The 54872-nt window shown below is 63.3% G+C and carries 61 protein-coding genes (2 of these 61 running past the window's edge); 37 read left to right on the top strand and 24 right to left on the bottom strand.

From position 1 onward, the window contains the following. The 8 genes from trpA to AB4M76_RS05845 form a co-directional block, all read left to right on the top strand. Window positions 1-587, top strand: partial view of a tryptophan synthase subunit alpha gene (gene trpA / locus AB4M76_RS05880; RefSeq protein ID WP_368440878.1) — the 3' portion only. 205 nt of this gene lie to the left of the window's left edge; only the last 587 of its 792 coding nucleotides appear in the window; the start codon falls outside the window, past its left edge; the stop codon is at window positions 585-587. 230 nt (window positions 588-817) lie between these two features. Then, window positions 818-2008 (top strand): L-lactate dehydrogenase, encoded by a 1191-nt coding sequence (locus AB4M76_RS05875; protein WP_368440877.1) that lies wholly within the window; start codon window positions 818-820, stop codon window positions 2006-2008. Continuing rightward, window positions 2002-2622, top strand: coding sequence for a hypothetical protein (locus AB4M76_RS05870; RefSeq protein WP_368440876.1), 621 nt, complete (start codon window positions 2002-2004; stop codon window positions 2620-2622). The genes AB4M76_RS05875 and AB4M76_RS05870 overlap by 7 nt, the downstream gene beginning before the upstream one ends. Window positions 2623-2736: 114 nt before the next feature. Continuing rightward, window positions 2737-3390 (top strand): 50S ribosomal protein L25/general stress protein Ctc, encoded by a 654-nt coding sequence (locus AB4M76_RS05865; protein ID WP_368440875.1) that lies wholly within the window; start codon window positions 2737-2739, stop codon window positions 3388-3390. A gap of 175 nt (window positions 3391-3565) precedes the next feature. Then, complete coding sequence (pth, locus tag AB4M76_RS05860) at window positions 3566-4291, top strand: aminoacyl-tRNA hydrolase (protein ID WP_368440874.1); 726 nt, start codon at window positions 3566-3568, stop codon at window positions 4289-4291. 70 nt (window positions 4292-4361) lie between these two features. After that, window positions 4362-5555: a serine hydrolase domain-containing protein gene (locus AB4M76_RS05855; RefSeq protein ID WP_368440873.1), complete on the top strand. Its 1194-nt coding sequence runs from the start codon at window positions 4362-4364 to the stop codon at window positions 5553-5555. Next, window positions 5552-5935, top strand: coding sequence for a DUF2237 family protein (locus AB4M76_RS05850; RefSeq protein WP_368440872.1), 384 nt, complete (start codon window positions 5552-5554; stop codon window positions 5933-5935). The genes AB4M76_RS05855 and AB4M76_RS05850 overlap by 4 nt, the downstream gene beginning before the upstream one ends. A gap of 3 nt (window positions 5936-5938) precedes the next feature. Next, the gene (locus AB4M76_RS05845) at window positions 5939-6508 is read left to right on the top strand and encodes a DUF4893 domain-containing protein (RefSeq protein WP_368440871.1); all 570 of its coding nucleotides are present in this window, start codon (window positions 5939-5941) and stop codon (window positions 6506-6508) included. A 6-nt stretch (window positions 6509-6514) separates the two neighbouring features. Here the strand turns inward: AB4M76_RS05845 and AB4M76_RS05840 are convergent, their stop codons facing one another. From AB4M76_RS05840 to AB4M76_RS05820, 5 genes are all read right to left on the bottom strand, one after another. After that, window positions 6515-7042 carry a helix-turn-helix transcriptional regulator gene (locus tag AB4M76_RS05840; RefSeq protein WP_368440870.1) on the bottom strand — a complete coding sequence of 176 codons (528 nt, stop codon included), beginning with the start codon at window positions 7040-7042 and terminating at the stop codon, window positions 6515-6517. Between the two features lie 136 nt (window positions 7043-7178). Next, the gene (locus tag AB4M76_RS05835; protein ID WP_368440869.1) at window positions 7179-7445 is read right to left on the bottom strand and encodes a tryptophan synthase subunit beta; all 267 of its coding nucleotides are present in this window, start codon (window positions 7443-7445) and stop codon (window positions 7179-7181) included. Window positions 7446-7488: 43 nt separating this feature from the next. Continuing rightward, the gene (locus tag AB4M76_RS05830) at window positions 7489-7755 is read right to left on the bottom strand and encodes a tryptophan synthase subunit beta (RefSeq protein WP_368440868.1); all 267 of its coding nucleotides are present in this window, start codon (window positions 7753-7755) and stop codon (window positions 7489-7491) included. Between the two features lie 461 nt (window positions 7756-8216). After that, window positions 8217-9449, bottom strand: coding sequence for a tryptophan synthase subunit beta (gene trpB / locus AB4M76_RS05825; protein WP_368440867.1), 1233 nt, complete (start codon window positions 9447-9449; stop codon window positions 8217-8219). A gap of 97 nt (window positions 9450-9546) precedes the next feature. Further along, the gene (locus AB4M76_RS05820; protein ID WP_368440866.1) at window positions 9547-11481 is read right to left on the bottom strand and encodes an AsmA family protein; all 1935 of its coding nucleotides are present in this window, start codon (window positions 11479-11481) and stop codon (window positions 9547-9549) included. A 61-nt stretch (window positions 11482-11542) separates the two neighbouring features. On the opposite strand from AB4M76_RS05820, the gene rimO reads away from it, so the two are divergent. Continuing rightward, a complete protein-coding gene (gene rimO, locus AB4M76_RS05815) occupies window positions 11543-12916 on the top strand; it encodes a 30S ribosomal protein S12 methylthiotransferase RimO (RefSeq protein WP_368440865.1) in 1374 nt (457 codons plus the stop codon). A 17-nt stretch (window positions 12917-12933) separates the two neighbouring features. On the opposite strand, the gene AB4M76_RS05810 is transcribed toward rimO, so the two are convergent. Next, the gene (locus AB4M76_RS05810) at window positions 12934-13428 is read right to left on the bottom strand and encodes a lactoylglutathione lyase family protein (RefSeq protein ID WP_368440864.1); all 495 of its coding nucleotides are present in this window, start codon (window positions 13426-13428) and stop codon (window positions 12934-12936) included. 95 nt (window positions 13429-13523) lie between these two features. On the opposite strand from AB4M76_RS05810, the gene AB4M76_RS05805 reads away from it, so the two are divergent. The 3 genes from AB4M76_RS05805 to AB4M76_RS05795 all read left to right on the top strand — a co-directional run bounded on the left by AB4M76_RS05805 (window position 13524) and on the right by AB4M76_RS05795 (window position 15629). After that, window positions 13524-14414, top strand: coding sequence for a LysR family transcriptional regulator (locus AB4M76_RS05805; RefSeq protein ID WP_368440863.1), 891 nt, complete (start codon window positions 13524-13526; stop codon window positions 14412-14414). A gap of 139 nt (window positions 14415-14553) precedes the next feature. Continuing rightward, window positions 14554-14937, top strand: coding sequence for a hypothetical protein (locus tag AB4M76_RS05800; protein WP_368440862.1), 384 nt, complete (start codon window positions 14554-14556; stop codon window positions 14935-14937). Between the two features lie 71 nt (window positions 14938-15008). Further along, entirely contained in the window at window positions 15009-15629 is a 621-nt protein-coding gene (locus AB4M76_RS05795) for a hemolysin III family protein (protein ID WP_368440861.1), read from the top strand. Here the strand turns inward: AB4M76_RS05795 and AB4M76_RS05790 are convergent. Both AB4M76_RS05790 and AB4M76_RS05785 read right to left on the bottom strand, forming a co-directional pair. Continuing rightward, entirely contained in the window at window positions 15626-15982 is a 357-nt protein-coding gene (locus AB4M76_RS05790; protein WP_368440860.1) for a YigZ family protein, read from the bottom strand. The genes AB4M76_RS05795 and AB4M76_RS05790 overlap by 4 nt on opposite strands. Before the next feature lie 4 nt (window positions 15983-15986). Next, complete coding sequence (locus AB4M76_RS05785) at window positions 15987-16706, bottom strand: M48 family metallopeptidase (protein ID WP_368440859.1); 720 nt, start codon at window positions 16704-16706, stop codon at window positions 15987-15989. A 143-nt stretch (window positions 16707-16849) separates the two neighbouring features. Here AB4M76_RS05785 and AB4M76_RS05780 point away from each other — a divergent pair, with 143 nt between their 5' ends. The 3 genes from AB4M76_RS05780 to AB4M76_RS05770 all read left to right on the top strand — a co-directional run bounded on the left by AB4M76_RS05780 (window position 16850) and on the right by AB4M76_RS05770 (window position 18525). Continuing rightward, entirely contained in the window at window positions 16850-17080 is a 231-nt protein-coding gene (locus tag AB4M76_RS05780) for a hypothetical protein (RefSeq protein ID WP_368440858.1), read from the top strand. An 11-nt stretch (window positions 17081-17091) separates the two neighbouring features. Continuing rightward, the gene (locus tag AB4M76_RS05775; RefSeq protein ID WP_368440857.1) at window positions 17092-17970 is read left to right on the top strand and encodes a branched-chain amino acid aminotransferase; all 879 of its coding nucleotides are present in this window, start codon (window positions 17092-17094) and stop codon (window positions 17968-17970) included. 96 nt (window positions 17971-18066) lie between these two features. Next, window positions 18067-18525 carry a universal stress protein gene (locus tag AB4M76_RS05770; protein ID WP_368440856.1) on the top strand — a complete coding sequence of 153 codons (459 nt, stop codon included), beginning with the start codon at window positions 18067-18069 and terminating at the stop codon, window positions 18523-18525. Between the two features lie 19 nt (window positions 18526-18544). Here the strand turns inward: AB4M76_RS05770 and AB4M76_RS05765 are convergent, their stop codons facing one another. Beyond that, window positions 18545-20599: a Hint domain-containing protein gene (locus AB4M76_RS05765; RefSeq protein WP_368440855.1), complete on the bottom strand. Its 2055-nt coding sequence runs from the start codon at window positions 20597-20599 to the stop codon at window positions 18545-18547. 198 nt (window positions 20600-20797) lie between these two features. Between AB4M76_RS05765 and AB4M76_RS05760 the strand changes: the two genes are divergently transcribed. The 9 genes from AB4M76_RS05760 to AB4M76_RS05720 all read left to right on the top strand — a co-directional run bounded on the left by AB4M76_RS05760 (window position 20798) and on the right by AB4M76_RS05720 (window position 29228). Further along, window positions 20798-21358: a NifU family protein gene (locus tag AB4M76_RS05760; protein ID WP_368440854.1), complete on the top strand. Its 561-nt coding sequence runs from the start codon at window positions 20798-20800 to the stop codon at window positions 21356-21358. Further along, a complete protein-coding gene (gene tsaB, locus AB4M76_RS05755) occupies window positions 21351-21974 on the top strand; it encodes a tRNA (adenosine(37)-N6)-threonylcarbamoyltransferase complex dimerization subunit type 1 TsaB (protein ID WP_368440853.1) in 624 nt (207 codons plus the stop codon). Before AB4M76_RS05760 ends, tsaB begins: the two co-directional genes overlap by 8 nt. Continuing rightward, window positions 21971-22399, top strand: a complete 429-nt coding sequence (locus AB4M76_RS05750; RefSeq protein WP_368440852.1) for a GNAT family N-acetyltransferase — start codon at window positions 21971-21973, stop codon at window positions 22397-22399. Before tsaB ends, AB4M76_RS05750 begins: the two co-directional genes overlap by 4 nt. Window positions 22400-22533: 134 nt before the next feature. Then, a complete protein-coding gene (locus AB4M76_RS05745) occupies window positions 22534-23535 on the top strand; it encodes a BMP family protein (protein WP_368440851.1) in 1002 nt (333 codons plus the stop codon). Window positions 23536-23673: 138 nt separating this feature from the next. Next, window positions 23674-25275 carry an ABC transporter ATP-binding protein gene (locus AB4M76_RS05740; protein WP_368440850.1) on the top strand — a complete coding sequence of 534 codons (1602 nt, stop codon included), beginning with the start codon at window positions 23674-23676 and terminating at the stop codon, window positions 25273-25275. Between the two features lies 1 nt (window position 25276). Then, window positions 25277-26437 carry an ABC transporter permease gene (locus tag AB4M76_RS05735; RefSeq protein WP_368440849.1) on the top strand — a complete coding sequence of 387 codons (1161 nt, stop codon included), beginning with the start codon at window positions 25277-25279 and terminating at the stop codon, window positions 26435-26437. 35 nt (window positions 26438-26472) lie between these two features. Continuing rightward, window positions 26473-27441, top strand: coding sequence for an ABC transporter permease (locus AB4M76_RS05730; RefSeq protein ID WP_368440848.1), 969 nt, complete (start codon window positions 26473-26475; stop codon window positions 27439-27441). A 111-nt stretch (window positions 27442-27552) separates the two neighbouring features. Further along, a complete protein-coding gene (locus tag AB4M76_RS05725) occupies window positions 27553-28464 on the top strand; it encodes a sulfite exporter TauE/SafE family protein (protein WP_368440847.1) in 912 nt (303 codons plus the stop codon). Beyond that, window positions 28464-29228: a TIGR02186 family protein gene (locus AB4M76_RS05720; protein ID WP_368440846.1), complete on the top strand. Its 765-nt coding sequence runs from the start codon at window positions 28464-28466 to the stop codon at window positions 29226-29228. The genes AB4M76_RS05725 and AB4M76_RS05720 overlap by 1 nt, the downstream gene beginning before the upstream one ends. Here AB4M76_RS05720 and AB4M76_RS05715 read toward each other — a convergent pair. From AB4M76_RS05715 to AB4M76_RS05690, 6 genes are all read right to left on the bottom strand, one after another. Further along, a complete protein-coding gene (locus tag AB4M76_RS05715; RefSeq protein ID WP_368440845.1) occupies window positions 29225-29920 on the bottom strand; it encodes an SDR family oxidoreductase in 696 nt (231 codons plus the stop codon). The genes AB4M76_RS05720 and AB4M76_RS05715 overlap by 4 nt on opposite strands. Continuing rightward, on the bottom strand, window positions 29917-31452 hold the full coding sequence (locus AB4M76_RS05710) for an ATP-dependent RecD-like DNA helicase (protein WP_368440844.1): 1536 nt from the start codon (window positions 31450-31452) through the stop codon (window positions 29917-29919). The genes AB4M76_RS05715 and AB4M76_RS05710 overlap by 4 nt, the downstream gene beginning before the upstream one ends. Before the next feature lie 114 nt (window positions 31453-31566). Beyond that, a complete protein-coding gene (locus tag AB4M76_RS05705; RefSeq protein WP_368440843.1) occupies window positions 31567-32220 on the bottom strand; it encodes an autoinducer binding domain-containing protein in 654 nt (217 codons plus the stop codon). A 13-nt stretch (window positions 32221-32233) separates the two neighbouring features. Then, window positions 32234-32437 (bottom strand): hypothetical protein, encoded by a 204-nt coding sequence (locus tag AB4M76_RS05700; RefSeq protein ID WP_368440842.1) that lies wholly within the window; start codon window positions 32435-32437, stop codon window positions 32234-32236. A gap of 197 nt (window positions 32438-32634) precedes the next feature. Next, window positions 32635-33915 (bottom strand): crotonyl-CoA carboxylase/reductase, encoded by a 1281-nt coding sequence (gene ccrA, locus AB4M76_RS05695; protein WP_368440841.1) that lies wholly within the window; start codon window positions 33913-33915, stop codon window positions 32635-32637. 123 nt (window positions 33916-34038) lie between these two features. Then, complete coding sequence (locus AB4M76_RS05690; RefSeq protein WP_368440840.1) at window positions 34039-35436, bottom strand: 1-acyl-sn-glycerol-3-phosphate acyltransferase; 1398 nt, start codon at window positions 35434-35436, stop codon at window positions 34039-34041. Window positions 35437-35605: 169 nt separating this feature from the next. Here AB4M76_RS05690 and AB4M76_RS05685 point away from each other — a divergent pair, with 169 nt between their 5' ends. From AB4M76_RS05685 to deoD, 3 genes are all read left to right on the top strand, one after another. After that, on the top strand, window positions 35606-37573 hold the full coding sequence (locus tag AB4M76_RS05685; protein WP_368440839.1) for a methylmalonyl-CoA mutase family protein: 1968 nt from the start codon (window positions 35606-35608) through the stop codon (window positions 37571-37573). Window positions 37574-37656: 83 nt separating this feature from the next. Beyond that, window positions 37657-38001 (top strand): H-NS family nucleoid-associated regulatory protein, encoded by a 345-nt coding sequence (locus tag AB4M76_RS05680; RefSeq protein ID WP_368440838.1) that lies wholly within the window; start codon window positions 37657-37659, stop codon window positions 37999-38001. Window positions 38002-38214: 213 nt separating this feature from the next. Then, window positions 38215-38919, top strand: a complete 705-nt coding sequence (gene deoD / locus AB4M76_RS05675) for a purine-nucleoside phosphorylase (RefSeq protein WP_368440837.1) — start codon at window positions 38215-38217, stop codon at window positions 38917-38919. Window positions 38920-39007: 88 nt separating this feature from the next. On the opposite strand, the gene AB4M76_RS05670 is transcribed toward deoD, so the two are convergent. The 9 genes from AB4M76_RS05670 to AB4M76_RS05630 all read right to left on the bottom strand — a co-directional run bounded on the left by AB4M76_RS05670 (window position 39008) and on the right by AB4M76_RS05630 (window position 45934). Then, window positions 39008-39223, bottom strand: a complete 216-nt coding sequence (locus AB4M76_RS05670) for a hypothetical protein (protein ID WP_368440836.1) — start codon at window positions 39221-39223, stop codon at window positions 39008-39010. A gap of 43 nt (window positions 39224-39266) precedes the next feature. Continuing rightward, window positions 39267-40046, bottom strand: a complete 780-nt coding sequence (locus AB4M76_RS05665; RefSeq protein ID WP_368440835.1) for a succinate dehydrogenase iron-sulfur subunit — start codon at window positions 40044-40046, stop codon at window positions 39267-39269. 10 nt (window positions 40047-40056) lie between these two features. Continuing rightward, window positions 40057-40392 (bottom strand): hypothetical protein, encoded by a 336-nt coding sequence (locus AB4M76_RS05660; protein ID WP_368440834.1) that lies wholly within the window; start codon window positions 40390-40392, stop codon window positions 40057-40059. Continuing rightward, window positions 40392-42197, bottom strand: a complete 1806-nt coding sequence (gene sdhA / locus AB4M76_RS05655; RefSeq protein WP_368440833.1) for a succinate dehydrogenase flavoprotein subunit — start codon at window positions 42195-42197, stop codon at window positions 40392-40394. Before sdhA ends, AB4M76_RS05660 begins: the two co-directional genes overlap by 1 nt. Window positions 42198-42226: 29 nt before the next feature. Then, complete coding sequence (sdhD, locus tag AB4M76_RS05650; protein WP_368440832.1) at window positions 42227-42598, bottom strand: succinate dehydrogenase, hydrophobic membrane anchor protein; 372 nt, start codon at window positions 42596-42598, stop codon at window positions 42227-42229. Between the two features lie 11 nt (window positions 42599-42609). Beyond that, complete coding sequence (gene sdhC, locus AB4M76_RS05645) at window positions 42610-42993, bottom strand: succinate dehydrogenase, cytochrome b556 subunit (RefSeq protein ID WP_368440831.1); 384 nt, start codon at window positions 42991-42993, stop codon at window positions 42610-42612. A gap of 239 nt (window positions 42994-43232) precedes the next feature. Continuing rightward, window positions 43233-44195 (bottom strand): malate dehydrogenase, encoded by a 963-nt coding sequence (mdh, locus tag AB4M76_RS05640; RefSeq protein ID WP_368440830.1) that lies wholly within the window; start codon window positions 44193-44195, stop codon window positions 43233-43235. A 154-nt stretch (window positions 44196-44349) separates the two neighbouring features. Then, window positions 44350-45399: a PRC-barrel domain-containing protein gene (locus AB4M76_RS05635; RefSeq protein WP_368440829.1), complete on the bottom strand. Its 1050-nt coding sequence runs from the start codon at window positions 45397-45399 to the stop codon at window positions 44350-44352. Between the two features lie 202 nt (window positions 45400-45601). Further along, the gene (locus AB4M76_RS05630; RefSeq protein WP_368440828.1) at window positions 45602-45934 is read right to left on the bottom strand and encodes a hypothetical protein; all 333 of its coding nucleotides are present in this window, start codon (window positions 45932-45934) and stop codon (window positions 45602-45604) included. 288 nt (window positions 45935-46222) lie between these two features. Here AB4M76_RS05630 and AB4M76_RS05625 point away from each other — a divergent pair, with 288 nt between their 5' ends. The 10 genes from AB4M76_RS05625 to AB4M76_RS05580 form a co-directional block, all read left to right on the top strand. Beyond that, window positions 46223-47089, top strand: coding sequence for a CoA ester lyase (locus tag AB4M76_RS05625; RefSeq protein WP_368440827.1), 867 nt, complete (start codon window positions 46223-46225; stop codon window positions 47087-47089). Continuing rightward, complete coding sequence (locus AB4M76_RS05620; RefSeq protein WP_368440826.1) at window positions 47086-47643, top strand: NnrU family protein; 558 nt, start codon at window positions 47086-47088, stop codon at window positions 47641-47643. Before AB4M76_RS05625 ends, AB4M76_RS05620 begins: the two co-directional genes overlap by 4 nt. A 13-nt stretch (window positions 47644-47656) precedes the next feature. Beyond that, entirely contained in the window at window positions 47657-47860 is a 204-nt protein-coding gene (locus AB4M76_RS05615; RefSeq protein ID WP_368440825.1) for a DUF1737 domain-containing protein, read from the top strand. Further along, window positions 47860-48891 carry a MaoC family dehydratase gene (locus AB4M76_RS05610; protein ID WP_368440824.1) on the top strand — a complete coding sequence of 344 codons (1032 nt, stop codon included), beginning with the start codon at window positions 47860-47862 and terminating at the stop codon, window positions 48889-48891. Before AB4M76_RS05615 ends, AB4M76_RS05610 begins: the two co-directional genes overlap by 1 nt. Before the next feature lie 224 nt (window positions 48892-49115). Continuing rightward, on the top strand, window positions 49116-50309 hold the full coding sequence (gene sucC / locus AB4M76_RS05605; RefSeq protein WP_368440823.1) for an ADP-forming succinate--CoA ligase subunit beta: 1194 nt from the start codon (window positions 49116-49118) through the stop codon (window positions 50307-50309). A gap of 116 nt (window positions 50310-50425) precedes the next feature. After that, window positions 50426-50719: a hypothetical protein gene (locus AB4M76_RS05600; protein ID WP_368440822.1), complete on the top strand. Its 294-nt coding sequence runs from the start codon at window positions 50426-50428 to the stop codon at window positions 50717-50719. A gap of 67 nt (window positions 50720-50786) precedes the next feature. After that, window positions 50787-51473: a hypothetical protein gene (locus tag AB4M76_RS05595; protein ID WP_368440821.1), complete on the top strand. Its 687-nt coding sequence runs from the start codon at window positions 50787-50789 to the stop codon at window positions 51471-51473. 51 nt (window positions 51474-51524) lie between these two features. Then, window positions 51525-52412 carry a succinate--CoA ligase subunit alpha gene (gene sucD / locus AB4M76_RS05590; RefSeq protein ID WP_368440820.1) on the top strand — a complete coding sequence of 296 codons (888 nt, stop codon included), beginning with the start codon at window positions 51525-51527 and terminating at the stop codon, window positions 52410-52412. A gap of 112 nt (window positions 52413-52524) precedes the next feature. Beyond that, window positions 52525-53013: a DUF805 domain-containing protein gene (locus AB4M76_RS05585; protein WP_368440819.1), complete on the top strand. Its 489-nt coding sequence runs from the start codon at window positions 52525-52527 to the stop codon at window positions 53011-53013. A 60-nt stretch (window positions 53014-53073) separates the two neighbouring features. Further along, window positions 53074-54872: the 5' portion of a 2-oxoglutarate dehydrogenase E1 component gene (locus AB4M76_RS05580; RefSeq protein WP_368440818.1), read on the top strand. Its footprint extends 1162 nt past the window's final position; the window shows 1799 of its 2961 coding nt (coding positions 1-1799); it begins with the start codon at window positions 53074-53076; the stop codon falls past the right edge of the window.

The following is a 54872-nucleotide window of genomic DNA, read 5'->3' as shown; positions in this document are numbered from 1 at the left end:
AGCGCGCGCTTGAAGGCGGCATGACGCTGAACCGCACGCTGGAAATGGTCCGCGCCTTTCGCGCCGAGGACGACAGCACCCCGATCGTGCTGATGGGCTATTACAATCCGATCTATTCCATGGGGGTTGAGAATTTCTTAACTGCCGCCAAGGACGCGGGCATTGACGGCTTGATCGTGGTGGACCTGCCGCCCGAGGAAGACATCGAGCTTTGTCTGCCCGCGCAGGACGCCGGGCTGAACTTCATCCGCCTTGCAACGCCGACCACGGATGACAAACGCCTGCCCCGCGTGGTGCAGAACACCTCCGGTTTCGTCTACTACGTCTCGATCACCGGCATCACCGGCTCGGCCGAGGCCAATGCCGCCGATGTCTCGCCCGAGGTCGCGCGGATTCAGCAAGCCAGCGGCCTGCCCGTGATCGTGGGCTTTGGCGTGAACACCCCCGAAAAGGCCCGCGCCATTGCGGAAGTGGCCGATGGTGTGGTGATCGGCTCGGCCATTGTGAACCGGATCGCCAATGGCGACAGCGCCGAGGATGTGTTGACCTTCGTGAAATCGCTGGCGGATGGGGCGCATTCAGCTTGAGGCCATCGCCTCACTCATCAGTATCAATAGGTGGCGTCTGACTGGAGCGATCCCTTAATCAGATTCCCGCAAGGTGGCACACCAGGCATCGCCCTCCCTACCCCCGGAGGGCGACGGCCTTCGCAATTCTCCTGCGAGCCGACAATCGCGCTTGCATCTGGCCCCCTTCCCAATTGCCAAGCCCTGCGTCCCTTGCTACCCAAAGTTAACTCATTCAGCATAGGTGGCCCATGCCCGTCATCACCAGCATCGACGATCTCAAACGCATCTACAAACGCCGCGTCCCGCAGATGTTCTACGACTACGCGGAATCGGGCAGTTGGACCGAGCAGACCTTCCGCGAGAATTGCAGCGACTTTGACCAAATCCGCCTGCGCCAGCGGGTGGCGGTGGACATGTCGGGCCGCAGCACGGCGACGCAGATGGTGGGCCAGGATGTCGCCATGCCCGTCGCCCTTGCCCCCGTGGGGCTGACGGGGATGCAATGCGCGGACGGGGAGATCAAGGCTGCACGCGCGGCGGAAGCCTTTGGCGTGCCTTTCACCCTTTCCACCATGTCGATCAACTCCATCGAGGACGTGGCTGAGGCGACGACGAAACCCTTTTGGTTTCAACTCTATACCATGCGCGATGAAGATTATGTCAGCCGTCTGATCCAGCGCGCCAAAGACGCCAATTGCTCAGCGCTGGTCATCACGCTTGATCTGCAAATCCTCGGGCAACGTCACAAAGACCTCAAGAATGGCCTTTCCGCCCCGCCCAAACTGACCGCCAAGACCCTCGCGAACCTCGCCACCAAATGGGGCTGGGGGATCGAGATGCTCCGCGCCAAGCGGCGGCATTTTGGCAATATCGTCGGCCATGTGCAGGGCATCACGGACAGCGCCGATCTCGGCGCCTGGACGGCAGAGCAATTCGACCCCTCGCTCGATTGGGACAAGATCGCCAAGATCAAGGACCAATGGGGCGGCAAGGTGATCCTCAAGGGCATTCTGGATGCCGAAGACGCCCGCATGGCGCTGAAAATGGGCGCGGATGCGATTATCGTGAGCAACCACGGCGGGCGGCAGTTGGATGGGGCGCTGAGCTCGATCCGCATGCTGCCGGAAATTCTCGATGCGGTGGGCGACCAGATCGAAGTGCATCTCGATGGCGGTATCCGCTCGGGTCAGGACGTGCTGAAAGCCATGGCGATGGGCGCCAAAGGCACCTATATCGGCCGCGCCTTCATCTATGGTCTGGGCGCGATGGGCCAGCAGGGTGTGACCCGCGCTTTGGAGGTGATCCACCGCGAGCTGGACACCACCATGGCGCTTTGCGGCGAGACCAAGGTGACCAACCTCGGGCGGCACAACCTGCTGATCCCCCGGCATTTCTCCGGCGATTGGCTGCCCCAGTCCGGCACCGCACCAGGATGCTGATCTTCCTCAGCCGCGAGCTTGCCTTTCTTGCGACGCCCAAGACCGGCACCACCGCGGTGGAAATGGCCCTGAAACCGCATGCGGAGATCGTCTTTGCCCGCAACCGCAAACATATCACCGCGCAGCGCTACGCCATGCGGGTGCGGCCCTTCCTGCAGCAGACCTTCTCGGCCTCCCCCGCACCTCTGGCGGTGATGCGCCACCCGGTCGATCAGCTGCGCAGCTGGTATCGCTACCGCAGCCAGCCGCGGCTCGATGGCAAACGCTTCAGCACCAAGGGGCTGACGTTCGAGCAATTCGCGCTTGAGGTGATCTCGGACGATCCGCCGCCCCGGGCGCAGATCGGCAGCCAGTTCGCCTTCCTCACTTCCGACAAGGGCAAGCTGCTGATCCAGCATCTCTTTGCCTATGAACGCCAGCCCGCTTTCCGGGAGTTTCTGTCAGAGAAGCTGGCGCGCGAGGTGACGTTGAAACCCAAAAACGTCTCCCCCGATGTCCCCGCCCCCCTGTCCGATGCGGCCTATGCCCGCCTGCGCGCGGCGCGGATGGATGAATTTGCGCTCTATGAGCGGCTCATCGCGGCAGGCGGCGCGCTGCATAGCCCGCAAGAATAGCGCGCCCCCTGCCCTTTTGCCCTTTCCAGCCGGGGCAAACCGGTCTATACGCGCGGCTTCACGCGGGAATACAGCCTTGGAGGATTCCCGCCCTAATCAATTGGAGACTACAAAATGGCCGGAGAGATTCCTGATCTTGAAGCCCAGGTCCGCGCGGGGACAGGCAAGGGCGCCGCTCGCCAAGCACGTCGTGACGGCATGGTTCCTGGTATCGTATTTGGTGGCGACAAAGAGCCGCTGCCGATCAACATTCCTTTCAACAAGCTGCTGACCAAGCTGCGCGCAGGCCGCTTCAAAGCGACCCTGTTCAACCTCAAGGTTGACGGTCACGATGACGTGCGTGTGATCTGCCGTGACGTTCAGCGCCATGTTGTCAAAGACCTGCCCACGCATATCGACCTGATGCGCCTCAAGCGCACCACCAAGATCAACCTGTTCATCAACGTCGAAGTCAAAGGCGAAGAAGAATGCCCCGGCCTGAAAAAGGGTGGCGTGCTCACGCTGGTCCGTCCGGAAGTTGAACTGGTCGTCACCGCGGCAGATATCCCTGAGCATGTGACCGTGGACATCACCGGTCTTGAGATCGGCGACAGCGCGACCATCAGCCGTGTTGACCTGCCCGAAGGCGCCAAGCCCACGATCGACCGCGACTTCGTTGTGGCCACGATCTCTGCCCCTGCTGGCCTGACCGCGTCGGATGACGACGATGAGGACACGGCAGCGGACGAAGTACCGACAACCGAAATGGGTCCGCCCGACGGTGAATGATAGCGCGCCGCAAGGCCGTGCTGAAACGGGGTCGCATCACGCGGCCCCGTTTTGCGTTTGGGGGGTGATTTCTTCAAAAGAAATCACCTCGGAATTTTCAAAAAATTCCGGCGACCTTGGGGACATTCCCCCGCCCCGCTTGTTAAGATAGGCGAAACCACAGGAGACCCCGCCCATGAAACTGATCGTCGGCCTTGGCAATCCGGGCGCGAAATATGCCCGTAACCGTCACAACATCGGCTTCATGGCGCTGGACCGCATAGCGCAGGATCACGGCTTTACCGCTTGGAAAGGCAAGTTTCACGGCAGTGTCAGCGAGGGGCGTTTCGGCTCGGACCGGGCGGTTCTGCTGAAGCCCGAGACCTTCATGAACAACTCCGGCCAATCGGTGCAGGCGGCGATGAAGTTCTACAAGATCGACCTGGCCGATGTGATCGTCTTTCACGATGAGTTGGACCTCGCCCCCGGCAAGGTCAAATGCAAGACCGGCGGCGGCCATGCGGGGCACAATGGCTTGCGCTCGATCCATGCCCATATCGGGGCCGACTATGACCGCGTGCGCATGGGGATCGGCCACCCCGGCCATAAGGACGCGGTGGCGGGCTATGTGCTGCGCGACTTTCCCAAGGCGGATGAGGGCTGGCTCGACGACGTGCTGCGCGGGGTCTCGGACGGGGCCGCCGATCTGCTGCGCGGTGATAAGGGGCGGTTCATGAACGCCGTCGCGCTGCGGGTCTCTCCGCCGCGTTCTGGCACCGGGAGCAAGGGGGCAAAGACGCCGCAAGAGAGCAAGCCGCAGGCCAAAGCCGCCAAACCCGCGGTCCCTGAGCCCAAGGTTGCGCCCGAGCCCGAGGCCGAGGCTCAATCCCCGCTGCAAAAGCTGATGGACCGGTTTCGCTGAGCGCTGACGCAATGTCGGGCTGGCCCCTTCCCGGCCCGCGTGGTTCACTGCGCTGAACATGGGGGGAAATATGCGTATATTCGGAAAATGGCTGGGCCGCGTTCTGCTGGCTCTTTTGCTGGCGGCGGTTGTCATCGGGCTTTGGAAACGCGAAGAGATCGAGCGGCTGCTCGCGGTCAACTCGCTCTTCTCGGAAGAAAAGATCGTCCATAACTTCAGCCATATGGACGGCGCCTTCCTCTCCACCCCCGTTGCGCGGGGCGACGGGTTGACCACCAACCTGCCCTATGGGCCTGAAACCGACCTGCCCCCGGAAGTGGACAGCTGGATCGACGCCCGCGACGTGACCGCGCTGCTGGTGCTGAAAGACGGGGCCATCGTCTATGAGAACTACTTCAAAGGCACCGGGCCAGAGGACCGCCGCATCAGTTGGTCGGTCGCGAAAAGCTATCTCTCCGCGCTTGTGGGCATCTTGCTTGAAGAAGGCCAGATCGCCTCGCTCGACGATCCGGTGACCAAATATGCGCCCGCCCTGAAAGGCAGCGCCTATGACGGGGCCAGCCTGCGCAATGTGCTGCATATGGCCAGCGGGGTCACTTTTGACGAAGATTATCTGGACTACGACTCGGACATCAACCGCATGGGTCGGGTTGTGGCGCTCGGCGGCAAGCTCGATGATTTCACCGCCGAGCTGACCGAGACTTTCGCGGAGCCGGGCAGCCAATGGCAATATGTCTCGATCGACACCCATGTGATCGGCATGGTGGTGCGCGGGGCCACGGGGCGTAGCATTCCAGAGCTGCTCAGCGAAAAGATCATCGCGCCGCTGGGGCTGGAACATGCGCCCTATTACATCACCGACGGCGCGGGCACGGCCTTTGTCCTTGGCGGGCTCAACATGACCACGCGGGACTACGCCCGCTTTGGCCAGATGTTCGCCCAGGGCGGTGAATGGAACGGCCAGCAGATCGTCCCCGCAGACTGGGTGCGGGAATCGACCCGGCCCACCGCCCCGACCGCCGACGGCAAGATCGGCTATGGCTACCAATGGTGGGTACCATTGGGCGCGGCAGAGGGCGAATATATGGCGCGTGGAATCTATGGCCAATACATCTACATTGATACCATGAAGGGCGTGGTGATCGCCACCAACGCCACCGACCGCAAGTTCCGCGCGCCGGGGGTCTCGGAGCAGAATATCGAGATCTTCCGCAAGATTGCGGCCTCGGTCTCGGACAGCGAAGGACAGGAGGAAAGCCTATGACACCTGACAGCAGCATCAACGTTCTGAACCAGCCGCTGGCGCTTTGCGGCATGGACCCGATCACCGGCTTTTTCCGCGATGGCCATTGCAACACCTGTGCCGAGGATCAGGGCAACCACACGGTCTGCGCGGTGATGACGGCGGAGTTCCTCGCCTTTTCCAAATACGTCGGCAATGACCTCAGCACGCCAAGGCCGGAGTTCGGCTTTGAAGGTCTGCAGCCGGGGGATTCCTGGTGCCTTTGCGCCGGGCGCTTCCTGCAGGCGGCGGACGAAGGCTGCGCGCCGCCGGTGCATCTGGCCGCCACCCATCTGCGCGCGCTCGACATCGTCCCGCTGGAAGTCTTGCGCGCCCATGCGGTGGATGAGGCAGGGAACTGATCCATGCGTCTGGCCCTGTTGCTCCTCGTCCTGCCTGTCGCCGCCCTCGCCGGCACCCTGCGCCCTGCGGACCAAGCGCGGCTCGACAATTTCGACGCGGCCTTTGGCGATGCCATGATGCAGGCGCTTGCCGGGGGCGCCCCGGATGACGTCGCAGCGCTCACCCGCGCCCTGTCGGGTCAGCCGCAGATCGCCTTTGCCGCCGACCTTCCCGGCGACTGGTCGTGCCGGACGATCAAACTGGGCGGCGTCAGCCCATTGGTGGCCTATAGCCCCTTCAAATGCCGTTTTACCGCCACAGATCGCGGCTTTGCCTTTGAGAAACTGACTGGGTCGCAACGGACCAAAGGCGAGATCACCCTGCGCGAAGGCCGCGCGATCTATACCGGCGTGGGCCATGTGCGGGGCGAGACCCCACCGGATTACGCCGATCTGCCAGAGGATTTCACCTCAGACGGCAAGGTGCAAAGCGATGTGGCGGTGTTTCAGCGCGTCAGCCCCAACCGGGCGCGGCTGCTGTTCCCGGCCCCGGCTGTCGAGAGCGATTTCGATATTCTGGAATTGACCCGCTAACGGCGCTCAGGCCGCCTGCGTCAGCTGCGGCTTTGGCCCCGGCATCAGGGAATCGTCCATCAGGTCTTCGATAAAGAGGCTCAAAAGCTGCGCCCGGCCCGCAACACCCGCCTTGCGGTAGATCGCATTGGTCTGCGCCTTGATCGTGCCTTCGGAGGTGCCGCGCATCTCGGCGATGGCGCGGGTGTTCAGACCCTTGATCAGAAAAACCGCCACGTCGCGTTCGGCGGGCGTCAGATGCCAGTCACGAAAGTGTTCTTCGAGCACATCGGCAAATTGCACGGTACAATGCCGCAGCGCGGTCTCGGCCCTCTCGGCCCGTTGCAGGCTCATCCGCAGGGCCATCCAGCCCAGCACGACGCCAAGGATCAGACCCACCACCTGCACGCCCTGGTTCGGCCCCAGATCGGCAAGCGGGACGCCAAACAGCGTCACCCCCCGCCCCTCAAGGGCAAAGAGCAGAACAAAATAAGCGGTGGCATTGAATTGGAGAGCGGCGATCACCCAAAGGGCAATTTTTTTCTTTTTGTTCATGGTGTGACCTTGGCTTGCAGTGCAGCGTATCTAGTCATGCCATGTCAAAGCGCAAGGGAATGCCGTTATGCGCTCCGATCAACCCTTAGTGATTGGGCGCCCGCCCCCTTGGGGCGAGCGCGAGCTTTAGCCCGGCTTAGCGGGGGAAGGCACCGTCTTCGCGGTTTTCATCCAGTGTCTGAAAGACGGTGACCGTGACGTCGGATTGGTCCTCGGCCCGCAGCATGCCCGCGGTGAAGGTCTCCAGCGTTTGCGGATCAACCGCTTCGGAGCGGGTCGAGTAGGAGATGATATCGACGGGTTTGTCGTTATAGCCGATCTGATGGCCTTCCATGCCCTGCGCGAAGGCGGCGGAGCTGGCGGTGGCGATGATCAGAGCGGTGGCTGTCAGTGTCTTTTTCATGTCGTATCCTTTGGGGGTAGAGTGGTTAAGCAGTGGCCCGCGTTCAGCGCGGGAAACGGTTCACGGATGTGTCGGATTGCGCGGTGGGGAAGACGGTGACGGTCACGTCGGATGTGTCTTCGGCGCGCAGGGTGCCATTGGTGACGGTCGCCAGCACCTGGGCATCAACAGCCTCTGACCGGCTGGAGTAGGAAACGCCGTTGTCGGCCTTGTCGTTATAGCCGATCTGATGGCCTTCCATGCCCTGCGCGAATGCGGCGGAGCCGGCGGTGGCGAGGATCAGGGCGGTGGCTGTCAGTGTCTTTTTCATGTCGTGTCCTTTTGCATCTGGGCCGGCCCGCTGTCGGGTTGGCCCGCTGTTGAATGGTGGCGGCGCTGGTCATTGGCGTGGCGCAGTGACGCGGCGTCGTCGGGATGACTGGCAAAAGGGTATTCGGGGCGGGATTGGCTATCCTCCCGGGGTTTAAATCGGGCGATCTAAACCCTTGTCCGACCTCTATAAACCTTGGTTTAGGCCGGTGATTTCTTACGTATCGCGCGGGAAAACTGCGCTTGGGCCAAGTCTGCAAGGGGCAAACGCCTCTCGTCGCTTTGCCGGAAAGCCGTCGGGACAGAAAACCCGCTGCGATACCCGTTTTGCGTTTTTCTTACGCCTTTTCTCTCAACCGGTTTCGCGCGCCGCCAGACCCGGCGCTCATCGCACATCAAGAATCGAAAAAGGCCCGCGCTTTCACGCAGGCCCCTTTTCATCGATCCGCTGTTGCGCGGGTATTAGGCGAAGTCACCCATGTCAAAATCCAGCGCACGGGCGACGGTAAAGATATCCTTGTCGCCGCGGCCACACATGTTCATCACCAGCAGGTGGTCTTTGGGCAGTTCTGGCGCGATCTTGAGCACATGGGCCAGCGCGTGGCTCGGCTCCAGCGCGGGGATGATGCCTTCGAGCGCACAGCACAGCTGGAACGCCTCCAGCGCTTCGCGGTCGGTGATCGAGACATATTCCGCGCGGCCGATGTCATGCAGCCAGGAATGCTCTGGCCCGATGCCGGGATAGTCGAGCCCCGCCGAGATCGAGAAACCTTCGAGGATCTGCCCGTCGTCGTCTTGCAAGAGATAGGTCCGGTTGCCGTGCAACACGCCCGGACGCCCGCCGGTGAGCGAGGCGCAGTGCTGCATCTTCTCGTCAACGCCTTTGCCGCCGGCCTCGACGCCGATGATATTGACCGACTTGTCATCAAGGAAAGGGTAGAACAGCCCCATGGCGTTGGAGCCACCGCCGATGGCCGCGATGACCGTGTCGGGCAGACGGCCCTCTGCCGCCTCCATCTGCTCGCGCACTTCCTTGCCGATGATCGCCTGAAAGTCGCGCACCATCGCCGGATAGGGGTGCGGCCCGGCCACGGTGCCGATGCAATAGAAAGTGTCGCGCACATTGGTCACCCAGTCGCGCAGCGCGTCGTTCATCGCGTCCTTCAGCGTGCCCCGGCCCGAAGTCACCGGCACCACCTCGGCCCCCAGAAGACGCATGCGGAAGACGTTGGGCGCCTGACGCTCGACATCATGCGCGCCCATATAGACCACGCATTTCAGCCCGAATTTGGCGCAAACCGTCGCCGTGGCGACACCGTGCTGGCCCGCGCCGGTTTCCGCGATGATGCGTTTCTTGCCCATGCGGCGGGCGAGGATGATCTGCCCCAGCACGTTGTTGATCTTATGCGCGCCGGTGTGGTTCAGCTCGTCGCGTTTCATATAGACCTTGGCACCGCCCAGATGCTCGGTCAGCCGCTCGGCGTGATAAAGCGGGCTCGGGCGGCCCACGTAATGGGTCCAGAGATCATGCATCTCGGCCCAGAAACTGTCGTCGGTCTTGGCCTTCTCATACTGCTCTTCCAACTCAAGAATGAGCGGCATCAGCGTTTCCGAGACGAACCGTCCGCCGAAGTCGCCGAAACGGCCCTGTTCGTCGGGGCCGGTCATGAAACTGTTGAAAAGATCGTTGGCCATTGCGCCTCTCCTAGACTGTCGCGCCAGCCTTAGCGCAGCCTGCCCGCCTGCGCCACCATGAGTTTCATGGGTCCAAGCAGACGGGCGGCCTGCCGCGCTAGTCGAAGAGCTTGCGGAGCTCCCGTTTCAGCACGTTTTCCAACTCGTCTTTGACGAGGTCTTCAAGATCGCGCGGGTCGTCTGGTGCGATGTCCAATTCCTCTTGCACCTTGCGCCGCACCACATCCTCCGCGCGTTGCTTTTCCTCGCGGAAGTTCAGATCAATCGCCGCCCGCAGATCCGGCTTTACCTTCGGGTCGGCCCAAGGCCCGGTGATCCGCACCGGCACCGCCAGCCCGCCGCGCGCGGCATTGACCCGCAGCGCCTTGGGCGTGACCGTATAGTCAATGCGCCGCGCCCCCAGATCGACGCGCCCCTCCCCACTGGCGTTGAAGTTAAGCAAGAGCACCCGCAGGTCATCATTGTGCAAAACGCCCTCGGCGATGTCGAAGGTCGCCTCGGCAGAATCAAACACCGTGCTGCCGCCCTTGGCATCGATCGAGCCCAGCAGCGCATCCAGATCGATCCCGGCAATGGTGCCGCGCCCCAGCGCCAGCCTGCCTTCGCCACTCAGCGAGCGCATGATCGCCGCCACCGTTTGCCCGCTGCCGAGAAAGGACAGTTCCGCATCGCCCGCGCCGGTAAAGCGCGTCACCCCGGCGGCGTCTTCTAGCAGGTTGCGCATCTGCACCCCCTGCGCCCGCAGCCTGCCCCCGACCGAAAGGCCGCCACGGTTGTTCATCACAAACTCCCCCGTGATCTTGCCGTCATAGGCCGCCATATCTTGCAGATCGAAAACCATGCGCGAGCGGTCATTGCGCAGCACCATCCGGGTGGGGCCGGTTTTGATCTGCCCGAAATCAATCTCCTCAGCGCTCAGGGCAATCTCCCCGTCGAAAGCCGCCAGCCAGCCTGCGTCAATCTCTTGGCGCGACCAGCCCTCGGACGGGGGGGCCTGATCTGTCTCGGGGGCCGCGCTCTGCTCTGCCGGGCGCATGCCCGACAGATCCAGCGCCCCCGCCCGCAGGGTCGCGCTGATCCGTGGGGTGCCGTTCAGCGCCAGATCGGCCTGTCCGGTGAAGCGATTACCGCCCAGATCCGCTGCGATATTGCGCAGGATCAACCGCCGGTCCGGAGACAGCGTCAGATCACTGCGCAGGTCAACCGCGCGCCCCAGCCCGCGCGGCAGCGCCACCGGACCTGCTCCAAGCGAGGCCAGAAACCCCGCCGAATCCGCAGTCTTGATCACCAAATCCCCGGCCAGCGCGCCCTTGAGCGATCCGCGCCCGGCAAACCCCGCTTCGCCACCGCGCGTCTTCAACCGGGCGCGCAGGAGTTGCAGCTCCCCGTCAAGGAAACCCGCAAAACCCTCGATCCGCCCGGTCAGCACCACCCGCTCGCCCGCCGGGGCCATGCTGGCGACGATATCCGCAGCCCCCGCGCGTTCGGGCCAATCCAGCGCCAGATCGACACCTTCATAGGTCACCAGATCGGCCCCTTCGGCGTCATAGATCAGCGTGGCATTCTCCACCGTCAGCTTTTCGATGCTCAGCGGGCGCTTCTGGCGCCACGGGGCCACCTTCGTCTCGATCCGCGCGCCGCTGGCGCTGTCGGTGAACTGCCAGCTTGCCCGCCCATCGCGGCGCTGCTCCAAACGGATCACCGGGCTTTGCGCGGCGATATTGGTGATGCGGATTTCACCGCGCAGCAAGGCGCCGGCATCCACCCCGATCGCCGCATTGGCCGCCGTCAGCATCGCGCCTTTATCGGTCCAATCGGCATTGCCGACCTCAAGCCCGCCCGCCGTGACCCCCAGCACCGGCCAAAAGGTCACGCCCACATCGCCGGTGATCGTCACCTCCCGCCCGGTCACCCGGCTCAATTGATCGCTGGCAATCTGCGCAATCCGGTCCCCGGGCATCACGAACAACGCTCCCAGTGCAATCACCACAATCAGCAACAGTGCGCCGATCCCGCGCAGAATCCATCTCATGGCCCTCTCCTCCTGTCCGGCGGCTCTTTTCTCGCTCAACGGCTTGCCTTATAGCCCCCTCATGAGCACAAACCCACCTAATCTGCGCCCTGACCTCGCCCCGCAAGCGAAGATCAGCGACCCCGCCCGCCCCGGACAGCCGACCATCGGCATGGTCAGCCTCGGCTGCCCCAAAGCGCTGGTGGACAGCGAGCGTATCCTGACCCGTCTCCGGGCCGAAGGCTATGGCGTCTCGCCCGATTACGCCGGCGCCGATGCGGTGATCGTGAACACCTGCGGCTTTCTGGACAGTGCTAAGGCCGAAAGCCTCGACGCCATCGGTGAGGCGCTCAATGAGAACGGCAAGGTCATCGTCACCGGCTGCCTCGGCGCCGAGCCGGATTATATCCGCGAACACCACCCCAAGATTCTCGCCGTGACCGGACCGCATCAATATGAACAGGTGCTCGACGCGGTGCATGGCGCGGTGCCGCCCGCCCCCGATCCGTTTATCGATCTGCTGCCCGCGCAGCAGGTCTCGCTCACCCCGCGGCACTACAGCTACCTCAAGATTTCCGAGGGCTGTAACCATAAATGCAAGTTCTGCATCATCCCCGATATGCGCGGCCGCCTGCAATCGCGTCCCGCCCATGCGGTGATGCGCGAGGCCGAGCGTCTGGTCGACAATGGCGTGAAGGAACTCTTGGTCATCAGCCAGGACACCTCGGCCTATGGTGTTGACATCAAACATGCCGAAGACCGCGGCCACCGCGCGCATATCACCGATCTGGCGCGCGATCTGGGCTCACTTGGCGCCTGGGTGCGGCTGCATTACGTCTACCCCTACCCCCATGTGCGCAAGCTGATCCCGCTGATGGCCGAGGGGCTGGTGCTGCCCTATCTCGACATCCCCTTCCAGCACGCGCACCCGGATGTGCTGAAACGCATGGCCCGGCCTGCCGCGGCCTCCAAAACGCTGGATGAGATTTCCGCCTGGCGGGCCACCTGCCCCGATATCACCCTGCGCTCGACCTTCATCGTCGGCTATCCGGGTGAGACGGAGGCGGAGTTCCAGACCCTGCTCGACTGGCTGGACGAGGCGCAGCTCGACCGGGTCGGTTGCTTCCAATACGAAAACGTCGAAGGCGCGCGGTCGAATGCGCTGCCGGATCATGTGCCAGCAGAGGTCAAACAAGACCGCTGGGAGCGCTTCATGGAAAAGGCACAGGCGATTTCCGAAGCCAAGCTCGCCGCCAAGGTCGGCAAACGCCTCGACGTGATCGTGGATGAGATCGACGCAGAGGCCGCCACCTGCCGCACCAAATCCGACGCACCCGAGATCGACGGGAACCTCTTCATCGACGAGGATTTCCAGAACCTCAAAGTCGGGGACATCGTCACCGTCGAAGTCGAAGAGGCGGGCGAATACGACCTTTGGGGACGTCAGATCACCTGACGCCCCCCGAGGCTGTCTTAGACGTAGGCGCCTGCCGAATAGGTCAGCTCATAGCTGTGGCTGTAGAGCTCGAAGACGATGCCAAAGGGGTCTTCGACATAGACCATGCGGTAGGGTTTCTCGCCCGGGAAATACTCCCGCACCGGCATCCGCTGCTTGCCGCCCGCCGCGATGATCCGTTCCAGCAGACCTTCGACATCGGGGTCTTGAATGGCGAAGTGGAACGTGCCGTGGCGTTTGTGCTCCAGTTTTTCTTCGGGGGCGTAATTGCCCGGGAATTCGAAGATTTCGATGCCGATGCCATCCGCTGTCGCCAGATGCGCAATGCGCAACGATCCCCAGCCGGGGCCGAAAACATCGGTGCACATGACGCCGATGGCGCTGTCTTCTTCCACCGCTTCGGTGGGCTGCATCACGACATAGAAGCCGAGGACTTCGGAATAGAATTTCACGGCGGCGTCGAGGTCCGGCACGGATAGGCCGATGTGGGAAAAGGTACGGGGGGTGGTCATAAGCGGTCTCCTGTTTGCGTTGAGCTTGAGATAGACAGGCGCACCCCGCGTGTGAAATTATCAAATCTCATCGAAATCATAACGAAACCTTTGATATGCTGAACGCCACTTGGCTTGAGACCTTCACCACCCTGTGCGAGACCGGCCATTTCACCCGCACGGCGCAGCGGCTCAACATGACCCAGCCGGGCGTGTCGCAGCATCTGCGCAAGCTGGAGGACCAGTTGGGCCAGCCGCTGATCGCACGGGACGGGAAAAGTTTCACCCTGACCCCGGCGGGCGAGGCGCTGTTTGAAACCGGCCTTGCCCGCCGCCGCGAAGAGCAGCGCCTGCGCGAACGCATCGCGACCGACCTGCCCGACCGGGGCGTGGTGCATATCGCCTGTTCCGGCAGTTTCGCCATGCTGCTCCAACCGCTGCTGTTAGAGTGGATGGCCCAAGCGCCCGACCTATCCCTACATCTCGAAGCCGCCCCCCAAGCCACGATCCGCGCCGGGTTGCTGGAGGGGCGTTTCGATCTGGGCGTTCTGGCCGATGACCCCGCCCATGCCAGATTGGAAGCACACCATCTGGGGCGCGAGGAACTTTGCCTTGTTCTGCCGGTTAATTCCTTGGAACAGATAGAAAGTTTTGCCGATCTCGAAAGCCGTGGCTTCATCGCGCATCCCGATGGCTTTGCCTATGCCGACGATCTGTTGCAGCTCAATTTCCCGGAAAGCTACCCGGGGGCCGACCGGATGCGCCTGCGCGGCTATGTGAACCAGATCGGCCAGATCCCGGCGGCGGTGGCCCGGGGCGTGGGCTATACGCTCTTGCCCCGCAGCGGGGTCGAGACCTTTGCCGCCAAGGACCGGCTGCGGCTGCTGCCTCTGCCCAAGCGGCGCTGGCATGACCTCTGGCTCGCCTCGCGGCGCGGGCGGCCCCTACCCGCGCGGATGATCAAGACGGCGGAGCTGATCGCGGAAGCGGCGGGACAACTGCGATAATCGCATACTTCGCAGATATTGCGGAACAAAACACCTCAGCTACTAGATATATTACCAAGGAAGGGCGAGATTACGGAGAGACTTGAATATGTTCCCTTTCTGTTCTATATGTAGAACGCAGTAGCAGAGGAATGACCACATGTCTTTTCAACCTCAGTTTCCCGGCATCTTCGACCCCGACCAGCAGGGCCGCCCGCCGCGGGGCAGCGACAGCGCGCAGCCCAAACAGGCCGACCGCCGCATGCCCGCGACCGAAAAACAGATGCAATACGCCCAGGCCCTCGCCAAGCGCACGGGCGATGAGCTGCCCAAAGGGATTGAGGCGGACCGCGCGGCGATCTCGGAATGGATCGACGCCCATAAACCCCAAGCCCTGGAGGGGCCATTTGCCGCCTACCCTTCCGCCAAACAGGTCGCCTTCGCCGAACGCATCGCCCGCCTGAAACGCCGCGATGTGCCGCAGGAATGCTTTCGCGACAAAACACTGATGTCGCGCTGGATCGAGGGCAACAAACCGCGCTGAACGGGCGGGGGCGTGCGGATTTACGTCGGGTCAGCCATGGAATGACCATCATCCCCCGCTAGATTAAGCCTATGGCCTATCCGACTTCAAAAGCCGAAACCCTCGCCGATGGCACCGTCCATGCGCTGAGCCTGTGTTTTGCGATCCCCGCCAGCATCCTGCTCTTGCTGCATGCCTCGGGGCAGGAGAAAGCGCTGACGGCCATCACCATCTATGCGGCCTGCCTGCTCGCTTCTTTCACCGCCTCCGCCGTCTACCACTTGCTGCCCTTTGACCGCAGCCGCGCCTTTCTGGGCCGGCTTGACCATGCGGCGATCTATTTCAAAATCGCGGGCACCTATACCCCGCTGGTGATGGTGATCGGCTCCGGTTTTGCCTATGGCATCCTTGGCGTCGTCTGGGCGCTGGCGGTGATCGGGGCGGTGGCCAAACTGTGGTTCTGGCAGACCGATGCGCGCGGGTCGCTGGCGCTTTACCTCGGCATGGGCTGGCTGTCGGTCCTGTTGATCTATCCGATGTGGCATAATCTGCCCGGCGCCGCGCTGGCGCTGGTGGCCGCAGGCGGGCTGACCTATTCGGCGGGGACGCTGGTCTATGCCCACCCCGGCATGCGCTATCAGAATGCGATCTGGCATGTCTTCGTATTGATCGCCACGGCCTGTTTCTTTGCCGCGATTGCGCTCAGCGTCTAGCTGCCGATCTCATCCAGATAGGCCCGCACGCAGCTCTGCACATGGCGAAAACGGTCGCCGCCCAGATGTTTGCCGCCATACCAGCGGGTCACCACGATCAGATGATCTTCCAGCCCCTCGCGCTCCAGCATGCGCAGGATCACCATGCCCGCGCCGGCCTCGCCGTCATCACCCTTGAGCGGGCCGCCCTCTGACAGCAGCACCGCCCAGGTGTTATGCGTGGCCTTGGCATAGGCTTTGTCGCGCTTCAGCGCCTTCAACGCGGCATCGACCTCTGCCCGGCTGCGCGCCGGACAGCCGGAGACCGCGTATTTCGAGCCGCGGTCGTTTAATATCTGGCCCAGTTGCTGCAAGCCGTCACAGCCCCGCCGCCGTGCGCCGCACCGTATCCAAACGCGCCGCATTGGGCGGATGGGTGCCAAGGAAACGGTCACCGGGGTCCGGAATGCGGGCAAAGAACTCCGCCCCGCGCAGCGGATCATAGCCGGCGCGTGCGGTGATGATCGTGCCCAAAGCATCGGCCTCAAGCTCAAAGTCCTTGGAATAGCGCCGCGCCCCGACCTCGGCGCCCAACTCCTGCGCCGTGCGCACGGCATTAGCATCGCCGCCGCTCAGCGTCGCGATCCCTGCGAAAATCACCGCGCCCGCCATGGCGTTCTGTTGCTGGCGTCCAATATGGCCCGCGATGTGATGCGCCGCCTCATGGCCCAGCACAAAGGCCAGCTCGTCTTCGTTGCGCGCATCCGCGATCAGCGCCAGCGTAAAGCCGACAATCGGGCGGCCCTGCCTGTCGAGCGTCTGAAAGGCGTTCGCAGGCTGGCCCGGGCGGTCATCGACAACGATGTTATAGTCGCAATTCACCCCCGTCGTGCGGGCGCGGCATTCGCGTTCCGCCACGGGCTCCAACCGGCGCACGACCTGCACGAAACTGCGCGCGGCCCTGTCGGCGGAGAGACGGGGTTGGCTGGGCTGACTGGGGCTTGCGGGCGGCAGGGGAACGGTCTGAACCGGGACAACTTCGCAGGCCGTCAGCAGGACAAGGGCGCCAAATGCGCCGAGGGCATTCATTAATTTCACAACAGATCCTTCGGTGGATAGCGGTCAGGCGTCGTTCGGGCGTCGCAGCTTTTGTCTATCACGCCGCAGCGCTGCTGCCACCCCCGTTCGCGCGGCAGCTACGGCGGCCTTGCGCTTATCCGCACAAAGCCTAATGTGCGCTCATGTTTACCATCGAGCACGAATTTGACGCCACCGTCATCACCCTGATCGACGAATCCGACGCCCCCCTGCGCGAGGACGTGACCGTCTCTGCCTTTGCCGGGCAGATCACGATTGAACAATGGGATCCGCGCACCGACCGGGTCGTCAAGATCACCCTGTCGCCGGCGCAGCTCAGCGATCTCACGGCGGCGCTGAACCTGCCCGAAGGCATCTACCGAAGCAACTCGTAAGGACCCGCGACATGGCCACCGGCACCGACATCAAAACCTATTTCAACGGCACGTGGCACGACGGCGATCTGCCCACCATCAAAGCCGCCGATCACGGCGCCTGGCTTGGCACGACGGTCTTTGACGGCGCGCGGCTTTTTGACGGGCTGGTCCCCGATCTGGAAGCCCATTGCGCCCGGGTCAACCGCTCGGCCAAGGCGCTGATGATCACCCCCACCATGGAGACCGATGCCATGGTCGACGCGGTGCGCGAGGGGATCAAGAGCTATGGGCGCGATCAGGCGGTCTATATCCGCCCGATGTATTGGGCGCTGGCGGGGGATGAACTGGGCATCGTCCCGCGCGAAGGCGCCACCGGTTTCGCCATCAGCCTTGAGGCGATCCCCATGGCCCCGCCGGAGGCCGCCACGACCCTGACCCGCACCCGGTTCCGCCGCCCGGTGCTGGAGGACAATGTGGTCAACGCCAAGGCCGGTTGCCTCTACCCCAACAACGCCCGCATGATGGTCGAAGCACGGTCCAAGGGCTTTGGCAATGCGCTGGTGGCCGATGCCATGGGCAATGTCGCCGAAAGCGCCAGCGCCAATGTCTTCATGGTCAAGGACGGCGAGGTCTTTACCCCCATCCCCAACGGCACTTTCCTGGCCGGGATCACCCGGGCGCGGCATATGTCGAACATGCGCGAGGCGGGTATGAAGGTGCATGAGGCCGTGCTCAGCTTTGACGATTTCCATGCCGCCGACGAGGTTTTCCTGTCGGGCAATATGATGAAAGTCACCCCCGTCAGCGCCTTTGACGACACGCAATATGGCACCGGGGACAATCAAAACCCGGTGACGCGCCGGGTGCGCGAGATGTATTGGGATTGGGCCGCCAGCCAACGCAGCTAAGAGGCCGGGCAGCCGCGGCGCGCAAAAGCAATTGCCAGCGCCGCCTGCCCGCGCCATGATCGCCGCGCGCGCTCCAAAGGCGCAAAGAGAGGTTTGATGCGGAAATTCCTTGTGGTGCTCGACGACAGCACCGAATGTCTGAATGCGATGCGCTTTGCCGCCCTGCGCGCGGCCCGCACCGGCGGTGGCGTGGCGGTTCTGTCCGTTATCCCGCCGGAAGAGTTCAACCACTGGATCGGTGTGGGCGATCTGATGCGCGAAGAGGCGCGCGAGCGGATCGAAGTGCATTTCGAGGTCTTTGCCAAATGGATGCGCGACAAACAGGGGGTCAATCCCGAACTGGTGATCCGCGAAGGCGAACCCACGGAAGAGATCATTCAACAACTCTCCGATGACCCGCAGATCGGTGTGCTGGTGCTGGGCGCCAGCGGGGACCGCAAACAGGGCCCCGGCCCGCTGGTCACGCAGCTTACCCGCGCGGCGGGCTCGCTGCCCGTGCCGATCACCATCGTGCCGGGCGATCTGAGCAAAGAGCAGTTGGAAGCGATCACCTGAGGCACGCCCCGCCGCGGGGCTACCCCCAAGCGGGGCGCAGATCCCGCAACCGCCCCGGCAGGTCCGGCAGCGCCGAGAGCGCATGCACCTGCGGCCCATAATGCGCGCAGACCGGCCCCCGGCCCAGCCCCGGCAAGGCCCGCGCGATCCCCCTCAGCGCCTGTAGTCCCATCATCCGCAGCCCCCAGGGGCCGGGATAGAAACTTTCCGCCGGGGTGCCATTGGCAAAGACGATCTCATGCCGCGCCAGCATGAGATGCACATAGGTCACCGCCCGCACGCCCTGCGCCACCCGGATGCCGCCGCCCGCCATCCGCGCGGCACGGCCCGCGCGCAGCAGGCTCGCCCCCTGGCCCGGCAGATCGACAGCCAGCGCATGTTGCGGCGACAGCCGCAGCGCGCGGCTATTGCCCAAGGCCTCCGGCGCGATATGGATCGGCCGCAGCCCCGGTGCCGCCGCCAGCGCCAACGGGCCAAGCTGCCGCTGCCCCGCCCAGATCACCGGCTGTGGGCCATTGTCGCGGGTCTGCACAAGATCGCCTTCCCGCAGGGTCTCGACCGCGGCTTCGCCCTGCGGCGTGCGGATCATCGTACCGGCGGTGAAACAGGGCACCCCCGCCGCCCGCAGCTGCGCGGTGCCGGAGATCTGCGCCGGCGTCACCCCCTGCATCACCACGGTCTCCCCCTCGGGGAAGGTCAGCAAAGCATTGCCGAAACCATCATCGCTCACCGCCACATCCCAGACCCCCACCGGATTGCCGTCCAAAGTGCGCAGGTGGGAGACATCGAGCTGGTCGTTGTAAACCCCGTCGTGATCGTGATCGCCGGTGTCGAAATCCCTCACCGTGTTGCTGCTGCTGGCGCCGAGCAGATAGGTGTCATCCCCGGCCCCGCCGATCATGCTGTTGTTCCCGCTGCCGCCGCTCAGCGTATCGCGCCCGTCGCTGCCCGCCAGCACATCGTCGCCGGTCCCCCCGGCCAGCAGGTCGTCGCCCGCGCCGCCCTGGATCTTGTCATGGTCCGCCCCGCCATAGAGACTGTCGTTGCCCGCGCCGCCCCTTATGGCATCCTGGCCTGCTTCACCGTGGATCCGATCCGCGCCGGCATCGCCCGACAGATGGTCATTGCCCGCCCCGCCGAAGATCTGATCATCGCCCTCACCGCCGTGCACCGCATCCGCGCCGCCGCCCCCGGACAAGAGGTCATTGCCGCCGTCGCCAGAAATGGCATCCTGCCCCTCGCCGCCATCGACCCGGTCATCGCCCGCGCCCCCGTGGATCGAGTCATCGCCGCTTTCGGCAGAAATCCAATCGTTATCGGCGCCGCCAAAGACGGAATCATCCCCGGCCCCGCTGTAGATCGTGTCATTGCCCGCATCGCCGAAGAGCGTGTCATCGAAAGCGTCGCCATTGGCCCCCTCCACATCGTCGATCAGATCGTCGCCATCACCGCCGCGCACGAAATCCGCCCCGGTTCCGTAATAGATCGTGTCATCGCCCGCCCCACCACCGAGCTTGTCATTGCCGGCGCCGCCGCTGATCCTGTCGTCGCCCGCCCCGCCCGAGACGCGATCGGCCTCGGCCCCGGCGCGGATGTCGTCGCCATAGGCCCCGCCCTCATAGCTATTCGCCGCGTCGGGGTCGGCCCTTGGCCCCACAAGGCTGCTGTAGGGCGGCGCCGTGCTGCTGTCGACCTGATGCGGCCCGCTATAGGCATAGGCCACCCCTGGCGTGATCGGCCCATCCGCCACCCAGCCGGTATGCACCCCGCCGCTTTCCACCTGGTAGAGCGTGACGCTATTGCCATTGCCGTCATTCAGCGTCCAACTGCCTTCGAGATAGGTTCGGCCCTGGCTGACCAGATTGCCGCTGGCGTCGTATTGATAGCTATATTGCGTTAGGTCATTGCCAATTTCGTCGTTCTTACTGTCGCCGTTATAGGCGCCGTCGGCGTCTATGATCTCATAGCGCATCGCATCGGTGCTGGCATCGAAATCAGGGGTCAGCCGCAGATGTCCCGTCGGGGTGATCTCAAACGCTTTGGCGCTATAGCTTCCTACGGAATGGATCGGCATGCTCGGCTCCCTCTTATGGTCCCGAGGGCGGTTCTCGCGCAGAGCGGCGAAGAAAGCGTTAAACCGACAGTTTGACATAAAGCCGGAGCCGGCCCCTGTCGCCCCTGACCAGCGGCCACAGTTTAGAATCGTTCCAAACCTTGACTTGCCGCGCCGCGAGGCGCATATCAGAGACACGCCGAAAGCGAGGTAAATGCCATGTTCATCCAGACCGAATCCACCCCGAACCCTGCAACGCTCAAGTTCCTGCCGGGTCAGACCGTGCTGGAGACGGGCACCGCCGATTTCCCCACCCCGGAGGCTGGCGCAACATCGCCGCTGGCCCAACGGCTCTTTGCCGTGGAGGGCGTGACCGGCGTGTTCTTTGGCACCGATTTCGTCACCGTGACCAAGGCCGATGGGGTCGAGTGGGACCATGTGAAACCCGCCTTGCTCGGCGCGATCATGGAGCATTTCCAGTCCGGCGAGCCGGTCATGGCCTCGGACCACCAGCCCGGCTCCGGCCATGCCGCACATGACGGTGAAGACGGTGAAATCGTCGGCCAGATCAAAGAGTTGCTCGACAGCCGCGTGCGCCCCGCCGTGGCCCAGGACGGCGGCGACATCACCTTCCACGGCTTTGAACGTGGCGTTGTCTATCTGCATATGCAAGGCGCCTGCGCAGGCTGCCCCTCCTCCACGCTGACCTTGAAGATGGGCATCGAGAACCTGCTGCGCCACTACATCCCCGAAGTGACCGAGGTGCGCCCGGTTGCCTGACCAGACGTCTCAAGGGCCGCTGGTTCTGGCTTTCGACACAGCGGCCGCGCATTGCGCGGCCGCTTTGCTGTCCGGTGACCATATTCTGGCCTCCCGCGTCGAGCCGATGACCAAGGGACAGGCTGAACGACTGCTGGTGCTTTGCGAAGAGCTGCTGGCCGAGGCCGAAGTCGCCTATGACGACCTCACCGCGCTTGGCGTCGGCATCGGGCCGGGCAATTTCACCGGCATCCGCATCGCCGTCTCCGCCGCCCGCGGTCTGGCGCTTGGTCTGGGCATTCCGGCGGTTGGCGTCGATGCTTTCGACGCCCTGCGCGAAGGCCATGACGCCCCCTGCGCCTGCGCCGTTGATGCCCGCCGCGACCAAGTCTTCCTCCAAGGCTTCGACAATCCCGCCATTGCGGCGCCCGCGCTCTACGATGCCGCCGATCTGCCTGCCTTTGACGGTCCGCTGATCGGCGCGGGCGGCCAGCCCCCCGCCCTGCCGGTGGCCGAGGCCATTGCCCGCATCGCCGCGCAACGCTACAGCGCCAATCCCCCGCGCCCGGCCCCGCTCTACCTGCGCCCGGCTGACGCGGCCCCGGCCCGCGATGCCGCCCCGGTGCTCTTGCCGTGACCGCGGCAGAGCTTGCCACCCTGCATGCCGCCGCCTTCACCCGCGACCGCCCATGGCGCGCGGAGGAGTTCGCCAGCCTGCTCGACAGCCCCTTTACCACGCTCTTGACCCGGCCGGGCGGCTTTGCCCTGATCCGCAGCATCGCGGAGGAATCCGAACTTCTGACCCTCGCCGTGGACCCCGCCCATCAAAGACGCGGTCTGGGCCGCGCGCTGGTGCAAGACTGGATCACCGCCCTGCCCCGCAGCATCACCAGCGGTTTTCTCGAAGTGGCCGAAGACAACGCCCCCGCCCGCGCGCTCTATGCCGCGATGGGCTTTGCGCAGGTCGCCACCCGCCGCGCCTATTACGCGCGCCCCGGCGGGCCGCCGGTCGATGCCTGCATTCTACGCCGGGACTTGACCCACGGTCACACTGGCATTTAGCAGGCGACGGGCGCAAAAAGCGGTTGACCCCACCCCCTGCCTACACCCTAAATTACAGCTGATCACCAGATCCAATTAACGCTAGGATGGCAGGCCAGTCCAAACCGTCCGGCACCACACCACGGGAGACCGATATGACCCTCACCACCAAATTCCTCGGCGCTGCTGCCGGGCTCGCGCTGACCTCGGGCGCGGCCCTGGCCGAACCGGCGCTGATCTTCGACCTTGGCGGCAAATTCGACAAGAGCTTCAACGAAGCGGCCTTTAACGGGGCCACCCGCTGGGCCGAAGAGACCGGCGGCAAGTTTGCCGAGATCGAAATGCAGTCCGAAGCACAGCGTGAGCAGGCCCTGCGCCGCTTTGCCGAATCCGGTGCCAACCCGATCATCACCATGGGTTTCGCCATGGCCGACCCGCTGGCCACCGTGGCGCCTGATTATCCGGACACCAAATTTGCCGTGGTCGACGTGAACTGGCTCGACCTGCCCAACGTGCGTCAGGTCAGCTTTGCCGAGCATGAAGGCTCCTATCTGGTTGGCGTCATGGCCGCGATGGCCTCCGAGACCGGCACCGTGGGCTTTGTCGGGGGCATGGATGTGCCGCTCATTCGCCACTTCGGCTGCGGCTATGCCCAAGGCGTGATGGACACCAACCCCGACGCCAAGATCATCGCCAATATGACCGGCACCACCCCGGCGGCCTGGAACGACCCGGTAAAGGGCTCGGAGATCACCAAGGCGCAGATCAACCAGGGCGCTGACGTGGTCTATGCCGCGGCGGGCGGCACCGGCGTGGGCGTGCTGCAGACCGCCGCCGACGAAGGCATCCTCAGCATCGGTGTGGACAGCAACCAGAACCACCTGCACCCGGGCAAGGTTCTGACCTCCATGCTCAAGCGTGTCGACGTCGCGGTCTATGACGCGATGATGGCGGGCGAAGATCTTGAGGTGGGCGAAGTCGTGACCCTCGGCCTTGCCGAAGAAGGTGTCGGCGTCGCGATTGACGAGCACAACAAGGATCTGGTCACCGAAGAGATGAAGAAGGCCGTCGACGAAGCGCGCCAGAAAATCATCGACGGTGAGATCGAAGTGGTCTCCTACTACGAGAACGACAGCTGCCCGGCGCTGGACTTCTGAGCCTGAATTCACCAAAGTGACCCTTAGGGCCGCGCCGTACCATCGGCGCGGCCCTTTCCGAACCGGAGAACGCCATGCCGCGGCAAGAAATGGGCCAACCCCGGATCAAAACCCGCAATGGCCGCAGGACCTTTTGATATGACCGATACCGCCCCCGCGATTGAACTAAAGGGCATTTCCAAGGCTTTCGGCCCGGTGCAGGCCAACAAAGACATCTCGATCCGCGTCATGCCCGGCACGATCCACGGGATCATCGGCGAAAACGGCGCGGGGAAATCGACGCTGATGTCGATCCTTTACGGCTTCTACAAGGCCGACGCGGGGGAGATTTTCATCAGCGGCAAAAAGACCGAGATCCCCGACAGCCAGGCCGCCATCGCGGCGGGCATCGGCATGGTGTTCCAGCATTTCAAGCTGGTCGAAAACTTCACCGTGCTGGAAAACATCATTCTGGGCGCCGAAGATGGCCGCCTGCTGAAACCCTCGCTCTCAAAAGCCCGCAAGTCGCTGATCAGCCTTGCCGAGGACTATGGCCTCAACGTCGACCCCGACGCGCTGATCCAGGACATCGGCGTCGGCATGCAGCAGCGCGTGGAAATCCTCAAAGCGCTTTACCGTCAGGCCGATATCCTGATCCTCGACGAGCCCACCGGCGTGCTGACCCCCGCTGAGGCCGACCAGCTGTTCCGCATCCTTGGCCGTTTGCGCTCCGAGGGTAAAACCATCATCCTGATCACCCATAAGCTGCGCGAGATCATGGAGATCACCGACACTGTGTCGGTCATGCGCCGGGGCAAGATGACCGCCACGGTCAAGACCGCCGAGACCTCGCCGCCCGAACTGGCCGAGCTGATGGTCGGGCGCAAAGTGCTGTTGCGCGTCAACAAGGAACCCGCCACGCCCGGCGATGTCATCTTGGATGTCAAAGGGTTGCGGGTCGTCGACAGCAAGGGTGTCGAGCGTCTGCGCGGCATTGATCTGCAAGTCCGCGCTGGCGAGGTGCTGGGCCTTGCGGGGGTCGCGGGCAATGGCCAATCCGAACTTTTGGAAGTGCTCGGCGGCTATGCCGATGGCAGTGGCAGCGTCACCCTGAACGGCAAACCGCTGGACCTCTCGGGCAAGAAGAGCGACGGCCAGTCGCGCCGCGCGCGTGGCATCGCCCATGTGCCCGAAGACCGCCAACGCGAAGGTCTGATCATGGATTTTCAGGCTTGGGAGAACAACGTCTTCGGCTACCATCACGACGACCGTTTCAACAGCGGCATGCTGATGGACCATGCCGCGATCCGCGCCGATGCCGAGGATAAGATGGCCCGTTTCGACGTGCGCCCGCCCGATCCGACGCTGGCAGCCAAGAACTTCTCGGGCGGCAACCAGCAAAAGATCGTTCTGGCCCGCGAGATCGAGCGCAACCCGGACCTTTTGCTCATCGGCCAGCCCACGCGCGGTGTCGACATCGGCGCGATCGAATTCATCCACGAACAGATCATCGCCCTGCGCGATCAGGGCAAGGCGATCCTGCTGGTCTCGGTCGAGCTTGAAGAAATCCTCGCCCTCTCGGACCGCATCGCGGTGATGTTCGACGGGCAGATCATGGGCGAACGCGCCGCCGATCAGACCGACGAAAAGGAGCTTGGGCTGCTCATGGCAGGCATCACCGACACCGAGAACGAACATAGCGTGGCCGAGGTCGAGGCCAATCTCGCCCGGGCGGGCGGCGACGCGCGCAAGGAGGTCTGAGATGGACGTGATGCCAAAATGGGCCGAGGTGATCCTCGTGCCGCTGATCTCGCTGCTGCTGGCCGCGATCCTCTCGGCGCTGGTCATTCTCGCCATCGGGGAAGACCCGATTGCCGCCGTGAACCTCATGGTCAAAGGCGCGCTCGGCTCGACCTATGGCTGGGGCTACACGCTTTACTACGCCACCAACTTCATTTTCACCGGGTTGGCCGTTGCCGTCGCCTTCCACGCGCGGCTCTTTAACATCGGCGGCGAGGGTCAGGCGATGCTGGGCGGTTTGGGCGTGGCCCTGGCCGCGCTCTACATCCCATGGCCGCATTGGACGCTCGCACTAATCGGCGCGGGCACGATGGCTGCGCTTTTCGGCGCGGTCTGGGCGGCGATCCCCGGCTGGTTGCAGGCCAAACGCGGCAGCCACGTGGTGATCACCACGATCATGTTCAACTTCATCGCCGCGGCGCTGCTGAACTACGTGCTGGTCAACGTCATGCGCCCGCCGGGCAGCATGGACCCGGCAAGCGCGCGCTTCCCCGAGGCCGTGCATCTGCCGACGCTGCATGAACTTCTCGCCCCCCTTGGCATCGCCTTCTCCAAATCCGCCCCCGCGAATGTCTCGCTGCTGGTCGCGGTGGCGGCCTGTATCGTGGTCTGGCTGCTGATCTGGCGCACCCGTCTCGGATATGAAATCCGCGCCTATGGCCATTCGCAGCCTGCCGCGAAATACGCCGGCATCTCGCCCGTGCGCATCACCATGGTCACGATGATCATCTCGGGCGCGCTGGCGGGGCTGATGGCGATCAACAACGTCATGGGCGAAAGCGAACGTCTGGTGCTGAACGCCACCGAAGGCGCGGGCTTTATCGGCATCGCCGTGGCGCTGATGGGCCGCTCGCATCCCGTGGGCGTCTTCTTTGCCGCGCTGCTCTTCGGCTTCCTCTACCAGGGCGGCGCGGAACTGGCACTTTGGACCTCGATCCCCCGCGAATTGATTGTGGTGATCCAGGCCTTGGTAATCCTCTTCACCGGTGCGCTCGACAATATGGTCCGCATGCCGCTGGAGCGTCTTTTCCTGATGTTCCGCCGCCCCGGCCCGCCGTCGCCCTCGCCCGAGACCGAGCCCCAACCCGGCCCCCGTAGCGCCCAGTCGGAGAGCGCGGAATGAGCCCCTATACCCCCCTGAGAAAGCGGGTCTGACCTATGGACTATATCACGCTCATCCAATTGCTCGACAGCACCGTGCGGCTCGCCACGCCGCTGCTGCTGGCCTGTCTTGCCGGTCTTTTCTCCGAACGCGCGGGCGTCTTTGACATCGGGCTTGAGGGAAAGATGCTGGCCGCCGCCTTCTTCTCCGCCGCCCTTGCCTCGATCACCGGCTCGGTCTGGCTTGGCCTCGCCGCCGGCATCGGCGCCTCCATGGTGCTCAGCGCCGTGCATGGGCTCGCCTCGATCACCTTCCGGGGCAATCAGCTCATTTCCGGCGTGGCGATCAACTTCCTCGCCGCCGGCATGACCGTGCTGATCGCGCAGGACTGGTTCGCGCAAGGTGGCCGTACCCCCTCGCTCTTTGGCGGTGCGCGTTTCGAGCCGATCACCCTGCCCGGTGCCGAGGCGATGGAGAGCGTCCCGGTCATCGGCCCGCTCTACGAAGAGCTGATCTCAGGCCATTCGATCCTCGTCTATGCCGCCTTCCTCGCCGTGCCGCTGACCTGGTGGATCCTGTTCCGCACCCGCTTTGGCCTGCGCCTGCGCGCCGTGGGCGAAAACCCCGCCGCGGTGGACACCGCAGGCGTTTCGGTCGTGGCGCTGCGCTATGCCGCCGTCGGCATCGCCGGGCTGCTCTGCGGCGTGGCGGGCGCCTACCTGAGCACCGCGCTACAGGCGGGTTTCGTCAAAGACATGTCCGCAGGCCGGGGCTTCATCGCGCTGGCGGCGCTGATCTTTGCCAAATGGCGGCCTTGGTACGCGCTTTGGGCCACGCTGCTCTTTGGCCTCTTTGGCGCGCTGGAAACCCGGCCTGATGTGATCCAGGCGGTCATTGGCATCAAGGTGCAGGGCCAGCTTCTGGGCGCCCTGCCCTATCTGATGACCGTGGTGATCCTCGCCGGTTTCGTGGGCAAGGCGATCCCGCCGCGTGCCGGCGGCGAGCCCTACGTCAAGGAACGCTGATCCCCGGGGCCGGCTCTTGCGAGGGCCGGTCTGACCCAGCCTTTCCCCGCTGGTGCGATTTAACGGTTAAGCTATGTTGCAACCGGCAGCCGTTCGGGGCTAGGAAACATCATGCAAATCTACCTGCCCATTGCCGAAGTCTCGGTTAACGCTTTCCTCCTTCTGGGGCTGGGCGGGATCGTGGGCATTCTTTCGGGCATGTTTGGCGTCGGCGGCGGGTTTCTGATCACGCCCCTGCTGTTCTTTGTCGGCATCCCCCCGGCGGTGGCCGTGGCCACCTCCACCAACCAGATCGTCGCCTCCTCCTTCTCGGCGCTCTTGGCGCATCTCAAACGGAAGACGGTGGATTTCCGAATGGGCTGGGTGCTCCTGGCCGGGGGGCTGATCGGCTCCGGCCTTGGCATGATGGTGTTCAACTACCTGAAATCCCTGGGCCAGGTCGATCTGCTGGTGACGCTTTGCTATGTCATCTTCCTTGGCATCATCGGCGGGCTGATGTTCTTTGAATCGCTGCGCGCCATCCGCCGCACCCGCAAGGGCGGGCGCGTCAAACGCAAGAAACATTACTGGGTCCACGGGCTGCCGCTGAAAATGCGTTTCCGCGTCTCTGGCCTTTATATCTCCGTCATTCCCCCGGTGATGGTGGGTGCCGCGGTCGGTGTGCTCTCGGCGATCATGGGGGTCGGCGGCGGTTTTATCATGGTCCCGGCGATGATCTACCTGCTCGGCATGCCCACCAAAGTGGTGATCGGCACCTCGCTGTTGCAGATCATCTTTGTCACCGGTTTCACCACCATGCTGCATGCCACCACCAACCAGACGGTCGATATCGTGCTGGCGGTGCTGCTGCTGGTCGGCGGCGTGCTGGGGGCGCAGCTCGGCACGCGGATCGGGCTCCGGATGCAGGCCGAGCAGCTGCGCATCCTGCTGGCCCTGCTGGTGCTGGCGGTCTGCGGCAAACTGGCCCTCGATCTGCTGCTGAAACCGGCGGAGCTCTACTCGCTCGGCCCGGTGACAGACTGATGCGGCTGCTCTCTGCGCTCACCGGCCTTTTTCTCATGGCCCTGCCCGCCGCGGCGGAGGAAGAAATCGTGCTCGGTCTCAGCCAGGCCGAGGTTTCCATCACCACGAATTTCGACGGTTCGGAGATCCTCGTCTACGGCGCTGTGAAACGTGAAACGCCGATCCCCGAGGGCGCGCCGCTTGAGGTGGTCGTCACCGTCTCCGGCCCCTCGACCCCGGTGATGGTCCGGCGCAAGGAACGGCGCTTTGGCATCTGGGTGAACACCGACGCGGTCGAGGTCGACCGCGCGCCGAGCTTCTATGCGGTCGTCACCTCCGGCCCGCTGTCGGAAGTGCTCAAACGCATCGAAGACCTGCGCCACCGCATCTCGATCCCCCGCGCGATCCGCTCTGTCGGCGCCCCTATGGAGATCGAAGACCCCACCCAATTCACCGAAGCGCTGATCCGCGTGCGCACCGCGGCGAACCTCTACCAGGTCATCGAAGACGGGGTGAAAGTGGATGAGCAAACCCTGTTCCGCGCCGCCGTGGCCCTGCCCGCCTCGCTGACCGAAGGCGCCTATGACACGCGCATCTTCCTCACCCGGGGCGGCGATGTGGTGGCGCAATATGAGACAATAATCGACGTGCGCAAAGTGGGGCTGGAGCGCTGGCTCTTTAACCTCGCCCATGAGCAGGCCTTTATCTACGGGCTGCTCTCGCTCTTTATCGCCATCACCGCCGGCTGGGGGGCCTCGGCTGTCTTTGGGCTGCTGCGCCGTTAACCGCGTCCGATATAGGGCATCTGCGTCGCCATCACGGTCATGAACTGCACATTCGCGTCCAGCGGCAGCTCGGCCATATGCAGCACCGACCGCGCCGCATGGGCCACATCCATTGCCGCCATGCCGGGGTTCTGATCCTTCAGCATCGAGACCATCGGCGTCTCGGCGTTGCCAATGTCGATCTGCCCGCAAGCGATGTTGAGAGCGCGCCCATCCAGCGAGAGCGCCTTCGTCAGCCCCGTCACCGCATGTTTCGTCGTGGTATAGCAGACCGAGCCGGGCCGCGGCACATGGGCCGAAAGCGAGCCATTGTTGATGATCCGCCCACCGCCCTGCGCGCGCATCGCGGCAAAGGCCAGACGCGCGGTGATGAACATGCCATTCAGATTGACCGCCAGCACCTGCGCCCAATCGTCGAGCGGCACCTCGTCAATCGGCGCCGACGGCCCAAAGACCCCGGCATTGTTGAACAGCACATCAATAGGGCCAAAGCGGTCAAAGACCCCGCGCATGGCTTCCGCATCCGTCACATCCGCAGGCAGCACGAGAGCGTTTTCCTGCCCGGCGGCCACGGCTTCAAGCTGATCCCCGCGCCGCGCGACAAGCCCGACCCGCCAACCTGCGTTCAGAAACACCTCCGCCGTGGCGCGCCCGATACCGGAGCTGGCCCCCGTGATCAAAATGGACTTCATGCCCCCTCCTCCGTCGCTTCCAATGTCAGCGCCGCCGCTGGCGCGGCCTTCAAATCATCGACCCTGAGCGGCCCCGACGGCTTGCTCAGCCGGTTGCGCACCACCCAGATCAGACGCTCCTGCGCGCGGGTAATCGCCACATAGGCAAGCCGCTTCCACAGCGGCTGCCCGGCCTCTGAACGCCCCATCCGCGCGGCGGCATAGAGATCGGGCGCAAAGACCTGCACATTCTCCCACTGGCTGCCCTGCGCCTTGTGGATCGTCACCGCCGCCCCATGCAGGAACGTCGCCCCCATGCGCGCCGCGAAGGGGATAAAGGGTTCTTCCTCATCGGGTTTTTCAATCTTCACGATCGATGCGGCACTGACCTGCGGATCTTCGGCCCCGATCACATGCAGACGGCTGAAGCCGGGCTTGCGCCCCTCGCCGAGATAGACCACCTGCGCGCCCTTGATGAGGCCACGCGCCTCCAGATCGAGCCGTTTCTTGCGGTGTTTCAGCGGCAGTTCGATCCCGTCGCAGATCAGCGGCTCGCCGGCCAGCAGCGCGTCCTCGGGCGCGCCATGCACGCTGCGGAAAGCATTGATCAGCCGGATGCGCGTGGCATTGCGCCAGACCAGCACCGGGCTGCGCGCCATCAGGTCGACCTCGACCCGCTGGCCCCAGACCACCCGGTCATCCTTGCGCGCCGCGTCCTCGATCATCCGCTCGAAGTCATGAAACTCCAACTGCGGATCGGCCAGCGCATGGGCCAGATCGAGGATCGGGTTGTCGGCCTCTTGCCGGTGGATACGGTTGAGGTTCAGCACGCGCTTCTCGGGCAGTTTCTCGAAAACCATCGTGCCCGACTGCCCCACCGGGGCCAACTGTGCCGGATCGCCAAAGAGCAGCAGCGTCGGGAAAATCTCCTTCAGGTCCTCGAATTGTTTGTCATCCAGCATCGAGCTTTCATCGACGAAACCGATGTCCAGCGGCTCTTCGCGCCGTTTCCAGCCGGTGATGAAGTCGCTGCCCCTGAGCCCCGCCGCGGCCAGTGCCCCCGGCACCGATTTGTTATTCGCAAAAAACGCCGCCGCCCGGTCCAGCGCCATTTCGCTGAGCCCCTCGATCTCGGGCTTCTCGCCATTGCCGGTCAGCCATTCGGCGATGCGCTCATATTCCGGATGATAGACCGGCGTGTAAAGAATGCGGTGGATTGTCGTCGCGGGCACGCCGCGCAGCCGCAGCACGCTTGCGGCCTTATTGGTCGGCGCGAGGATCGCCAGCGTGCGTTTCTCACGTTTCTTGCGCGACTCGTAATCGCCCGAAACGATCTCGACCCCGGCGCCTTCGAGCGCGCGGTAAAGCTCCGCCAGCAACAAGGTCTTGCCCGACCCCGCCTTGCCGGTCACCGCCATCACCTGATCCGGCCCGCCTGCGGGCGGCATCAGCAAGCTGTCGTCGAGATCGATCCCCGCAGAGCGCAGCATCTCGGCCACCCGGTCATGGGCGGCGGCTTGGTCTTCGGAATAGGTGAGCGCATTTGATGTCATTCCGCGACCCTAAATGACCCCCGCGCCGGGGACCAGACGGGCCGTGCCTCCCCTGCTCGTTTTGGGCAAAATACTTCGGAGGGGAGAGGGACGCCCGCGCCCCACCCAGATCGCTCAGACCACGATCAACCCCCGGCTCAGCGCGCGGGCCACCGCATGGGTCGTGTTCGACGCGCCCAATTTGAACCGCGCGCTTTCGACATAGACCCGCAACGTATGCTCCGAGATCGACAGCCTTGCCGCCACCTGCGCCCGGCTCAGCCCCACGGCCAGAAGGGTCATCGTATCCACCTCGCGCGGGGACAGCGCCTGCACCGCATCCGGCGCGCGGGCAGGCTCAAGAAGCAGCGCCTTTTCGTTGAAACAATGCGCCGCCCAAACCAGATCGCGGCGGTGGCTGACGGTGAAATCGGCCCACAACGCATCCTCGCAACTGTGATTGGCGGTAAAAAGCGCAAATTGCCCATGCGGCCCCCGGATCGGCACGGAAAACCCCTGATGGCCCACCCCATGCGCCAAAGCGTCCCGACGAAAGGCCCGCGCCGCGCGGGAGGACCAGTCGAGGTCTTTCCAATCCACCGGGCGAAACCGCCGGTAGCAGCCGCTTACCACCGGATCGACGCGCAGATAGCCCGCCTCCTGATAGCGTTCGGCCCAGCCGCGCGCATAGGTGCCGCAGCCATATTGCGTGCCCGTAGTATCGACCCAGTGATAGGCGATATGGGCGATGGCGTAATAGTCGCGCAGCGCTTCGGTGGTGCGCTGCATGGCGGCCAATCCATCAGCCTGTTCCAGTCCTTCCCATATCTGTTCCAGCAGCGGCAATCTTCCCATGGGCCCGGCCGATCCCTTCGCCTTGTGCAGACATTTCAGCCAGAGCGACAAGGGCCGCGTCGTCCAACTGCTCCGCCGTGCGGGGCAGCCGGTTCGCCGCGGCGAATGCCTTTAAATCGGCCAATACGTCCAGAATCCAATCATCATGCATGAAGGGTTGCCCATGTTTGGTTAATGCCTGATTAATACAACCATAGCAGGTGGGCTATTAGGCTAACACCCGCGCTTTTACCTTCCCCAGAAATAGCGGGGCCGGCGTGCAGAAGCCTTTGGCACCATTGCCGCGCAAGGCAAAACCCCCGCAGCCGGGGCCACGGGGGTCGCATTTCATAGCGGCATGATGGCGCGTCAGTCGCCGGCCGAGAGCGCATCCTCCAGCGTCCGCAGCCCGGTGCGCGGCGCCTGCACCAGCACCGACATATTGCCGGGCTTATGCTCATTGCGCATCATCTTCATATGCGCCTCGGGCAGATCGGCCCAGCTAAAGACCTCGGACATGCAGGGATCAAGCCGCCGTTCCATCATCAGCTTATTGGCCGCGCTCGCCTGTTTCAGATGGGCAAAGTGGCTGCCCTGCAGGCGCTTCTGGTGCATCCACATATAGCGCACGTCAAAGGTCAGGTTGAACCCGGAGGTGCCCGCGCAGATCACCACCATGCCGCCCTTTTTCACCACAAAGGTCGAGACCGGGAAGGTCGCTTCGCCCGGGTGTTCAAAGACCATGTCGACATTCACGCCCTTGCCGGTGATCTCCCAGATCGCCTTGCCGAACTTGCGGGCCTCTTTGAACCACTCATTGTATTCGGGCGTGTTCACCGTGGGCAGCTGGCCCCAGCAGTTGAAATCCTTGCGGTTCAGCACGCCCTTGGCCCCCAGATCCATCACGAACTGGCGCTTGCTCTCGTCCGAGATCACGCCGATGGCATTGGCGCCCGCGGTGTTGATGAGCTGGATCGCATAAGACCCCAGACCGCCCGAAGCACCCCAGACCAGCACGTTCTGGCCGGGCTTCAGGTCATGCGGCTCATGACCGAACAGCATCCGGTAGGCGGTGGCCAGCGTCAGCGTGTAGCAGGCGCTTTCCTCCCACGTCAGATGTTTGGGGCGCGGCATCAGCTGCTGGCTCTGCACGCGGGTGAACTGCGCGAAGGAACCATCGGGCGTCTCATAGCCCCAGATGCGCTGGCTGGGGGAATACATCGGGTCGCCGCCGTTGCATTCCTCGTCGTCGCCATCGTCTTGGTTGCAGTGGATCACCACCTCGTCGCCTACCTTCCAGCGGGTCACCTTGTCACCCACCGCCCAGACGATGCCGGAGGCGTCGGAGCCCGCGATGTGATAGGGTTCGCCATGGCCGTCGAAAGGGCTGATCGGCACGCCGCGCGCGGCCCAGACACCGTTGTAGTTGATGCCCGCCGCCATGACCAAGACCAGCACGTCCTGGCTGTCGAGCTCCGGCACATCCACCACCTCTTGCAGCATGGCGCTGTCCGGGTCGCCGTGGCGTTCGCGGCGGATCGCCCAAGCGTACATCTGTTTCGGGACATGCCCCATCGGGGGCATTTCGCCCACTTCATAGAGGTCCTTTTGCGGGGCGTCGTAGTCGGCGTGTTTCGTATCCAGTGCCATTTGGGCCTCCTGCCGGTAGCGGTCTCACAAGGTCGGTGCCGCAGTGCAGAATCGCGGCGGCTCCCCTTTGGAATAAGATTCAGCGCGCAACATTGCAACCCCTACAGGATGCCATTTGTAATTTTATGACCCAGCAGTCGCAGCATTTTCCATCGCAGGCGCAGCAACACCGGCGGCGAAATGGGCAATAGAATTCGCATAGAACGCCAGAACCGGCTCCTGCCCCGCGGTGATCTGCAGACCCTCCGCACCCTCGGAAATGACGCCACGTTTCTTCAGCCGGGCGCAGGCGCGGGCAACCCGGTCCGGCAGGACATCCGGCTTTGGCACCCGGTTGCGCGCGGGCATCTGCGCCAGCGTATGGCCCACTTTTTCCAGCAGAGCCGCCGCGCTCAGCGGCGCCTTTTCTTGCAACATCACCCGCGCGATCAGCGGCACGGTCAGCACCGGCATGGCTTGGGCAATGCGGTCCATCAGCATCTCCGACAGGTCTCCCACCGGCACATCCGCCCCCGCCCGGCGCAGCGACAGCGGGTCGCCAAAGGTCACCGCTGCGGTGCCAAAGCGCGTGTCATACCCGCGCAGCCGCCGCCATATCTTGCGCAGCACAAAGCCCAGCACCACGGTGATCCGCGCGCCAAAGCGGCGGTCGCCGCGCTGTGCTGCCGCGATCAGCACCCGATCCTCCAGCACCCGGTCATAGTTGATCGCCACCGGCACAAAGATGATGTCGCGGGTGCCCTCGGGGTCGAACCCCTCCACCACATAGGACAGCAGCCCCACCTTCGGCGGCTGCAGGGCGCCGGTGAGGCTCAAGCCCCCCTCAGGGTAGAACGCCTGCGTCACCCCGCCCGCCGTGGCCAGCTGCACATAGCGCGCCAGCACCTTGCGATAGAGCGCCCCGCGCGAGCGGCGGCGGATGAAATAGGCGCCCATCGAGCGGATCAACATGCTGAGCGGCCAGACGCGCGCCCATTCCCCCACCGCATAGCTCAGCGCCGAAGACCGCGCGACGAGATAGGTGACGAGCATGTAATCCATGTTGGAGCGGTGGTTCATCACAAAGACCACCGTGGCATCCTGCGGCAGCGCCTGAAAGGTCACTTCATTGCTCGTCGCTGTCTCGATCCGGTAGACCGACCTGGCCAAGAGCCGCGCCAGACGGATGCCAAAACTGAAATAGGCAAAGGCCGAAAATCGCGGCACGATCTCGCGCGCATAGTCCCGCGCCTTTTGAAAGGCCACATTCTCCGGCACACCGTGGCTGCGCGCGTAATTCACGATCTCCTGGCTGACCTCGGGGTCATAGATCAGCCGTTGGATCATGTCGTGGCGCCGGGCCAGTTTGAAAGGCTCGATGGGCCGGGTCAGCCGTTTGTTCAGCCGCTCGACCGCCCGTTCCAAACGGCGGCGAAAGAACCAGCGCACCGAGGGCAGCAGGAAATGGCTCAGCGCCGTGACGGCGGCAAAAACCACGATGAGGATGAACAGCCAAAGGGGCAATTGCACAGTCTGCGTCATGCGCTCACCCTTACAGCGCGGGAGGGAGAGGACAATCTTTATCTGCCGCGGCACCCTCAGAGCCGGGGGCCGGTGATGCCGCAACGCAGCGAATTGACAGCGGCACATTATTTCCCCTATCAACAGCATAACGCAACTTTATTGCCAACCCGATTCAAAGAGGCCCCCGATGACCCACCCGCAGAAAGACCGCCCCTGGCTCATCCGCACCTATGCGGGCCATTCCACCGCTGCCGCGTCCAACGCGCTCTACCGTTCCAATCTGGAGCGGGGCCAGACCGGGCTTTCGGTGGCCTTCGACCTGCCGACGCAGACCGGCTATGACAGCGATCATGTGCTGAGCCGGGGCGAAGTCGGCAAGGTGGGCGTGCCGGTGGGGCATCTGGGCGACATGCGCGCGCTCTTTGACGGTATCCCGCTGGAGCAGATGAACACCTCCATGACGATCAACGCGACAGCCCCCTGGCTGCTGGCGCTCTATATCGCCGTGGCCGAGGAACAGGGCGCGGATGTGTCCAAACTCCAGGGCACGGTGCAAAACGACCTGATCAAGGAATATCTCAGCCGCGGCACCTATATCTGCCCGCCCGCCCCCTCGCTTAAAATGATCGCGGATGTGGCCGAATACTGCTATACGAATGTGCCGAAATGGAACCCGATGAACGTCTGTTCCTACCATCTGCAAGAAGCGGGGGCGACGCCGGAACAGGAATTGGCCTTCGCGCTGGCCACCGCCACCGCCGTGCTCGACGCACTGAAACCCCGCGTCCCGGCAGAGGATTTCCCGAAATTGGTCGGGCGCATTTCATTCTTCGTCAACGCGGGCATCCGTTTCGTCACCGAAATGTGCAAAATGCGTGCCTTTGTCGACCTTTGGGACGAGATTTGCCGCGAGCGCTATGGCGTGGAAGACCCGAAATTCCGTCGTTTCCGCTATGGGGTGCAGGTCAATTCGCTGGGGCTCACCGAACAACAGCCCGAGAATAACGTCTACCGTATTCTCATCGAAATGCTGGCGGTGACCCTGTCGAAAAAAGCCCGCGCCCGCGCCGTGCAATTGCCCGCCTGGAACGAAGCCCTTGGCCTGCCCCGCCCCTGGGATCAGCAATGGTCGATGCGGATGCAGCAGATCATGGCCCATGAAACCGATCTTCTGGAATTCGACGATCTATTCGATGGCAACCCGGCGGTGGATGCCAAGGTCGAAATGCTGAAAGAAGGCGCGCGCGCCGAATTGGCGAACCTCGACGGCATGGGCGGTGCCATTTCCGCAATCGACTATATGAAAAGCCGTTTGGTCGAAAGCAACGCCGACCGGCTGCGCCGCATTGAGAGCGGCGAGACCGTTGTCGTTGGCGTGAACAAATGGCAGCAGGGCGCGCCCTCCCCCCTGATGACTGGCGCCGGCGATATCATGCAATCCGACCCCGGCGCCGAGGCCGATCAACTGGCCCGCCTCGACGCCTGGCGCGCGGCGCGCGATGCCGATGCGGTCAAACAGGCGCTGGCCAATCTGCGCCTTGCTGCCGAGAAGGGCGAGAACATCATGCCGGCCTCTATCGCCGCCGCCAAAGCCGGCGTCACCACCGGCGAATGGGCCGCGCAGATGCGCGCCGTGCACGGGGAATATCGTGGCCCCACAGGGGTTTCCGCCGGGCAGTCGAACAAGACCGAAGGGCTGGATGATCTGCGCGATGCGGTGGATGCGGTCAGCGACCGATTGGGCCGCCGGCTCAAGTTCCTTGTCGGCAAACCGGGGCTCGATGGGCATTCAAACGGGGCCGAACAGATCGCCGTGCGCGCGCGGGATTGCGGCATGGATATTTCCTATGAAGGCATCCGCCTGACCCCCGCCGAAATCGTCGAAGCGGCGCAGCAGGATGATGCCCATGTCGTTGGCCTCTCGATCCTGTCGGGCTCTCATGTGCCGCTGGTCGAAGACCTGATGGAGCGCATGCGCGCGGCGGGCTTGAGCCATGTGCCGGTGGTGGTGGGGGGGATTATTCCCGAAGCCGACGCCACCCGTCTGCGCGCAGCCGGGGTGGCGCAGGTCTATACGCCGAAAGACTTCGAATTGAACATGATTATGCGCGATATCATTACCCTCGCCGATCCCGAAGCGGTGGCGGCGGAATAGGCTGACACAAAATATATCGTGCAATAAGCACATCTATTCTATAAGAAACCTGACCAGCACAAACTGGAAAGGATAAATCCATTATGGAAAAAGACCTGAAGTCCATGAGCCGCAAGGATCTGGAAAAACTTCTGTCGGATGTGAAGAAAGCATTGCAGGCGGCGCAGGCGCGCGAACGGCGTGCCGCGCGCAAGGCAGCGCAAAAGGCCGCGGCAGAATATGGCTTTTCCCTTAATGACTTGGCCGAAGAAACCCCGGCCCCGAAAAAGCAAAAGAAACCGCGCAAATCGGCAGCAGGTCCAAAGTCCAAACCCCAGTTTGCCAATCCCGATGACGCAAAACAAACCTGGACCGGAAAAGGCCGCCAGCCGAATTGGTTTCGTGCACAGGTTGAAAATGGCGTAGATCCGGAAACAATGCGGATCTGAATGATCTGCCTCTGAAACGATAAGGCGCCTGGGAAATACATAATTTCCCCGGCGCCTTTTTTATCTCGCGGATGACATCGGGCGCGAATTGCCCCTTCGGCAAGGAGAAACACCCGCCGAAGGCTTTCTCATCCCGGCAGCCCTCTGGATAGAACGGCCCTTGTTGTTCGCGACCGACACAGGCAAAATGCGCGCAATAGCAGGAGAGACTGAATGACCGTCCATATTGGCGCAAAACCCGGCGATATCGCTGAAACCGTATTGATGCCCGGCGACCCGTACCGCGCCAAATGGGCGGCGGAGACCTTTCTTGAGGGGGCGACGCTGGTCAATGAAGTGCGCGGCATGCTGGGCTTTACCGGCACCTGGCGTGGCCATCGGGTGACGATCCAGGGCTCCGGCATGGGGATGCCCTCGCTGTCGATCTACGCCAATGAGCTGATAGCCGAATATGGCGCGCAGACCCTGATCCGGATCGGCTCCTGCGGGGGGATGCAGCCCCATGTCGGCATTCGCGATGTGATCATCGCGATGACCGCCAGCACCATCACCTCCCCCTCCTCCGGGATTTTTCGCGAGTTCAATTACGCCCCCTGCGCCGACTGGGGCCTGTTGCGCGCCGCCGTGGCGGCGGCAGAGAAGCTGGAGGCCAAGACCCATGTGGGCGGCATCTATTCCTCGGATGTCTTCTATGCCGAGCGTCCTGATCTGGATGAGCAGATGGTGCGCCACGGTATTCTGGGGGTCGAGATGGAGGCGGCCGAGCTTTACACGCTGGCGGCCCGTCACAAGCGCCGTGCCCTGGCGGTGCTGACGGTGAGCGACCATCTGCAAACCGGCGAGGCCCTGCCCTCTGAGGACCGCGAGAAGAGCTTTGGCGATATGGTGGAGATTGCGCTGGAAGCGGCTTTTGCGTGAGCTCTGCGCCTGTTGAGCGGGCGGCCGGTATTTGAAAAAGGATGAAGGGGGGCGGTGAGCATCGCGCCCCTTTTTGCTGTCGGGGCTGTCAGAGCCGTGGTGGCTCCAGACCTTTGAGGCAGCGGTCGGGCGGGCCATCGGCGCGGTAGGCTTCGGCACCGCAGGCGACGCAGTGGTATTTGCGCAGCGCGCCCTTGTCGCCGGTGCGGTCTTCGCGCCAGCGGCAGTCGCGCGTGGGCGCGTTGCGGCGGGCAAAGATCAGCACGATCACAAAGACGATGACGAGGATGATGGGCAGGATCATGGCATAAACCAAAGGCCCGGCGCTTGGCCGGGCCTTGTTTTCATCAGACGGTGCGTTCGACCATCAGTTTCTTGATATTGGCGATGGCCTCTGCGGGGTTCAGACCTTTGGGGCAGGTCTTGGCGCAGTTCATGATGGTGTGGCAGCGGTAGAGCTTGAACGGGTCTTCGAGATCGTCCAGACGCTCGCCCGTGGCCTCATCCCGGCTGTCGATGATCCAGCGGTAGGCATGCAGCAGCGCGGCGGGCCCGAGGTAGCGGTCGCCGTTCCACCAGTAGCTGGGGCAGGAGGTCGAGCAGCAGGCGCACATGATGCATTCGTAAAGCCCGTCGAGCTTGGCGCGGTCGTCGATCGACTGTTTCCACTCCTTGCGCGGCTCGGGCGTGTCGGTCTCCAGCCAGGGCTGGATGCTGGCATGCTGGGCGTAGAAATGGGTGAGATCGGGGATCAGGTCTTTGATCACCGGCATATGCGGCAGCGGGTAGATTTTGACCACGCCCTTGATCTCTTCCATGCCATAGGTGCAGGCCAGCGTGTTGATCCCGTCGATGTTCATCGCGCAGGAGCCGCAGATGCCTTCGCGGCAGGAGCGGCGGAAGGTCAGCGTCGGGTCGATCTCGTTCTTGATCTTGATCAGCGCGTCGAGGATCATCGGCCCGCAATCGTCCATATCGACGAAATAGGTATCGAGCGCCGGGTTCTTCCCGTCGTCGGGGTTCCAGCGGTAGATGTGGAACTCGCGCAGGTTGGTGGCACCCTCGGGCTTGGGCCAGGTCTTGCCGCTGGTCATGCGGGAGTTCTTGGGAAGCGTCAGTTGAACCATTATGCGTCTCCTAAAGCGTCAGACCAGCCGCAGGGGCGGCGGCCAACAGGCAGGTGCGGGTCTCGGGGCGCGCCAAGATCGCGCGCACGGTGCCCGTTGTGGTGGGTTCCACGCCGACGACAGCGGCGCGGGCCAATTCGCGCAGTTCCAGCGCGCTGGCGTTGTCGATGATGCAATCGGTGAAAGGGGTGATGAGCTCTTTCGGCACCTGCGGGAAACGGGTGGCCAAAATCTCGGTCACCACGCCTTTGGAGCCTTGGCGGGCGGTGTCGTCCACCGCCTGCTGCACCTCGACACAGGCCGACAGCGCCAGGAGCGATGCCCCGATGATGGCAAAACGCAGCATCAATACACCCGCGCCTTGGGGGCGATTTTCTTCATGTCGATCCCGCCTTCGTCCTGCTGTGTCAGCGGGTCGAGATGCACGGCCCGGTAGGTGAGCTTCGCGTCATTGCCGTCGAACCATGCCAGCGAATGTTTGCGCCATTCGTCGTCGTTGCGGTCCGGGTAATCCTCATGCGCATGGGCGCCGCGACTTTCCTTCCGCGCGGCGGCGGCGGTGATCGTGGCGGTGGCGTTGGGCATCAGGTTGGTCAGCTCCAGCGTCTCCATCAGGTCCGAGTTCCAGACCAGGCTGCGGTCGGTGACATGCAGATCGTTCAGCTTGTCGGCGACTTCGATCATCTTCACGCGGCCCTCTTCCAGCGTCTTGTCGGTGCGGAAGACCGCGGCATCGGCCTGCATGGTCTTTTGCATCTCAAGGCGCAGTTCCGCGGTGGGGGTGCCGCCCTTGGCATTGCGCAGCCCGTCGAAGCGGTCGAATGCCTTTTCGACCGATTTCATGTTCGGCGCGGGCACCGGGCTTTCGGGGTCGACGATCTTGGCGGCGCGGATCGCGGCGGCGCGGCCAAAGACCACGAGGTCGATGAGCGAGTTGGAGCCGAGACGGTTCGCTCCATGCACCGAGGCACAGCCCGCTTCGCCCACGGCCATCAGACCGGGTGCGATGGCATCGGGATCGTCGGCGGTGGGGTTGAGCACCTCGCCCCAATAGTTCGTGGGAATGCCGCCCATGTTGTAATGTACCGTCGGCAGCACCGGGATCGGCTCTTTGGTGAGGTCCACCCCAGCGAAGATCCGCGCCGATTCCGAGATGCCCGGCAGGCGCAGGTCCAGCGTTTCCGGCGGCAGGTGGTTGAGATGCAGGTGGATATGATCCTTGTTTTCGCCCACACCGCGGCCTTCGCGAATTTCCATCGTCATACAGCGCGAGACGACATCACGCGAGGCGAGGTCTTTATAGGTCGGCGCGTAGCGTTCCATGAAGCGCTCGCCCTCGGAGTTGGTGAGATAGCCACCCTCGCCCCGCGCGCCTTCGGTGATAAGGCAACCGGCGCCGTAGATGCCGGTGGGGTGGAACTGCACGAATTCCATGTCCTGCAGCGGCAGCCCCGCACGGGCCGCCATGCCGCCGCCGTCGCCGGTGCAGGTATGGGCCGAGGTGGCCGAGAAATAGGCGCGGCCATAGCCGCCGGTCGCCAGCACCACCATCTTGGCGCTGAAGAGATGCATGGTGCCGTCGTCGAGCTTCCAGCAGAGCACGCCCTGGCAGACGCCGTCATCGGACATGATCAGATCAATGGCGAAGTATTCGATGAAGAACTCGGCCTTCTGCTTCAGCGACTGGCCATAGAGCGTGTGCAGGATCGCGTGGCCGGTCCGGTCGGCGGCGGCACAGGTGCGCTGCACGGGCGGGCCTTCGCCGAACTCGGTGGTGTGGCCGCCAAAGGGGCGCTGGTAGATCTTGCCCTCTTCGGTGCGTGAAAACGGCACGCCGTAATGCTCCAGCTCATAGACCGCCTTGGGCGCCTCGCGGGCGAGATATTCCATCGCATCGGTGTCGCCGAGCCAGTCCGAGCCTTTGACCGTGTCATACATATGCCACTGCCAGTTGTCGGGGCCCATGTTCGACAGCGAGGCGGCAATGCCGCCCTGCGCCGCTACGGTGTGGCTACGCGTCGGGAAAACCTTGGAGATACAGGCCGTGCGCAGCCCCTGCTCCGCCATGCCCAATGTTGCACGCAGGCCAGCACCGCCTGCCCCCACCACGACAACGTCATATTCGTGGGTTTCATATTCATATGCTGCCATTTAATCGGTCTCCCGTTTGGGCGTATTGGTTACAGGGCGAGCTTGGCAATGGCGAAGACGCCGACTGCTGCTGCGCCGTAGCTGATGATGGTCATCACGATGATGGCGATCTTATTGGCAAGGCCGTGGACGTAATCCTCGATCAGCACCTGCACACCGTCGTTGAAATGCTTGAAGCCCACGATCAGTGTCAGCGCCGCCACGATGGCCGGGAAAGGCCGCGCGTAATAGATCAGGATGTCCTCATAGCTGCCGCCAAGCGCGCTGCCAAAGGTGAAGACGAAAAGCGGGATCAGCACCAAGAGCGCCAGCGAGGAGACTTTCATCGCCCAGAAATGCGCGGTGCCGGTTTTCGCCGAGCCGAGGCCGAGGGCGCGTTTGCGGTCTGTCATATAACCCATGGGGTGGCTCCTCAAACGATGATGACGGTCAGGATGGTCAGCACGACCGATCCGATGAGCGCGGTCCAGCCCAGCTTTTCCGCTGTCGGCACGTCGAGCATGCGGCCCGTGTCCCAGATCAGGTGTCGGATGCCGGCCAGCGTGTGATACCACAGGCCCAGAACCGACAGGGTCAGAACCAGATCACCGAACCAGCTGGTCAAGACCCCGTTCACCGTGTCGAAATACGCGGCCGAGGTTGCCGCCGCGAGGAACCACCAGACGATCAGCAGCGCGGCGATCAGCATCGCGTTGCCGGTGATCCGCGTGAGGATCGAGGTCATGGAGGTCATCTGCGGGCGGTAGATCGTCAAATGCGGAGAAAGCGGGCGATTGCCCCGGTTCACATCGGCCATAGCGCGGTCCTTTGTCCTGTGCTTTGCATCTTGATAGCGGTTTTTACAGGACTGTCACGGGGGCGCGGCAGGAATCTGCGCGCTTCTGGGGGTCATTTTGCGTAAAAATGACCGTCCTCTGCCAAGGGCGCGAAATTTGTGATCACACGCTGACAAGCTGTGATCACAAGACACCACGCGGACCGCAAAAGAAAAGCGCGCCCCGCAGGACGCGCTCTCAATTTCAGGTTTCGTCGCCCTTAGGCCAGCGAGTCGTCGATGCCTTTGCAGGCCTCTACCAGACCTTTGACCGCCTTGACGGAGTTGTCGAACATCGCCTGCTCGTCTTTGTTCATCGAAATCTCGACAATACGTTCCACACCGCCCGCGCCGATCACCGTGGGCACGCCGACATAGAAGCCGTCGAGACCATAGGCACCGTCTACATAGGCGGCACAGGGCAGAACGCGTTTCTGGTCTTTCAGATAGCTCTCGGCCATTTCAATCGCCGAAGTCGCGGGCGCATAGAAGGCGGAGCCGGTCTTCAGCAGACCAACGATCTCGGCGCCGCCGTCGCGGGTGCGCTGCACGATGGCGTCGAGCTTGTCCTGCGTGGTCCAGCCCATCTTGACCAGATCGGGCAGCGGGATGCCGGCCACGGTGGAGTAACGTACCAGCGGCACCATCGTGTCGCCATGGCCACCCAGAACAAAGGCGGTGACGTCTTTCATCGACACGTTGAACTCGGTCGCGAGGAAGTGGCGGAAACGGGCGGAATCAAGCACGCCCGCCATGCCGCAGACTTTCTCATGCGGCAGGCCGGAAAATTCGCGCAGCGCCCAGACCATCGCGTCCAGCGGGTTGGTGATGCAGATCACGAAGGCGTCGGGGGCATGTTTGGCAATGCCCTCGCCCACGGATTTCATGACCTTGAGGTTGATGCCCAGCAAGTCATCGCGGCTCATGCCCGGCTTGCGTGCGACACCGGCGGTCACGATGCAGACATCTGCGCCTGCGATATCCGCATAGTCCTGCGTGCCGGACATGGTGGCGTCGAACTTGCCCGCAGGGCCGGAAGAGGCGATGTCGAGCGCTTTGCCCTCAGGTGTGCCCTCGGCAATGTCGAAAAGGACAACGTCGCCCAATTCCTTCAGTGCTGCGAGATGGGCGAGAGTGCCGCCGATTTGCCCCGCGCCGATAAGCGCGATCTTGGGTCTGGCCATGGTCATGTCTCCGAGAGAGGTTTCATTTGCGCCGGAGATACCGAAATGCGCAGCCCCGTGCAAGTTGCGCGAGAGGTCGCGCCGTAACCCCTTGCGGTTAAACGAAAAAGGCCGCCCCAAAGGGCGGCCAATTCCGAGACTTTTCAGCTATGTCTTAGCGCTCTTGGTATTCAGGCTGCGATTCCAGACGCTCTTCGGTGCTGTCGATGTAGATCCGCACATCGTCGCCTTCCACGTTTTTCAGAACCTGAAGTTCGTCAAATGTCACGGCTACCGGCTTTTCACCCAGACCGAGGAAGCCGCCCACATTGATCACAACCCGGTCGATCTTGCCGTTGTCGCCGATCAGCAGCGAGTCGATTTCACCGACGGTTTCATCGTTGGCGCCGTACACATAGGAGCCTTCGAGGTCTTCGGCGGTCATCTGTTCGATCATGCCCATCTCGGCGGCTTCATAGCCTTCACGCTCGACCTGGGGGCGCGGCAGCAGTTCCCGCTCAACGGTTTCATCGCCGGTGATGACGGTGGTGTTGGCGTCGGCTTCGTTGACAGCTTCTTCTGTCTCGGCTTCAGCATTCTCCATCATGGTCTCGGCTTCTTGCGCCATTTCCTCGGATTCGGCCTCAATCTCGCTGGCCATCTCTTCGGTTTCGCGTTCGATATTCTCGGATGTGTCGGTCTCGCCGGTCACGACGGTAACATTCGGATCATCCGCATTCGCCATTCTCTCTTCGTCCGACATGTTGGCGTCGGTCATGTTTTGCGCGTCGACATCATCGGTCATGCGACGTTCAAATTCCGGCGACTGCTCCAACATCTCTTTCGAGGTGTTCACCACGAGGAAACGCTCGCCGGCTTCGCCATTCAGGATGCGGATTTTATCCATGGAGACAGAGACATCGCGCTCGCCCATGCCAAGGAAGCCGCCAATGCCGAGGATGACAGCGGTCACTTCGCCGTCTTTCGAGACGATGATGTCATTGATCTCGCCAATGTCGTCCCATTCCTGCTCGGCCCCCTGAACGACCGTGGCGTCGTTTTCAACCTCTGCTTCGGAATTATAGATGCGCATGCCGATCAGATCGGAGGCGAGGAAGTCGGTCTCTTCCACAGCGACACTACCGAACCCTTCGGTATGCGCATCGGCAAAGGCCGCGCCCGTCATGGTCAATACGATCGCTGTCGTGCCCAGAAAACGTTTCATTGTAAATTCTCCTTCCAGATGGCGAGCGTCATTTGCTCTTCTGAAACCACAACCCCGATCCCCCCTTCCGGTTCCCTCGGGCCGGGAAAAAGCCGCTAAATACTTTCGGCGCTATGGGCGGGACACGCAAAGGCCAAAACCCTGCATCCAAAAGAAAAAGGCGACCGATGGCCGCCTTTGCTTTCTGAACTGTCCGAGGCTCTCAGGCGTCGCTGCCCTTGGCGGGCAAGGCTTCCGCCAATTCCTCGAACCCCTGGCCCGAAGCGACCATGCAGGTGATGCCATTGGTGCCGGTCACCGTGATGGTCCAACTGCCGGTCTCGTCCGACGCGAAAACCTCAACCACCGCATTATTGCCCCCCAGCCCCATGGACTGCCGGGTCTCGCCATAGCCATCGGCCAACCGGGTCACCACCGCCGCGCGCGGCCCGCAGTTGCGCGGGGTGTGGCCGCCCGCCTCGGTGGTCTTGGCCAGCATCAAAGCGGCTGCGGCGGTCAGCATGGCAAGGTGAATGATCTTGGTCGTGCGTGTCATAGCATTTGCCTTCATTTCGAAAGGCGGGGCCCTCTGATCCGCTGGCGCGGGGTATTCCCGATCAGACCGGGGCCGCCCCGGTTAAGATGACTGTATCCGCCCCGGCACTGCCCCAGGGTCGGATGCGATGGGATCAGACTGCGGCGAAGCGCTGAATTAATGGTTAACCGCCCGTGCTCATGCCCGTCACATTTGACCTTTGCTGCATTGCGGCATGTTTAGGCTTGAAGTTATCGCACAAAAATGCCCCTCTGCGCGCAACAATGTTATTCAGTCAAGGAGCCTGCCATGACAGCCACCACACGCCCGCTGCGGTCCGTCCTTTATATCCCCGCCTCCAAGCCCCGCGCGCTCGACAAGGCGCGCGGCCTGGCCTGTGACGCGATCATCTTTGACCTCGAAGACGCGGTCTCCCCAGATGAGAAAATCGCTGCACGTGAAACATTGGCCGAGGCGCTGGCCACCGGCGGCTATGGCGCGCGGATGCGGGTGGTGCGGATCAACGGGCTCGACACCGAATGGGGCGCCGAAGACGCCCGCGCCGCCGCCGCGATGAGGCCCGATGCGATCCTGCTGCCCAAGGTCGGCTCCCCCGCCGATCTCGAAGCACTGACCGAGATCGTGGGCGACGTCCCGCTCTGGGCAATGATGGAAACCCCCGGCGCCATGCTCAACGCCGCCGCCATCGCCGGGCACCGCCAATTGCAGGCCATGGTCATGGGCACCAATGATCTGGCGAAAGATCTGCAAACCCGCTTCCGCCCCGACCGCCTGCCGCTGGTCACCGGGCTTGGCCTCTGCCTGCTCGCGGCCAAAGCGCATGGTGTGGCGATCATCGACGGGGTCTATAACGCCTTCAAAGACGAAGACGGCCTGCGCGCCGAATGCGACCAGGGCCGCGACATGGGCTTTGACGGCAAGACGCTGATCCACCCCGCCCAGCTCGACATCGCCAATGCCGCCTTCACCCCCTCGGATGACGAAGCCGCCCTCGCCCGGCGCCAGATCGACGCCTATGAGGAGGCGCAGGCCGCAGGCCAAGGGGTCGCCGTGGTCGATGGCAAAATCGTTGAGAATCTACATGTTGCCACCGCCCGGGAAACACTGGCAAAACTGGAGGCCATTGCAGCCATGAGCCCGGAGCCCACATCATGACAATCCTTATCCTCGGCCTGATCCTTTGGGTCGGCGCCCATCTTTTCAAACGGCTGATGCCCGCGCAACGCGCCCGGATGGGCAACGCAGGCCGGGGCGCGGTGGCGGCGCTGCTGGTTCTGGCGCTTGCCCTCATCATCTGGGGCTACCGTATGGCGGAGTTCATCCCGGTCTGGAGCCCGCCGAGTTTCCTCACACATCTCAACAACCTGCTGATGCTGCTGGCCTTCTGGGTCTTCGGCTCCAGCGCGGCCAAGGGGGCCAAGGCCTGGCCCGCCTATAAAACCCGCCACCCGCAGCTGCTCGCGGTCAAGATCTGGGCCACCGCGCATCTTCTGGTGAACGGTGACCTCGCCTCGATCCTGCTCTTCGGCACGATGCTGGGCTGGGCGGTCAGCGAGGTGATCCTGATCAACCGCACCGAGCCAAACTGGACACCCCCGCCCCACGCCGGCCGCGCCACCTATATCCGCCTGATCGTGATCTCCGCGATCTTCTTTGCCCTCGTCGCCGCCATCCACATGTGGCTGGGCGTCAGCCCCTTCCCCCATTGACCCGGAGCCTGCCATGAAAGTCTACCGTTTCCTGTCCGAAGAGGACACTTCCGCTTTTTGTCACAAGGTCACCGAAGCGCTGAACAAGGGCTGGGAGCTTTACGGCTCCCCGACCCAGACATGGGACCATAAGGCCGGTGTCATGCGCTGCGGCCAAGCCGTGGTGAAAGACGCGCCGGGCACCTATACGCCTGACATCAAACTGGGCGCGCAGTGATGAGCAAGACCAACCAAGGCCGTTTTTTCGAGGACTACCGTCTGGGCGACAGGCTGCATCACGCTGTCCCGCGCAGCGTCGGCGCGGGCGAACGCGCGCTCTACCACGCGCTCTACCCGGCCCGCCACGCGCTCTATTCCTCGGACAGTTTCGCCCGCTCCTGCGGGCTCAGCGCCAGCCCGCTTGATGATCTGATCGCCTTTCACATCGTCTTTGGCAAAACCGTGCCGGATGTCTCGCTCAATGCCGTGGCCAACCTTGGCTATGCCCAGGGCCGCTGGCTTGCCCCGGTCTGGCCCGGCGACACGCTACGCGCGGAAAGCGAAGTCATTGGCCTCAAGCAGAACTCCAACGGCAAGACCGGCGTGGTCTGGGTCCGCACCACGGGGCTGAACCAGAAGGACGAAAAGGTGCTGGACTATGTCCGCTGGGTCATGGTCCGCAAAGGCGACGTGGACGCCCCCGCGCCCGAAACCACGGTGCCGGAGCTGCCCGCAGCCCTCAGCGCCGATCAGTTGCACATTCCGCAGGGTTTGGATTTCACCAAGTACGATTTCACCCTCGCCGGGGAGCCGCACCGCTGGGGCGACTATGAGATTGGCGAAAAGATCGACCATGTCGATGGCGTCACGGTGGAAGAAGCCGAACATATGATGGCCACCCGCCTCTGGCAGAACACGGCCAAAGTGCATTTCGACACCGCCGCCCGTCCCGATGGCACGCGGCTGATCTATGGCGGCCATGTGATCTCCATGGCCCGTGCGCTGTCCTTCAACGGGCTCGCCAATGCGCAGATGATTGCGGGTCTCAACGGCGGCGCCCATGCCAACCCCTGCCTTGCGGGCGACACCATCCGCGCCTGGTCCGAAGTTCTGGACAAATCCGAGACCTCGGCCCCCGGCGTCGGCGCCATCCGCCTGCGTCTGGTGGCCACCAAGGGCGCAGCACCTTTCGAACTGCGCGATGCGGCCGGCAAATACCGCCCCGAGGTTTTGCTTGACCTCGATTACTGGGCGCTCATGCCGCGCTAAGGGGCCGGCCCAGCACGACCGCCGGGCCAGCCATCCCCCCAATTTTAAGCAAAATTCAGCCGATTCGCAGCGGTTCCTCCCTTTTGTGATCACACGGTTTCGACGTGTGATCACAAAAGCTATTTTTAGCTGGCCAAAGCTGACTTTCTTCGCAAAAACCCTTACAGGAACGAGAGTCACCCCCATACTAAGGGGCAACTGGAACAGAAACGGGACCGTTTTTCATGAACATCCACGAATATCAGGCGAAAGCCCTCCTGCGCAGCTATGGCGCCCCTGTCTCCGACGGCCGTGTCGTGCTCAAAGCCGAAGACGCCAAGAACGCAGCGGGCGAGATGGACGGCCCGCTTTGGGTGGTCAAAGCCCAGATCCACGCAGGTGGCCGCGGCAAGGGCAGCTTCAAAGAAGCCGGCGCGGGCGAAAAGGGCGGCGTACGCCTCGCCAAATCCGTGGAAGAAGCCGCTGAAGAAGCCAAGAAGATGCTGGGCAAGACCCTGGTCACACACCAGACCGGCCCGGCAGGCAAACAGGTCAACCGCATCTACATCGAAGACGGCTCCGACATCGAGCGTGAGTTGTACCTTGCCCTGCTGGTCGACCGCCAGACCAGCCGCATCTCCTTTGTCTGCTCCACCGAAGGCGGCATGGACATCGAAGAAGTGGCCGAAGCGACCCCCGAGAAAATCCTCAGCTTCTCCATCGACCCGGCCACCGGCTACCAGCCCTACCATGGCCGCCGCGTGGCCTTCTCGCTGGGCCTCGAAGGTGCTGCCGTCAAACAATGTGTCAAGCTGATGGGTCAGCTCTACAAAGCCTTCATCGAGAAGGACATGGAGATGCTGGAGATCAACCCGCTGATCGTCATGCCCGGCAACGACCTGAAAGTGCTCGACGCCAAGGTCGGTTTCGACGGCAACGCCATGTACCGCCAGCCCGACATCGCCAACCTGCGCGACGAGACCGAGGAAGACGCCAAGGAACTCGAAGCCTCCAAATATGACCTGAACTACATCGCGCTCGACGGTGAGATCGGCTGCATGGTGAACGGCGCGGGCCTTGCCATGGCGACCATGGACATCATCAAACTCTACGGGGCCGAGCCTGCCAACTTCCTCGACGTGGGCGGCGGTGCGACCAAGGAGAAAGTAACCGAAGCCTTCAAGATCATCACCTCCGATGAGAACGTCAAAGGCATCCTCGTGAACATCTTCGGCGGCATCATGCGCTGTGACGTCATCGCCGAAGGCGTTGTCGCCGCGGTGAAAGAGGTCGGCCTGCAAGTGCCGCTGGTGGTCCGTCTCGAAGGCACCAATGTCGAAGAAGGCAAGGCGATCATCAACAATTCCGGTCTGGATGTGATTGCCGCCGACGACCTGAAAGATGGCGCGCAGAAAATCGTGAAAGCGGTGAAGGGCTAAACCCCTTCCCGGCCACTCCCGCTCCCTGTCGGGAGTGGCCCGCCACCGTCTTTGCCGCCCCGCTGCGGCAGGGCAAATGCGACGATGCAGCAAGCCAAGGATGCAACGAGGTCAGCATGGATCAATCTCCCAAATCTTCGCCCGTTCTCGCGGGGATCGCCCTATTGGGCGCGGGGCTGTTGATCCGCCAATGGCAGCCCGATGCCCTGCGTCTGCCCGAGCCCGCGCACAACCACCGCCGGGACCGTGGCCTGCGCCGTGCGGCGCGTAAATCGCGCGATGGTTTGGCGATGCTGCTGCCCTCGAACCTCACCGGTTCCATCGGGCGCAGCCTGATGATCATGGGCGGCGGTCTGCTCGCCCTGCGGCTTTTGGACCTGCTGGTCGATCAGGACGAGGCGCTCTACTGATGCCCCGCCTGTCGCCCCATACCACCCCAGCCGCCAAGCGCGACAGCGCCTCGCGAAAGGGGGGCCTATGACGCGGGTCTTCGCCTCTCGCCGCATGGGCTGGGCGCTGCTTCTAGGCTTGCTCGCCTTCTTCGCGGTGCAGATGGTCATCGTGAACGCCCTGCCCGCTGCCACGCAGACCACGCTGCTGGCCGAAGGCGGCTTTTACGAAAGCCTCTCGGTTCTGGGCTATCTGCTCGGCATCGCCGCGCTGATCTGGACCCTGCGCGGTGGTATTCTGCGGGTCTGGTATCTGCCGCTGGTGCTGGCCGTCATGGCGGGGCGCGAGCTGGATCTTGATAAGTCCCTCTTCACCCGCGGCCTGTTCAAGGCGCGGCAATATACCGGCGACAATGTCCCGCTGGGCGAACGGCTGATCGCGGGGCTGATCCTCGTTGTGATCGTGACCGCGATCCTGCTCATGCTCTGGCGCCACGCCCGGCCCTTCATGGCCGCGCTCATTCGCGGGCGGGCCTGGGCCGGGGCGGTCCTGCTCGGGATCGGTTTCACCGTCGCTTACAAACTGCTCGACGGTATCGCGCGCAAACTCGCCCCGCTGGGGATCGAGATTTCCGCCGATGCCGAACGCACCGCTCTCGTCGTCGAGGAGATCGGGGAGCTTGGCATCCCGCTCATGTTCCTCGCCGCCATCCTGCTGTGGCCCGGCGCGCCGCCGGACGCAGCGCATCCCACCAACCGGGCGCAGCGCGCCTGACGCCCCCGGGGCCAGCCCCGGGATCACATATCACCGACCAAGGAAGAAATCATGGCCGTATTAGTCAACGAAAACACCAAAGTCATCTGTCAGGGTCTGACCGGCTCGCAGGGGACGTTCCACACCGAACAGGCCATCGCCTATGGCACCAAGATGGTCGGCGGCGTGACCCCGGGCAAAGGCGGTCAGACGCATCTCGACCTGCCGGTCTTCAACTCCGTGCATGAAGCCAAACACGCGACCGAGGCGAACGCCTCCGTGATCTACGTGCCGCCCCCCTTCGCAGCTGACTCGATCCTTGAGGCGATCGACGCCGAGATGGAGCTGATCGTCTGCATCACCGAAGGCATCCCGGTGCTGGACATGGCCCGCGTCGCCCGCGCGCTCGAAGGCGCCAAATCGCGCCTCATCGGCCCGAACTGCCCCGGTGTCATCACGCCCGACGCCTGCAAAATCGGCATCATGCCGGGCCACATCCACCGCCGCGGCTCCGTCGGCGTCGTGTCGCGCTCGGGCACCCTGACCTATGAGGCCGTGAAGCAGACCACCGACATGGGCCTCGGCCAGTCCTCCGCCGTCGGCATCGGTGGCGACCCGATCAAAGGCACCGAGCATATTGACGTGCTGGAGATGTTCCTTGCCGATGACGAAACACAATCGATCATCATGATCGGCGAAATCGGCGGCTCCGCCGAAGAGGAAGCGGCGCAGTTCCTCGCCGACGAGAAGAAGAAGGGCCGTTGGAAGCCCACCGCCGGTTTCATCGCGGGCCGCACCGCCCCTCCCGGCCGCCGCATGGGCCACGCTGGCGCGATCGTCGCCGGTGGCAAAGGCGACGCGGAGAGCAAGATCGAGGCGATGAAAGAAGCCGGTATCGTCGTGGCCGACAGCCCCGCGACACTGGGCGAAGCGGTCAAGGAAGCGATCGACAAGGGCTGATGCCCCCGGGGCTGGCGCCCTGCCCGCCCCTTTGAAAATTGCCGCGGAGGGCTATCCTCCGCGGTAGGCGACCACAGATCACCCGGCCACGCCGCTGAGTAAGGAGGGCACGATGGATTTTCAGACTTCGATCAAAACCTGCCTGACAGAGAAATACGCCCGCTTTCAGGGCCGCGCCTCGCGCTCTGAATATTGGTGGTTCTTTCTGGCCGTGGTGATCGGCGGCATTGTGACCTCGCTGATCTGGGCGCCGCTGAACCTTGTCTTCACCCTTGCCGTGATCGTGCCGCTGCTCGCCGCCGGTGCGCGCCGCCTGCAAGACACCGGCAGGCCCGGCTGGTACATCGTCATTCCCGCCGCCCTCAGCCTGCTGATGAGCCTCTTCACCCCCGCCATGCCCGACCCTGACGCGATGATGATGGGCAGCGACCCTGCCGCCCAGATCGAGCATATGGACGGGATGATGGGAAACATGGGCGGCATGGCGTTTTTCGCCGTTCTCGGCCTGATCCAACTCGTTGTTTCGCTGGTCTTCCTTTGGTGGCTGACCCGCCCATCCGACCCCGCGCCCAATGCCTATGGCCCTCCGCCTGTGGCCTGACTATAGACCTATCCTGATTCTGACGCCGACCCGTCTGCCCCGCCGAACAAAGGTGACCCAATGACCGACCATCCCGCCAACGACCAGTTCCACGCGTCCTCCTTCATGGAAGGCGGAAACGCGGAATATCTTGAGGCGATGTACGCCCGCTATGCCAGTGATCCCAACGCGGTGGACGAGGCATGGCAAACGTTCTTTGCGGCGATGGGCGATGACGCCGAAACCGCACAGGCCGAGGCCGCTGGCCCCTCCTGGGCGCGCCGCGATTGGCCCCCCGCCCCTGCCGGCGATGTGATGGGCGCGCTGACCGGCGTCTGGCCCGAACCCTCAGAGGCCGCCGCGGCAGGCGACAAGATCAAAAAGAAAGCCGAAGAGAAAGGCGTGCCGGTCTCTGACGATCAGATCCGCGCCGCCGTCTTGGACAGTATCCGCGCGCTGATGCTGATCCGCGCCTACCGCATCCGCGGCCATCTGGCCGCGCATCTCGATCCGCTGGGCATGCGCGACATGGGCGAACAGCCCGAGCTCGATCCCAAGTCCTACGGTTTCACCGATGCCGACATGGACCGCCCGATCTTCATCGACAATGTGCTCGGCCTCGAAGTGGCCACGATGAAGCAGATCGTCGACATCGTGCGCTCGACCTACTGCGGCACTTTCGCGCTGCAATATATGCATATCTCCGACCCCGAGCAGTCCGCTTGGCTGAAGGAACGCATCGAAGGCTACGGCAAGGAGATCGCCTTTACCAAGGAAGGCCGCAAGGCGATCCTGACGAAACTGGTCGAGGCCGAAGGCTTTGAGAAGTTCCTGCATGTCAAATACATGGGCACCAAACGTTTCGGCCTCGATGGCGGTGAAAGCCTCGTTCCCGCGATGGAGCAGATCATCAAGCGCGGCGGCCAGCTGGGCGTCAAGGACATCGTCATCGGCATGCCCCACCGGGGCCGCCTTTCGGTGCTCGCCAATGTAATGCAGAAACCCTACCGGGCGATTTTCAACGAATTTCAGGGCGGCAGCTTCAAACCCGATGACGTCGATGGTTCGGGCGATGTGAAATACCACCTCGGCGCGTCGTCGGACCGCGAGTTTGATGGCAATGAGGTGCATCTGTCGCTGACCGCCAACCCCTCGCATCTTGAAGCGGTGAACCCGGTGGTGCTGGGCAAGGTCCGCGCCAAGCAGGACCAGCTCAACGACACGGATCGCACCGCCGTGATGCCGATCCTGCTGCATGGCGACGCGGCCTTTGCAGGCCAAGGCGTCGTGGCGGAATGTTTCGCGCTCTCGGGCCTCAAGGGGCACAAGACCGGCGGCACCATGCATATCGTGGTGAACAATCAGATCGGCTTCACCACCGCGCCGCATTTCTCGCGCTCCTCGCCCTACCCGACCGACAACGCGCTGGTGGTCGAGGCGCCGATCTTCCACGTCAACGGTGACGATCCCGAAGCCGTGGTCCATGCCGCCCGCGTGGCCACCGAGTTCCGTCAGAAATTCCACAAGGACGTGGTGATCGACATCTTCTGCTATCGCCGCTTCGGTCACAACGAAGGCGACGAGCCGATGTTCACCAACCCGGTGATGTACAAGAGCATCAAGCAGCAAAAGACCACGCTCAGCCTCTATACCGAACGTCTGGTCAAAGACGGGCTGATCCCCGAGGGCGAGATCGAGGACATGAAATCCGCCTTCCAGAAACATCTGGGAGAGGAATTCGAGGCCGGCAAGGACTACCGCCCCAACAAGGCCGACTGGCTGGACGGCAAATGGTCCGGCATGGACAAGAAGAACAAATCCTACCAGCGCGGCAAGACCGCCATCGCCCCGGAAACCATGGCCGATGTCGGCAAGGCGCT

Origin of the sequence: Sulfitobacter sp. PS-8MA (genome assembly GCF_040933935.1) — a bacterium.
Lineage (GTDB): Bacteria > Pseudomonadota > Alphaproteobacteria > Rhodobacterales > Rhodobacteraceae > Sulfitobacter.
The sequence above is the reverse complement of the archived record's forward strand: the minus strand, read 5'-3'. Positions and strand labels throughout refer to the sequence as shown.

Coding starts and splice junctions, on each gene's coding strand:
- AB4M76_RS05820 (WP_368440866.1), bottom strand. CDS start 11,481: ATGAGATGGATTCTGCGCGGGATCGGCGCACTGTTGCTGATTGTGGTG.
- AB4M76_RS05690 (WP_368440840.1), bottom strand. CDS start 35,436: ATGACGCAGACTGTGCAATTGCCCCTTTGGCTGTTCATCCTCATCGTG.
- AB4M76_RS05685 (WP_368440839.1), top strand. CDS start 35,606: ATGACCCACCCGCAGAAAGACCGCCCCTGGCTCATCCGCACCTATGCG.
- AB4M76_RS05780 (WP_368440858.1), top strand. CDS start 16,850: ATGTTTACCATCGAGCACGAATTTGACGCCACCGTCATCACCCTGATC.
- AB4M76_RS05730 (WP_368440848.1), top strand. CDS start 26,473: ATGGACTATATCACGCTCATCCAATTGCTCGACAGCACCGTGCGGCTC.
- rimO (WP_368440865.1), top strand. CDS start 11,543: ATGAGCACAAACCCACCTAATCTGCGCCCTGACCTCGCCCCGCAAGCG.
- AB4M76_RS05760 (WP_368440854.1), top strand. CDS start 20,798: ATGTTCATCCAGACCGAATCCACCCCGAACCCTGCAACGCTCAAGTTC.
- AB4M76_RS05585 (WP_368440819.1), top strand. CDS start 52,525: ATGGATTTTCAGACTTCGATCAAAACCTGCCTGACAGAGAAATACGCC.
- AB4M76_RS05700 (WP_368440842.1), bottom strand. CDS start 32,437: ATGCATGATGATTGGATTCTGGACGTATTGGCCGATTTAAAGGCATTC.
- AB4M76_RS05875 (WP_368440877.1), top strand. CDS start 818: ATGCCCGTCATCACCAGCATCGACGATCTCAAACGCATCTACAAACGC.
- sucC (WP_368440823.1), top strand. CDS start 49,116: ATGAACATCCACGAATATCAGGCGAAAGCCCTCCTGCGCAGCTATGGC.
- AB4M76_RS05845 (WP_368440871.1), top strand. CDS start 5,939: ATGCGTCTGGCCCTGTTGCTCCTCGTCCTGCCTGTCGCCGCCCTCGCC.
- AB4M76_RS05735 (WP_368440849.1), top strand. CDS start 25,277: ATGGACGTGATGCCAAAATGGGCCGAGGTGATCCTCGTGCCGCTGATC.
- AB4M76_RS05855 (WP_368440873.1), top strand. CDS start 4,362: ATGCGTATATTCGGAAAATGGCTGGGCCGCGTTCTGCTGGCTCTTTTG.
- AB4M76_RS05670 (WP_368440836.1), bottom strand. CDS start 39,223: ATGATCCTGCCCATCATCCTCGTCATCGTCTTTGTGATCGTGCTGATC.
- AB4M76_RS05630 (WP_368440828.1), bottom strand. CDS start 45,934: ATGACACGCACGACCAAGATCATTCACCTTGCCATGCTGACCGCCGCA.
- AB4M76_RS05715 (WP_368440845.1), bottom strand. CDS start 29,920: ATGAAGTCCATTTTGATCACGGGGGCCAGCTCCGGTATCGGGCGCGCC.
- AB4M76_RS05745 (WP_368440851.1), top strand. CDS start 22,534: ATGACCCTCACCACCAAATTCCTCGGCGCTGCTGCCGGGCTCGCGCTG.
- ccrA (WP_368440841.1), bottom strand. CDS start 33,915: ATGGCACTGGATACGAAACACGCCGACTACGACGCCCCGCAAAAGGAC.
- pth (WP_368440874.1), top strand. CDS start 3,566: ATGAAACTGATCGTCGGCCTTGGCAATCCGGGCGCGAAATATGCCCGT.
- AB4M76_RS05830 (WP_368440868.1), bottom strand. CDS start 7,755: ATGAAAAAGACACTGACAGCCACCGCCCTGATCCTCGCCACCGCCGGC.
- AB4M76_RS05600 (WP_368440822.1), top strand. CDS start 50,426: ATGGATCAATCTCCCAAATCTTCGCCCGTTCTCGCGGGGATCGCCCTA.
- AB4M76_RS05840 (WP_368440870.1), bottom strand. CDS start 7,042: ATGAACAAAAAGAAAAAAATTGCCCTTTGGGTGATCGCCGCTCTCCAA.
- sdhA (WP_368440833.1), bottom strand. CDS start 42,197: ATGGCAGCATATGAATATGAAACCCACGAATATGACGTTGTCGTGGTG.
- AB4M76_RS05710 (WP_368440844.1), bottom strand. CDS start 31,452: ATGACATCAAATGCGCTCACCTATTCCGAAGACCAAGCCGCCGCCCAT.
- AB4M76_RS05770 (WP_368440856.1), top strand. CDS start 18,067: ATGCGGAAATTCCTTGTGGTGCTCGACGACAGCACCGAATGTCTGAAT.
- AB4M76_RS05810 (WP_368440864.1), bottom strand. CDS start 13,428: ATGACCACCCCCCGTACCTTTTCCCACATCGGCCTATCCGTGCCGGAC.
- AB4M76_RS05800 (WP_368440862.1), top strand. CDS start 14,554: ATGTCTTTTCAACCTCAGTTTCCCGGCATCTTCGACCCCGACCAGCAG.
- AB4M76_RS05705 (WP_368440843.1), bottom strand. CDS start 32,220: ATGCAGCGCACCACCGAAGCGCTGCGCGACTATTACGCCATCGCCCAT.
- AB4M76_RS05595 (WP_368440821.1), top strand. CDS start 50,787: ATGACGCGGGTCTTCGCCTCTCGCCGCATGGGCTGGGCGCTGCTTCTA.
- AB4M76_RS05610 (WP_368440824.1), top strand. CDS start 47,860: ATGAGCAAGACCAACCAAGGCCGTTTTTTCGAGGACTACCGTCTGGGC.
- AB4M76_RS05865 (WP_368440875.1), top strand. CDS start 2,737: ATGGCCGGAGAGATTCCTGATCTTGAAGCCCAGGTCCGCGCGGGGACA.
- AB4M76_RS05625 (WP_368440827.1), top strand. CDS start 46,223: ATGACAGCCACCACACGCCCGCTGCGGTCCGTCCTTTATATCCCCGCC.
- AB4M76_RS05765 (WP_368440855.1), bottom strand. CDS start 20,599: ATGCCGATCCATTCCGTAGGAAGCTATAGCGCCAAAGCGTTTGAGATC.
- AB4M76_RS05870 (WP_368440876.1), top strand. CDS start 2,002: ATGCTGATCTTCCTCAGCCGCGAGCTTGCCTTTCTTGCGACGCCCAAG.
- deoD (WP_368440837.1), top strand. CDS start 38,215: ATGACCGTCCATATTGGCGCAAAACCCGGCGATATCGCTGAAACCGTA.
- trpB (WP_368440867.1), bottom strand. CDS start 9,449: ATGGCCAACGATCTTTTCAACAGTTTCATGACCGGCCCCGACGAACAG.
- mdh (WP_368440830.1), bottom strand. CDS start 44,195: ATGGCCAGACCCAAGATCGCGCTTATCGGCGCGGGGCAAATCGGCGGC.
- AB4M76_RS05665 (WP_368440835.1), bottom strand. CDS start 40,046: ATGGTTCAACTGACGCTTCCCAAGAACTCCCGCATGACCAGCGGCAAG.
- AB4M76_RS05720 (WP_368440846.1), top strand. CDS start 28,464: ATGCGGCTGCTCTCTGCGCTCACCGGCCTTTTTCTCATGGCCCTGCCC.
- AB4M76_RS05740 (WP_368440850.1), top strand. CDS start 23,674: ATGACCGATACCGCCCCCGCGATTGAACTAAAGGGCATTTCCAAGGCT.
- AB4M76_RS05680 (WP_368440838.1), top strand. CDS start 37,657: ATGGAAAAAGACCTGAAGTCCATGAGCCGCAAGGATCTGGAAAAACTT.
- sdhC (WP_368440831.1), bottom strand. CDS start 42,993: ATGGCCGATGTGAACCGGGGCAATCGCCCGCTTTCTCCGCATTTGACG.
- AB4M76_RS05805 (WP_368440863.1), top strand. CDS start 13,524: ATGCTGAACGCCACTTGGCTTGAGACCTTCACCACCCTGTGCGAGACC.
- AB4M76_RS05850 (WP_368440872.1), top strand. CDS start 5,552: ATGACACCTGACAGCAGCATCAACGTTCTGAACCAGCCGCTGGCGCTT.
- AB4M76_RS05620 (WP_368440826.1), top strand. CDS start 47,086: ATGACAATCCTTATCCTCGGCCTGATCCTTTGGGTCGGCGCCCATCTT.
- AB4M76_RS05660 (WP_368440834.1), bottom strand. CDS start 40,392: ATGCTGCGTTTTGCCATCATCGGGGCATCGCTCCTGGCGCTGTCGGCC.
- AB4M76_RS05775 (WP_368440857.1), top strand. CDS start 17,092: ATGGCCACCGGCACCGACATCAAAACCTATTTCAACGGCACGTGGCAC.
- AB4M76_RS05615 (WP_368440825.1), top strand. CDS start 47,657: ATGAAAGTCTACCGTTTCCTGTCCGAAGAGGACACTTCCGCTTTTTGT.
- sucD (WP_368440820.1), top strand. CDS start 51,525: ATGGCCGTATTAGTCAACGAAAACACCAAAGTCATCTGTCAGGGTCTG.
- AB4M76_RS05725 (WP_368440847.1), top strand. CDS start 27,553: ATGCAAATCTACCTGCCCATTGCCGAAGTCTCGGTTAACGCTTTCCTC.
- AB4M76_RS05835 (WP_368440869.1), bottom strand. CDS start 7,445: ATGAAAAAGACACTGACAGCCACCGCTCTGATCATCGCCACCGCCAGC.
- AB4M76_RS05795 (WP_368440861.1), top strand. CDS start 15,009: ATGGCCTATCCGACTTCAAAAGCCGAAACCCTCGCCGATGGCACCGTC.
- sdhD (WP_368440832.1), bottom strand. CDS start 42,598: ATGGGTTATATGACAGACCGCAAACGCGCCCTCGGCCTCGGCTCGGCG.
- AB4M76_RS05635 (WP_368440829.1), bottom strand. CDS start 45,399: ATGAAACGTTTTCTGGGCACGACAGCGATCGTATTGACCATGACGGGC.